At 63.9% G+C, this 57,430-nt stretch carries 50 protein-coding genes, 1 tRNA gene and 1 pseudogene (2 of these 52 running past the window's edge); 35 read left to right on the top strand and 17 right to left on the bottom strand.

The annotated features are described in order from the left end of the window. On the top strand, positions 1–438 hold the 3' portion of the coding sequence (gene plsY, locus LU688_RS01885; protein WP_046857387.1) for a glycerol-3-phosphate 1-O-acyltransferase PlsY. The gene continues 132 nt to the left of window position 1, outside the view; the window shows 438 of its 570 coding nt (coding positions 133–570); its start codon lies beyond the left edge, outside the window; its stop codon occupies positions 436–438. A gap of 25 nt (positions 439–463) precedes the next feature. Here plsY and tsaD read toward each other — a convergent pair whose 3' ends face one another. Further along, positions 464–1,489: a tRNA (adenosine(37)-N6)-threonylcarbamoyltransferase complex transferase subunit TsaD gene (gene tsaD / locus LU688_RS01880; RefSeq protein ID WP_094011472.1), complete on the bottom strand. Its 1,026-nt coding sequence runs from the start codon at positions 1,487–1,489 to the stop codon at positions 464–466. 205 nt (positions 1,490–1,694) lie between these two features. Here tsaD and rpsU point away from each other — a divergent pair, with 205 nt between their 5' ends. The 8 genes from rpsU (at position 1,695) to LU688_RS01840 (ending at position 11,278) form a co-directional block, all read left to right on the top strand. After that, positions 1,695–1,910: a 30S ribosomal protein S21 gene (gene rpsU, locus LU688_RS01875; RefSeq protein WP_003255575.1), complete on the top strand. Its 216-nt coding sequence runs from the start codon at positions 1,695–1,697 to the stop codon at positions 1,908–1,910. A 278-nt stretch (positions 1,911–2,188) separates the two neighbouring features. After that, on the top strand, positions 2,189–4,177 hold the full coding sequence (gene dnaG / locus LU688_RS01870; protein ID WP_094011473.1) for a DNA primase: 1,989 nt from the start codon (positions 2,189–2,191) through the stop codon (positions 4,175–4,177). Positions 4,178–4,244: 67 nt separating this feature from the next. Beyond that, positions 4,245–6,095, top strand: a complete 1,851-nt coding sequence (rpoD, locus tag LU688_RS01865; RefSeq protein WP_094011474.1) for an RNA polymerase sigma factor RpoD — start codon at positions 4,245–4,247, stop codon at positions 6,093–6,095. Between the two features lie 120 nt (positions 6,096–6,215). After that, entirely contained in the window at positions 6,216–9,959 is a 3,744-nt protein-coding gene (locus LU688_RS01860; protein WP_094011475.1) for an EAL domain-containing protein, read from the top strand. 17 nt (positions 9,960–9,976) lie between these two features. Beyond that, a tRNA-Ile gene (locus tag LU688_RS01855) sits at positions 9,977–10,053 on the top strand. Positions 10,054–10,211: 158 nt separating this feature from the next. After that, a complete protein-coding gene (locus LU688_RS01850; protein WP_104444583.1) occupies positions 10,212–10,466 on the top strand; it encodes a type II toxin-antitoxin system RelE family toxin in 255 nt (84 codons plus the stop codon). Then, positions 10,450–10,776, top strand: coding sequence for a helix-turn-helix domain-containing protein (locus LU688_RS01845; protein ID WP_094011513.1), 327 nt, complete (start codon positions 10,450–10,452; stop codon positions 10,774–10,776). Before LU688_RS01850 ends, LU688_RS01845 begins: the two co-directional genes overlap by 17 nt. A 130-nt stretch (positions 10,777–10,906) precedes the next feature. Next, entirely contained in the window at positions 10,907–11,278 is a 372-nt protein-coding gene (locus LU688_RS01840; RefSeq protein ID WP_094011514.1) for a hypothetical protein, read from the top strand. 54 nt (positions 11,279–11,332) lie between these two features. Here LU688_RS01840 and LU688_RS01835 read toward each other — a convergent pair whose 3' ends face one another. Next, the gene (locus LU688_RS01835; RefSeq protein ID WP_094011515.1) at positions 11,333–12,028 is read right to left on the bottom strand and encodes a CatB-related O-acetyltransferase; all 696 of its coding nucleotides are present in this window, start codon (positions 12,026–12,028) and stop codon (positions 11,333–11,335) included. Positions 12,029–12,174: 146 nt separating this feature from the next. Between LU688_RS01835 and LU688_RS01830 the strand changes: the two genes are divergently transcribed. Next, positions 12,175–12,636: an Lrp/AsnC family transcriptional regulator gene (locus tag LU688_RS01830; RefSeq protein WP_094011516.1), complete on the top strand. Its 462-nt coding sequence runs from the start codon at positions 12,175–12,177 to the stop codon at positions 12,634–12,636. Positions 12,637–12,641: 5 nt separating this feature from the next. Here the strand turns inward: LU688_RS01830 and LU688_RS01825 are convergent, their stop codons facing one another. Further along, positions 12,642–12,932: a DUF3077 domain-containing protein gene (locus LU688_RS01825; RefSeq protein ID WP_094011517.1), complete on the bottom strand. Its 291-nt coding sequence runs from the start codon at positions 12,930–12,932 to the stop codon at positions 12,642–12,644. Between the two features lie 453 nt (positions 12,933–13,385). On the opposite strand from LU688_RS01825, the gene LU688_RS01820 reads away from it, so the two are divergent. From LU688_RS01820 to LU688_RS01770, 11 genes are all read left to right on the top strand, one after another. After that, complete coding sequence (locus tag LU688_RS01820; protein WP_094011518.1) at positions 13,386–13,748, top strand: toxin; 363 nt, start codon at positions 13,386–13,388, stop codon at positions 13,746–13,748. After that, the gene (locus LU688_RS01815; protein ID WP_094011519.1) at positions 13,726–14,040 is read left to right on the top strand and encodes a helix-turn-helix domain-containing protein; all 315 of its coding nucleotides are present in this window, start codon (positions 13,726–13,728) and stop codon (positions 14,038–14,040) included. The genes LU688_RS01820 and LU688_RS01815 overlap by 23 nt, the downstream gene beginning before the upstream one ends. 160 nt (positions 14,041–14,200) lie before the next feature. Next, positions 14,201–15,883 carry a flavin monoamine oxidase family protein gene (locus tag LU688_RS01810; RefSeq protein WP_094011520.1) on the top strand — a complete coding sequence of 561 codons (1,683 nt, stop codon included), beginning with the start codon at positions 14,201–14,203 and terminating at the stop codon, positions 15,881–15,883. Positions 15,884–15,899: 16 nt separating this feature from the next. After that, positions 15,900–16,682, top strand: a complete 783-nt coding sequence (locus LU688_RS01805; RefSeq protein ID WP_160291034.1) for a carbon-nitrogen hydrolase family protein — start codon at positions 15,900–15,902, stop codon at positions 16,680–16,682. 52 nt (positions 16,683–16,734) lie between these two features. After that, positions 16,735–19,050, top strand: coding sequence for a pyrroloquinoline quinone biosynthesis protein PqqF (gene pqqF, locus LU688_RS01800; protein WP_160291033.1), 2,316 nt, complete (start codon positions 16,735–16,737; stop codon positions 19,048–19,050). Positions 19,051–19,220: 170 nt separating this feature from the next. Beyond that, on the top strand, positions 19,221–19,292 hold the full coding sequence (gene pqqA / locus LU688_RS01795) for a pyrroloquinoline quinone precursor peptide PqqA (RefSeq protein WP_003243383.1): 72 nt from the start codon (positions 19,221–19,223) through the stop codon (positions 19,290–19,292). Between the two features lie 73 nt (positions 19,293–19,365). Beyond that, positions 19,366–20,277, top strand: a complete 912-nt coding sequence (gene pqqB / locus LU688_RS01790; RefSeq protein ID WP_023632304.1) for a pyrroloquinoline quinone biosynthesis protein PqqB — start codon at positions 19,366–19,368, stop codon at positions 20,275–20,277. A 27-nt stretch (positions 20,278–20,304) separates the two neighbouring features. Further along, positions 20,305–21,042 carry a pyrroloquinoline-quinone synthase PqqC gene (gene pqqC, locus LU688_RS01785; protein WP_172670943.1) on the top strand — a complete coding sequence of 246 codons (738 nt, stop codon included), beginning with the start codon at positions 20,305–20,307 and terminating at the stop codon, positions 21,040–21,042. Further along, on the top strand, positions 21,039–21,314 hold the full coding sequence (gene pqqD, locus LU688_RS01780) for a pyrroloquinoline quinone biosynthesis peptide chaperone PqqD (RefSeq protein ID WP_023629204.1): 276 nt from the start codon (positions 21,039–21,041) through the stop codon (positions 21,312–21,314). The genes pqqC and pqqD overlap by 4 nt, the downstream gene beginning before the upstream one ends. Then, positions 21,286–22,434 (top strand): pyrroloquinoline quinone biosynthesis protein PqqE, encoded by a 1,149-nt coding sequence (pqqE, locus tag LU688_RS01775; protein WP_038707229.1) that lies wholly within the window; start codon positions 21,286–21,288, stop codon positions 22,432–22,434. Before pqqD ends, pqqE begins: the two co-directional genes overlap by 29 nt. Beyond that, positions 22,415–24,226: an alpha/beta hydrolase family protein gene (locus LU688_RS01770; protein WP_094011524.1), complete on the top strand. Its 1,812-nt coding sequence runs from the start codon at positions 22,415–22,417 to the stop codon at positions 24,224–24,226. Before pqqE ends, LU688_RS01770 begins: the two co-directional genes overlap by 20 nt. Before the next feature lie 93 nt (positions 24,227–24,319). On the opposite strand, the gene LU688_RS01765 is transcribed toward LU688_RS01770, so the two are convergent. Together LU688_RS01765 and LU688_RS01760 are read right to left on the bottom strand one after the other, a co-directional pair. Further along, complete coding sequence (locus tag LU688_RS01765; protein WP_003177654.1) at positions 24,320–24,478, bottom strand: YqaE/Pmp3 family membrane protein; 159 nt, start codon at positions 24,476–24,478, stop codon at positions 24,320–24,322. Between the two features lie 154 nt (positions 24,479–24,632). Next, a complete protein-coding gene (locus LU688_RS01760) occupies positions 24,633–25,910 on the bottom strand; it encodes an aspartate aminotransferase family protein (RefSeq protein ID WP_094011525.1) in 1,278 nt (425 codons plus the stop codon). A gap of 210 nt (positions 25,911–26,120) precedes the next feature. On the opposite strand from LU688_RS01760, the gene LU688_RS01755 reads away from it, so the two are divergent. Then, on the top strand, positions 26,121–27,044 hold the full coding sequence (locus LU688_RS01755) for a LysR family transcriptional regulator (protein WP_160291032.1): 924 nt from the start codon (positions 26,121–26,123) through the stop codon (positions 27,042–27,044). 379 nt (positions 27,045–27,423) lie between these two features. On the opposite strand, the gene LU688_RS01750 is transcribed toward LU688_RS01755, so the two are convergent. From LU688_RS01750 to bioB, 9 genes are all read right to left on the bottom strand, one after another. Then, positions 27,424–29,202 carry an acyl-CoA dehydrogenase C-terminal domain-containing protein gene (locus LU688_RS01750; RefSeq protein WP_023629201.1) on the bottom strand — a complete coding sequence of 593 codons (1,779 nt, stop codon included), beginning with the start codon at positions 29,200–29,202 and terminating at the stop codon, positions 27,424–27,426. Between the two features lie 130 nt (positions 29,203–29,332). Then, positions 29,333–30,619, bottom strand: a complete 1,287-nt coding sequence (locus tag LU688_RS01745; protein ID WP_094011527.1) for a GGDEF domain-containing protein — start codon at positions 30,617–30,619, stop codon at positions 29,333–29,335. Between the two features lie 278 nt (positions 30,620–30,897). After that, positions 30,898–32,703 carry a phenylacyl-CoA dehydrogenase gene (locus LU688_RS01740; RefSeq protein WP_094011528.1) on the bottom strand — a complete coding sequence of 602 codons (1,806 nt, stop codon included), beginning with the start codon at positions 32,701–32,703 and terminating at the stop codon, positions 30,898–30,900. A 250-nt stretch (positions 32,704–32,953) separates the two neighbouring features. After that, positions 32,954–33,250 carry a hypothetical protein gene (locus LU688_RS01735; protein ID WP_038707227.1) on the bottom strand — a complete coding sequence of 99 codons (297 nt, stop codon included), beginning with the start codon at positions 33,248–33,250 and terminating at the stop codon, positions 32,954–32,956. A gap of 109 nt (positions 33,251–33,359) precedes the next feature. Further along, positions 33,360–34,040 (bottom strand): dethiobiotin synthase, encoded by a 681-nt coding sequence (gene bioD / locus LU688_RS01730; protein ID WP_094011529.1) that lies wholly within the window; start codon positions 34,038–34,040, stop codon positions 33,360–33,362. A 1-nt stretch (position 34,041) separates the two neighbouring features. Next, positions 34,042–34,866, bottom strand: a complete 825-nt coding sequence (gene bioC / locus LU688_RS01725; protein WP_038707226.1) for a malonyl-ACP O-methyltransferase BioC — start codon at positions 34,864–34,866, stop codon at positions 34,042–34,044. Next, positions 34,859–35,590: an alpha/beta fold hydrolase gene (locus LU688_RS01720; RefSeq protein WP_023633172.1), complete on the bottom strand. Its 732-nt coding sequence runs from the start codon at positions 35,588–35,590 to the stop codon at positions 34,859–34,861. The genes bioC and LU688_RS01720 overlap by 8 nt, the downstream gene beginning before the upstream one ends. Beyond that, entirely contained in the window at positions 35,583–36,755 is a 1,173-nt protein-coding gene (gene bioF / locus LU688_RS01715; protein WP_094011530.1) for an 8-amino-7-oxononanoate synthase, read from the bottom strand. The genes LU688_RS01720 and bioF overlap by 8 nt, the downstream gene beginning before the upstream one ends. Before the next feature lie 2 nt (positions 36,756–36,757). Next, positions 36,758–37,816 (bottom strand): biotin synthase BioB, encoded by a 1,059-nt coding sequence (bioB, locus tag LU688_RS01710; protein ID WP_094011531.1) that lies wholly within the window; start codon positions 37,814–37,816, stop codon positions 36,758–36,760. Between the two features lie 89 nt (positions 37,817–37,905). Between bioB and LU688_RS01705 the strand changes: the two genes are divergently transcribed. From LU688_RS01705 to rarD, 4 genes are all read left to right on the top strand, one after another. After that, positions 37,906–38,643, top strand: coding sequence for a ComF family protein (locus LU688_RS01705; protein WP_160291031.1), 738 nt, complete (start codon positions 37,906–37,908; stop codon positions 38,641–38,643). 57 nt (positions 38,644–38,700) lie between these two features. Next, positions 38,701–39,465, top strand: a complete 765-nt coding sequence (locus LU688_RS01700; protein ID WP_160291030.1) for a TOBE domain-containing protein — start codon at positions 38,701–38,703, stop codon at positions 39,463–39,465. Between the two features lie 78 nt (positions 39,466–39,543). Next, on the top strand, positions 39,544–40,518 hold the full coding sequence (locus LU688_RS01695) for a serine/threonine protein kinase (protein WP_160291029.1): 975 nt from the start codon (positions 39,544–39,546) through the stop codon (positions 40,516–40,518). A 64-nt stretch (positions 40,519–40,582) separates the two neighbouring features. After that, the gene (gene rarD, locus LU688_RS01690; RefSeq protein WP_023630883.1) at positions 40,583–41,470 is read left to right on the top strand and encodes an EamA family transporter RarD; all 888 of its coding nucleotides are present in this window, start codon (positions 40,583–40,585) and stop codon (positions 41,468–41,470) included. 252 nt (positions 41,471–41,722) lie between these two features. Here the strand turns inward: rarD and LU688_RS01685 are convergent, their stop codons facing one another. After that, positions 41,723–42,241, bottom strand: a complete 519-nt coding sequence (locus LU688_RS01685; RefSeq protein WP_023630882.1) for a glycine cleavage system transcriptional repressor — start codon at positions 42,239–42,241, stop codon at positions 41,723–41,725. Between the two features lie 461 nt (positions 42,242–42,702). Between LU688_RS01685 and LU688_RS01680 the strand changes: the two genes are divergently transcribed. Then, positions 42,703–44,880, top strand: a complete 2,178-nt coding sequence (locus LU688_RS01680; RefSeq protein WP_160291028.1) for a malate synthase G — start codon at positions 42,703–42,705, stop codon at positions 44,878–44,880. Between the two features lie 116 nt (positions 44,881–44,996). On the opposite strand, the pseudogene LU688_RS01675 reads toward LU688_RS01680, so the two are convergent. Then, positions 44,997–45,447: pseudogene (locus tag LU688_RS01675) on the bottom strand (response regulator). A gap of 205 nt (positions 45,448–45,652) precedes the next feature. On the opposite strand from LU688_RS01675, the gene LU688_RS01670 reads away from it, so the two are divergent. The 8 genes from LU688_RS01670 to LU688_RS01635 all read left to right on the top strand — a co-directional run bounded on the left by LU688_RS01670 (position 45,653) and on the right by LU688_RS01635 (position 56,677). Next, entirely contained in the window at positions 45,653–47,590 is a 1,938-nt protein-coding gene (locus tag LU688_RS01670) for a putative nucleotidyltransferase substrate binding domain-containing protein (RefSeq protein ID WP_094011536.1), read from the top strand. Next, on the top strand, positions 47,587–48,297 hold the full coding sequence (locus tag LU688_RS01665) for a 3'-5' exonuclease (RefSeq protein WP_094011537.1): 711 nt from the start codon (positions 47,587–47,589) through the stop codon (positions 48,295–48,297). Before LU688_RS01670 ends, LU688_RS01665 begins: the two co-directional genes overlap by 4 nt. A gap of 123 nt (positions 48,298–48,420) precedes the next feature. Then, positions 48,421–48,939 carry an RNA polymerase sigma factor gene (locus LU688_RS01660; protein ID WP_038707220.1) on the top strand — a complete coding sequence of 173 codons (519 nt, stop codon included), beginning with the start codon at positions 48,421–48,423 and terminating at the stop codon, positions 48,937–48,939. Further along, on the top strand, positions 48,936–49,880 hold the full coding sequence (locus tag LU688_RS01655; protein WP_094011538.1) for a FecR domain-containing protein: 945 nt from the start codon (positions 48,936–48,938) through the stop codon (positions 49,878–49,880). The genes LU688_RS01660 and LU688_RS01655 overlap by 4 nt, the downstream gene beginning before the upstream one ends. A gap of 148 nt (positions 49,881–50,028) precedes the next feature. Then, positions 50,029–52,464: a TonB-dependent siderophore receptor gene (locus tag LU688_RS01650; protein ID WP_232888115.1), complete on the top strand. Its 2,436-nt coding sequence runs from the start codon at positions 50,029–50,031 to the stop codon at positions 52,462–52,464. A 75-nt stretch (positions 52,465–52,539) separates the two neighbouring features. Further along, entirely contained in the window at positions 52,540–53,652 is a 1,113-nt protein-coding gene (locus tag LU688_RS01645; RefSeq protein WP_160291026.1) for a PepSY-associated TM helix domain-containing protein, read from the top strand. Further along, positions 53,649–53,825: a hypothetical protein gene (locus LU688_RS01640; RefSeq protein ID WP_177410838.1), complete on the top strand. Its 177-nt coding sequence runs from the start codon at positions 53,649–53,651 to the stop codon at positions 53,823–53,825. The genes LU688_RS01645 and LU688_RS01640 overlap by 4 nt, the downstream gene beginning before the upstream one ends. A gap of 65 nt (positions 53,826–53,890) precedes the next feature. Then, a complete protein-coding gene (locus tag LU688_RS01635; RefSeq protein WP_160291025.1) occupies positions 53,891–56,677 on the top strand; it encodes a dermonecrotic toxin domain-containing protein in 2,787 nt (928 codons plus the stop codon). Here LU688_RS01635 and LU688_RS01630 read toward each other — a convergent pair. After that, positions 56,638–57,430 carry the 3' portion of a lipopolysaccharide kinase InaA family protein gene (locus LU688_RS01630; RefSeq protein ID WP_094011542.1) on the bottom strand. 650 nt of this gene lie beyond the right edge of the window, so the window shows 793 of its 1,443 coding nt (coding positions 651–1,443); its start codon lies beyond the right edge, outside the window; it ends in the stop codon at positions 56,638–56,640. The genes LU688_RS01635 and LU688_RS01630 overlap by 40 nt on opposite strands.

The following is a 57,430-nucleotide window of genomic DNA, read 5'->3' as shown; positions in this document are numbered from 1 at the left end:
CGCCTGGCGGGCCGCAAACTGGCGATCCTGACGCTGCTCGGCGACCTGTGCAAGGGCATGTTGCCTGTGCTGCTTGCTCGCCTGGCCGGACTCGACCAGCAAGAGCAGGCCTGGGTGGGCATCTGCGCAGTGCTCGGTCACCTGTTCCCAGTGTACTTCCGCTTCAAAGGCGGCAAAGGGGTGGCCACCGCCGCCGGCATGCTGATGGCGCTGTACTTTCCAGCGGCCCTGCTGGCCATTGGCGCCTGGCTGCTGACCTTCTACCTGACCCGCACCAGTTCGCTCGCGGCGTTGATCGCCACACCGCTGACGCTGCCCTTGCTGGCCTGGCGCGAGCCTGAAGCACTGCTGCCGATGACCGTGCTGACGGTGCTGATCGTCTGGCGCCACCGCCGCAACCTGCGTGACCTGTTCGCCGGGCGCGAACGCCACTTCTGATGCATTCGCACAAGCCCGGCTCACTTCATACTGCCGGCAACTGCTCCATCGGCCAGCGCGCCTGCACGCTGATCGCCAGGTCCTGCTGCTGCCCGGCCAACAGACGCTGGCAACCGGCATAGGCGATCATCGCACCGTTGTCGGTGCAGAAACGTGGGCGGGCGTAGTAGACGTTGCCCTTGATGCTGGTCAGCATCTCTTCCAACGAAACACGCAAGGCCTTGTTGGCGCTCACGCCGCCGGCGATGACCAGGCGCTTGAGGCCGGTCTGCTTGAGGGCGCGCTTGCACTTGATGGTCAGAGTTTCCACCACCGCCTGCTGGAACGCCAGCGACACGTCGCAACGGGTTTGCTCGTTGTCGTCCCCGGCATCGCGGCATTGCTGCCAGGTATTCAGGGCAAAGGTCTTGAGGCCGCTGAAGCTGAACTGCAGCCCGGGGCGGTCGCACATCGGCCGCGGGAACACGAAGCGCCCGAGCGTGCCTTGTTCGGCCAGACGGGCGATCTCGGGGCCACCCGGATAATTGAGGCCGATCAGCTTGGCGGTCTTGTCGAACGCCTCGCCGGCGGCGTCGTCGAGGCTCTCGCCCAGCAGTTCGTACTGGCCGATGCCATCGACCCGCACCAGCTGAGTATGGCCACCTGAAACCAACAAGGCGACGAACGGGAACTGCGGCGGCTGCTCTTCGAGCATCGGCGCCAGCAGATGGCCCTCCATATGATGCACACCGATCGCCGGAATATCCCAGGCGAACGCCAGTGCCTGGGCGCAAGAGGCGCCCACCAGCAGCGCGCCAACCAGGCCTGGGCCTGCGGTATAGGCGATGGCGTCGATCTCGGTGGCGACGCAGTCGGCCTCCTGCAGCACCTGGCGTATCAGGGGCAGCATGCGCTTGACGTGATCGCGCGAGGCGAGCTCGGGCACCACGCCGCCATAGACGCGGTGCAGGTCGATCTGGCTGAACAGCGCGTCGGCCAGCAGGCCGCGTTCACTGTCGTATAATGCGACGCCAGTTTCGTCGCAGGATGTTTCCAATCCCAGTACTAGCATGGGTCCGTGCCTTGTGGAGGCTGAATTCGAAGGCGCGCATGATAGTCCCCGTGCCCGGTGCCGACCAGCGGTTTTCGATCAGAGGCTTTGCATTCCGGCCAGCTAAGGGTTAACATCCGCAACCCTTGAAAACCGACGTTCTCCAGCACACCTTATGTTTTGCCAGGAGCACGTCTACCCCGGTAATGAATTAAGGTAGCCCTGGATGCCAGCCGTCAAAGTTAAAGAGAACGAACCCTTCGACGTAGCTCTGCGTCGTTTCAAGCGCTCCTGCGAAAAAGCCGGTGTACTGGCTGAAGTTCGTAGCCGCGAGTTTTACGAGAAGCCGACCGCCGAGCGTAAGCGCAAAGCCGCTGCCGCTGTTAAGCGTCACGCGAAGAAAGTTCAGCGCGAACAGCGCCGCGCCGTTCGTCTGTACTAAGTACAGCCGTTCTACGCAAAGCTTCTGCCATGCCCGGCCTCGTGCCGGGCTTATGGTAGCGGTTGCTTGAAACCCTTGGCCATGCGCCTGGGGTGCCCCGGCAAAAGCCATGGGCAACCTGCCTCAACGCGTCAGAACTGGTCTTTGGCCAGGCGTGCACGTCTTTTCTGACGAGCCTTCACCGGCTACCGACGAGCACACACCTCTTCCTGCGACACCCCACGCCAAACCCGCGCACAAGCGTTTAGACTTGCCAGTTGCCAGATGACGAGACTGCCATGGCCGGGCTAATTCCCCAGAGCTTTATCGATGACCTTCTCAACCGCACCGACATCGTCGATGTGGTGAGTTCGCGCATCCAGCTGAAAAAGACCGGCAAGAATCTTTCCGCCTGCTGCCCGTTCCACAAGGAAAAGAGCCCCTCCTTCACTGTCAGCCCCGACAAGCAGTTCTACTATTGCTTCGGTTGCGGCGCTGGGGGTAACGCCCTCGGCTTTGTCATGGACCACGACAACCTGGACTTCCCCCAGGCAGTCGAGGAGCTGGCCCGAGCGGCCGGCATGGAAGTCCCCCGCGAGGAAGGCCGCCGCGGGCAGAAGCCGCGCCAGCCGACAGACTCGCCGCTGTACCCCTTGCTCGAGGCGGCCAGCGAGTTCTATCGCCAGGCCCTGCGCAGCCACGCCACCCGCAAGGCGGCAGTGGAGTATCTCAAGGGGCGCGGCCTGTCCGGCGAGATCGCCCGCGACTTTGGCCTGGGCTTCGCGCCGCCGGGCTGGGACAACCTGCTCAAGCACCTGGGTGCTGACTCGCTGCAACAGAAAGTGATGATCGACGCCGGCCTGCTGATCGAGAACGCCGAAAGCGGCAAGCGCTATGACCGCTTCCGCGACCGAGTGATGTTCCCGATCCGCGACAGCCGCGGCCGGGTCATCGCCTTCGGCGGCCGGGTACTGGGCGACGACAAGCCCAAGTACCTGAACTCCCCGGAAACCCCGGTGTTCCACAAGGGCCAGGAGCTCTACGGCCTGTACGAGGCGCGCAAGCACAACCGCAACCTCGACGAGATCATCGTCGTCGAAGGCTACATGGACGTCATCGCCCTGGCCCAGCAGGGCTTGCGCAACGCCGTGGCCACCCTCGGCACGTCCACCAGCGAGGAACACCTCAAGCGCCTGTTCCGCGTGGTGCCCAGCGTGCTGTTCTGTTTCGACGGCGACCAGGCTGGCCGCAAGGCCGCCTGGCGTGCCCTGGAGGCGACCCTGTCGAGCCTGCAGGACGGTCGCCGCGCACGCTTCCTGTTCCTGCCCGAAGGCGAAGACCCGGACAGCCTGGTGCGCGCCGAAGGCACCGATGCCTTCCAGGCCCGTATCAACCAGCACGCCCAGCCACTGGCCGATTATTTCTTCGAGCAGTTGAGCAACGAGGCCGACCCGCGCTCACTGGAAGGCAAGGCGCACATGGTGACGCTGGCCGCACCGCTGATCGAAAAGGTCCCGGGCGCCAACCTGCGCCAACTGATGCGCAACCGCCTGAAAGACATCACCGGCCTCGACCCGCAGCAGATGGAGCAACTGGCCCAGAGCGCGCCAGCACCCAGCGCGCCTGATTACGACCCCGGTTACGACTACGACGCCATGGCAAGCTACGTGCCTGACCATGGCGACATGCACTACCAGCCCGACTACTCGGCGCCACAACAGGAGCAACGCCCCTGGACGCCGAACAAAGGTGGCGGCAAGAAGCAGTGGGACGGCAAACCCTGGGACAAGAAAGGTGGCAAGCCGTGGCAGCGCGATGGCCAGCGCGGCGAAGCGCCGCCACGGGTGCCCGCGCCAGTGGAACCACCGACGCTCTCGGCCTTGCGCACCTTGCTGCATCACCCGCTGCTGGCGGGCAAGGTCGAGGATGCCAGCCACTTCGCCGACGAAGAGCAACTGTACAGCCAGCTGCTGGTGGCCCTCATCGAGGCCGCGCAGAAGAATCCTAAGCTAAGCTCAATGCAGCTGATCGCGCGCTGGCACGGGACCGAACAGGGTCGCCTGCTGCGCGCTCTGGCGGAAAAGGAATGGTTGATCGATGCCGACAACCTTGAACAACAGTTTTTCGACACTATAACTAGCTTGTCCGCTCGCCAGCGCGAGCGCAGCCTGGAACATCTGCTCAGGAAAGCGCGTCTAAGTGAACTGAGTACAGAGGAAAAATCTCAGCTGCTTACCCTGCTGAGCCGTAATGTTCCCGCACAAAACCCGACCTCATCTGGCGCGTGAGGTCCATGCTCGGGTATAATCCTCGGCTTGTTTTTTGCCCGCCAAGACCTTCAGTGGATAGGGTGTTATGTCCGGAAAAGCGCAACAGCAATCTCGTATCAAAGAGTTGATCACCCGCGGTCGTGAGCAGGGCTACCTGACTTACGCGGAGGTCAACGACCACCTGCCAGAGGATATTTCAGATCCGGAGCAGGTGGAAGACATCATCCGCATGATCAACGACATGGGGATCAACGTATTCGAGAGTGCTCCGGATGCGGATGCCCTGTTGTTGGCGGAAGCCGACACTGACGAGGCCGCAGCCGAAGAGGCCGCCGCCGCATTGGCGGCTGTCGAGACCGATATCGGCCGCACGACCGACCCGGTGCGCATGTACATGCGCGAAATGGGTACCGTCGAGCTGCTGACCCGCGAAGGCGAGATCGAAATCGCCAAGCGTATCGAGGAAGGCATCCGTGAAGTCATGGGCGCCATCGCTCACTTCCCGGGTACTGTCGACTACATCCTCGGCGAATACGACCGTGTCACCTCCGAAGGCGGCCGTCTTTCCGACGTCCTCAGCGGTTACATCGACCCTGACGACAACATCGCCGCACCGACCGAAGAGGTACCAATCCCGGGTGCCAAGGCCGCTGCCGCGAAGGAAGAAAGCGACGAAGAAGACGAAGAGAACGCCGATGGCGACGACGAGGAAGAGGCCGAAAGCGGTCCGGACCCGGTCGTTGCCGCCCAGCGTTTTGGTGCAGTCAAGGATCAGCTGGTCGATACCCTCAAAGTGCTGAAGAAACACGGTCGAGGCCATAAAGACAGCATCAGCGCCATGCAGGCGCTGGCCGACCTGTTCATGCCGATCAAGCTGGTGCCCAAGCAGTTCGACGTTCTGGTTGAGCGCGTACGCAGTGCCCTGGATCGCTTGCGCCAGCAAGAACGCGCCATCATGCAACTGTGCGTGCGTGACGCGCGCATGCCGCGTGCCGACTTCCTGCGCCTGTTCCCGAGCAACGAGACCGACCAGACCTGGTCCGGTGACCTGGCCAAGCGCAACACCAAATGGGCCGCCGCCCTGGGTGAGAAAAACGCCGCCATCGTCGCTTGCCAGCAAAAACTGATCGACCTCGAGAGCGAGACCGGCCTGACCGTCGCCGAGATCAAGGACGTCAACCGCCGCATGTCCATCGGTGAAGCCAAGGCTCGCCGCGCCAAGAAGGAAATGGTCGAGGCGAACCTGCGTCTGGTGATCTCGATCGCCAAGAAGTACACCAACCGCGGCCTGCAGTTCCTCGATCTGATCCAGGAAGGCAACATCGGCCTGATGAAGGCGGTGGACAAGTTCGAATACCGTCGCGGCTACAAGTTCTCGACCTACGCCACCTGGTGGATCCGCCAGGCGATCACCCGCTCGATCGCCGACCAGGCGCGCACCATCCGTATCCCGGTGCACATGATCGAGACGATCAACAAGCTCAACCGTATTTCCCGCCAGATGCTGCAGGAAATGGGTCGCGAACCGACCCCGGAAGAGCTGGGCGAGCGCATGGAGATGCCTGAGGACAAGATCCGCAAGGTCCTGAAGATCGCCAAAGAGCCGATCTCCATGGAAACCCCGATCGGTGACGACGAAGATTCGCACCTGGGCGACTTCATCGAGGACTCCACCATGCAGTCCCCGATCGACGTGGCCACGGTCGAAAGCCTCAAGGAAGCGACCCGTGACGTGCTCTCGGGCCTGACCGCACGCGAAGCCAAGGTGCTGCGCATGCGTTTCGGCATCGACATGAACACCGACCACACCCTCGAAGAAGTCGGCAAGCAGTTCGACGTGACCCGTGAGCGGATCCGTCAGATCGAAGCCAAGGCGCTGCGCAAGCTGCGCCACCCGACGCGAAGCGAGCACTTGCGCTCCTTCCTCGACGAGTAAAGAAAAACCCCGGCCCAGGCCGGGGTTTTTCTTATGTGACAGAAGGTCGTGGCCCCTGTCTACCCAGCGGGCGGCAAGCCCGTCTACACTCGAATCAGACCCCCTGATCGAGAGGCCGCTATGCCCCTGATGCCGGCCTTCCTGTTGCTGATCCTGCTCGCCTGGAACACAACGGCCGGCGCCCTGACCCTGACCGACGAGGAACAAGCCTGGCTCAGCGCCCACCAGCAGCTGCGCCTGGGCGTCGATGCTTCATGGCCGCCGTTCGAATTCCGCGACCAGGAAGGTCGCTACCAGGGATTGGCCGCCGATTACATCGCTTTGATCCAGGAACGCCTGGGGATAACCCTCAAGCCGATCGAGCCCAGCAGTTGGACCGAAGTCCTGGCACAGGCACGTAGCAACCAGCTCGACCTGCTCCCCGGAATCATGTCCACCCCGGAACGGCAAGCCTACCTGGCCTTCACCCGTCCTTACCTGGACTTCCCGATCGTCATCCTCGCCCACTCCGGCGGCGCGCAACCGCGCAACCTCAAGGACCTCTATGGCCTGAAGATCGCCGTAGTGGAGAACTATGCCCCTCATGAGCTGCTGCGCACCCACCACCCGGACCTCAACCTGGTGGCCATGCCCAATGTCAGCTCCGCCTTGCAGGCCCTGGCTACTGATGAGGTAGACGCCGTGGTCGGCGACCTCGCTTCGAGCATCTGGAGCCTTCGCCAACTCAAGCTGGATGGTTTGTATGTAAGCGGTGAAACGCCATACCGCTACCAGCTGGCCATGGCCGTGCCGCGGGAACAGAAGATGCTCGTTGGCATCCTCGACAAGGTCATCGCCGACATGAGCAGTAGCGAAGTCAGCCACATACAGCAGCGCTGGGTAGGCAACGTCGTCGACCAAAGGACTTTCTGGCACGACGTGCTGCTCTACGGCCTGCCGGCCGTGCTGGTGCTCATGGCGATTCTGGCAGTGGTGATCCGTATCAACCGCCGGCTGAGCTCGGAGATTTCCCGGCGCATCGCCCTGGAACAGGAACTGCGCAGCAGCGAGTACCACTACCGCGGCCTGATCGAGAGCCTGTCAGCGGTGGCCTGGGAAGCCGATGCCAACGACTTCAGCTACAGCTATGTATCGCCGCACGCCGAGGACCTGCTCGGCTACCCGACGGGAGAATGGCTCAAGCCGGGCTTCTGGCGCAGCATCCTGCACCCGGAAGATGCCCTGTGGGCGCAGGCCTACTGCGACAGCGAAACAGCCGCCGGGCGCGACCACAGCCTGGACTACCGGGTGATCCGCGCCGACGGCCATACGCTATGGGTACGCAACATCGTCAGCATGATCGAACACGGCCACAAGTCGCTGATGCGCGGCTTGATGATCGACATCAGCGAAACCAAGCACACCGAAGATGCCCTGCGCCTGTCGGAGCAGAAGTTCGCCTCGGTGTTCCAGCAGTGCCCGGACATCCTGATCATCGCACGGCACAGCGATGGCTGCCTGCTGGAGGTCAACGAGGCCTTCGAAGAACTGATCGGCCTGAGTCCGGCGCAAGTGATCGGCCGCACCGCCACCGAGCTCGGCCTGTGGGGCGTGGCCGGTACCGGCCCGGCCCTGCTCGAACGCCTGCATCGCGGCGGCATCCGCAACCTGGAAATGACCTTCCGCCGCAACAACGGCGAGTTGTTCACCGGGCTGACCTCGGCCGAGACCTTCGACCTCGACGGCATGCCGGCGCTGGTGGTGGCGATCCGCGATATCAGTCAGTTGAAGGAAACCCAGCAGCAACTGCAGACCTCCGAGGAGAAGTTCGCCAAGGCCTTCCATGCCTCACCCGATGGCCTGTTGCTGTCACGCCAGAGCGATGGCCTGCTGCTGGAGGTCAACGAAGGCTTCTGCCGCCTCACCGGCTACGACATCAGCCCAACGGTTGACCAGACCTCGCTGGACCTGGGTATCTGGGTCGACCTCAACGAGCGCCAGCGCCTGGTCGATCAACTGCAGCGTGACGGTTTCGTGCGCGATTTCAGTTGCCACATCCGCCGCAGCGACGGCCAGATCCGCCTCTGCGAACTGTCCGCCCGACCACTGCCCATTGGCGGCGTCGACTGCATGCTGACCATCGCCCGCGATATCACCGAACGCCACCTGATGCAGGAGAAACTGCAACTCGCCGCCACGGTGTTCGAGAACACCGCCGAAGGCGTGCTGATCACCGACACCGACCAGCGCATTAGCGCAGTCAACCGCGCGTTCAGCGAAATCACCGGCTACAGCGAAATCGAAGCCCTCGGCCAGACCCCGCGCCTGCTCGCCTCCGGCCAACATGACAGCGCCTTCTACGTCGCCATGTGGCACCAGTTGACCGCCGAAGGTCACTGGCAGGGGGAAATCTACAACAAGCGCAAGAACGGCGAACTCTACCCCGGCTGGCTGACCATCAGCGCCGTGCGCAACCACGAACGCGAGATCACCCACTTCGTCGCCGTGTTCGCCGACATTTCCAGTCTGAAGCACGCCCAGGCCAAGCTCGACTACCAGGCCCACCACGACCCGCTGACCGGCCTGCCCAATCGCGCCCTGTTCGAAAGCCGCCTGCAGGCCGCACTCAGTTGCGCCCAGGTCTCCAACCGCCAGGGCGCGGTGCTGTTCCTCGACCTCGACCGCTTCAAGCACATCAACGACAGCCTCGGGCACCCGGTGGGCGACCTGTTGCTCAAGGGTATCGCCCAGCGCCTCAAGGAGCAGGTGCGTGATGTCGACACCGTGGCCCGCCTGGGCGGCGACGAATTCATCATCCTGCTGCCCGGCCTGCACAAGCCCAGCGATGCCAGCGCCATCGCCAACAAGTTGCTGGCCGGCTTCCACGCACCGTTCCAGGCCGGCGAGCACGAGTTCTTCACCAGTGCCAGCATCGGCATCAGCCTATACCCACAAGACGGCACCGATGTCGCCAACCTGATCCGCAACGCCGACGCCGCCATGTACCGCTCCAAAGCCAAGGGCCGCAACCGGGTCGAGGCCTACACTCGCGAACTGACCACCCAGGCCAGCGAGCGCATTGCCTTGGAGCACGAACTGCGCCGCGCCATCGAGCGCAACGAGCTGAGCCTGTGCTACCAGCCCAAGTTCAGCCTCAAGACCCAGAGCCTGGTGGGCGCCGAGGCCCTGATTCGCTGGACCCATCCAACCTTCGGCGACGTGCCCCCCGAGCAGTTCATTCACCTGGCCGAGGAGAACGGCACCATTCTCCAGCTTGGCGACTGGGTACTTGAACAGGCCTGCCGGCAGATGCACAGCTGGAAGAAGACCTACCACGCCTTCGGCCCGCTCTCGATCAACCTCGCCGGAGCCCAGCTGCGCCAGCCCAACCTGGCCCGGCGCATCGAGCAACTGCTGCGCAACTACCAGCTCAAGGCGGGCGACCTGCAGCTGGAGATCACCGAAAACTTCATCATGAGCCAGGCCGAGGAAGCCCTGAGCGTGCTCCATCAGCTCAAGCAGCTGGGCGTGCAGCTGGCCATCGACGACTTCGGCACCGGCTACTCCTCGCTCAGCTACCTCAAGCGCCTGCCGCTGGACATCCTCAAGATCGACCAGTCGTTCATCCGCGGCCTGCCCGACGATCCCCACGACGCCGCCATCGCCCGCGCGATCATCGCCCTGGGCCGCAGCATGCAATTGACGATCATTGCCGAAGGCGTGGAGAACCAGGCGCAGCAGCGCTTCCTCGCCGCCGAAGGCTGCGAGCAGATTCAGGGCTATATCGTCAGCCTGCCCCTGCCGCCGGACGAATTCGCGGCGACCTTTCTTCGCATAGCACAAACGGATCTTTCGGATGGCACGCTATCGAAACCCTCGTTATAATCCAGCGCTCCTGCTGAGGGCCTATAGCTCAGTCGGTTAGAGCAGAGGACTCATAATCCTTTGGTCCACGGTTCGAGTCCGTGTGGGCCCACCACCTTCAAAGCCGCGCATTGCGCGGCTTTCGTGTGTTTGGCAGCCGTACCCCGCCCCGACCCCAGATCGCCCCTTCATGCCAACTGCGACCACCTGCCCCATCTCGACAAAACTTATAAATAACTTATAATTCAACCTTGGGAGCAAGGTGAAATGGGCATGGGCACGATCAGCTGGTCACGCAAGGCAGTCAAACAGCTCAGAAAGATCAACAAGGCCGATCAGCCCAAGATCTACGATGCCGCCCAGGCACTGGCTCACATGCCGAACGTCCAGAACGTCAAGACGTTGGTCAACCATCAGTATGGCTACAGGCTACGGGTCGGGAACTACCGCATCCTTTTCGACTGGGACGGCGGGGTGAAGATCGTAAATATCGAAGAGGTCAAGAAGCGCGATGAGCACACCTACTAACGTACAGATCATCAACGGGGCGGATGGCCGGCCAGCCTTCGTCGTGCTCCCTTACGCCGACTACATCTCCAGCCGCCCAAAGGATGACTTGGTGCCCAATGCAGTCGTGGGCTACATGGTCAAAGACGGTTTGACCCCCATCGGCGCGTGGCGCAAGCATCTGGACCTCACCCAGGCTCAAGTGGCAGAGCGCCTGGGTATATCCCAGTCAGCCTACGCCCAACAAGAAGCGGCCGAACGGCCACGCAAGGCTACCCGCGAGAAGATCGCGGCAGCGCTGGGTATACCGGTGCAGTCTCTGGATCTGTAGTTCGGGTCGCTCTGACCAGCGGCAAAGTGCCTCTAGCACACCCGTTCTATTTCGCCATCACGGCCGCGTTTCTAGAATCCCTCCATCGCTTCGGCACCGGGTCGGAGCCCAGTGATCGAGGGAACGTCACATGAACATCCAAGGAACGCTTGGAACCCTGCTCGTTGTACCGATGCTGGCCACGCTCGCAGGTTGCGTGGCACCGGGCTCCTACAACCAGGGCCAGCAGCCCAGTCAGATGGCTGGCGGCAATGCCCCGTGCACGCCCAGCGCAACCGACAACCTGATCTCCACAGGCCGCAGCCTGCTCAGCATCGCCAACTCCGTGCTCGAAACCAAGAACAGCATGAATGGCACTTCAGCCACCTATGACCAACGCATGCAGCTTGCCGAGAACGCGCAGAAGGTCAACAAAGGCAACCAGATGCTCGACAATGTCGAGAGCATGACTGCTGGCCTGAAGTCGCCTTGCGCCACGGCGCAGACCAGCGCGTCACGTTGATCAAATCCGATCAGGGCTGCGCAGCAGCCCCGGTCGTAAACGTCTCTCGGCGATTCAAACCGACGCCAGCACCTTGCAGCCCCGCCGCGAAATTTCGATCCTCGTGTAACTTGCCTCACCGAGCCCGCTGATCCGGTCAAGACAGGCGGCAGGGTCGTGCAGCGGCAGCTCCAGCAACTGCCGGGTATCGCGCTCCCACCAGCGCGATGCGAGCAGACGCTCGATCATCGCTTCCGGGTATCGATAACGCACCACCTTGGCTGGAAAGCCCGCCACCACGGCATAGGGCGGCACGTCCCGAGTCACCAGGGCGCGAGTGGCGACAATCGCGCCCGTGCCCACTTCGACGCCCTCCATGATCATCGCACCTTCGCCGATCCACACGTCATGGCCAATGCGTGCCGGCGTGCTCGGCGGCTCGTATTGCCACTGGGTGCCGGTGAACTGGAAAGGGTGGGAACTCAGCCAGTCGGTGGGATGAGCGTATTTTTCCTGGCCGATGACCACCGCGCTGCCGATCGAGCAATAGCGCCCGATCGACTCGACCACCTGCAGCGAGCCGCCACTGCGGATATAGGTGTGAGCCCCGATCGAGACATCCAGGGTGGCGGCGCTGACCGCCACATCGCCGATGCGCACCTCGGCCTCGAGCGCCAGCCTGGCGCGCTTGCCGAACTTGGAAATGCCCGTGCTCACCTTGCAACCGTGTTGGCGAATCCATCGCCGCCAGTACCAGTCCTTGAACTTCATGGGTCAATCACTCCTGCCATGGTCCAGGCTGCCGAGCGGCAGCGGCCCGCTATCGTACCGCCTTGCCAACGTAATGCCAGCCTTGGGCGCCTTGCGCGAATCGGTCGCGCTTGCATAGGCTAGCAGCTCGACAAAAGAGACCTACCATGCCGGCCACCTCCTCCATCACCCTCGACGCCATCGATCGCCAGTTGATCTCCCTGTTGCAGATCAACGCCCGCGAAAGCGTCGCCACGCTCGCCCGCCAACTGGGGATCGCCCGTACCACGGTGAACTCGCGCCTCGAACGCCTGGAGCGCAACAAGGTGATCACCGGCTATGGCGTGCGCCTGGGGCAGCGCCTGATCGGCGGCGGTCTGCAGGCGTACGTGGGGATCAAGGCGCAGCCGCGCTCAGGCAAGGACATCGTACGCCACCTGAGCGCCATGGGGCAGGTCCAGCAGTTGTGCGCGGTCAGTGGCGAATTCGACTATGTGGCCTGGCTGCTCAGCGACTCACCGGAGCAACTGGACCAGTTGCTCGACCTGATCGGCAGCCTCGACGGGGTGGAGAAGACCACCACGTCGATCATCCTCAGCAGCAAGGTGGACCGCGGGCAGCCAGGCTGAGGTCCTCAGGCCTCCATCGCGTCGAGCAACCCCTCCAGCAGCGCCCGTACCGTTTCCGCCGAATGCAGGATCGACCAGATCATCGCCCGCCCCGCCTCGGGGGCATGATGCTGGGCATAGTCGTCGGCGATTTCCTGGATGGCCTGGGCCAGCATGCTCGCGTGGACCAGGGCGTCGGCGGCATCGACGCCGGGGCGTACGGTGAAGATAGGGGGATGGCTGGACTGGCAGGAGCAGAAGGACTGCTCGGTGGTTGGGTTCAAAGTGAGGGGTGGGTCGGGGACGACCTTTTTCATGGTGTTGCCTCCATTACCGGCTCAAGCAGGCCACCACGCAACCTTCTCACGGGAATGGGTGGCAGCCATGGGCGGGGTGAGAACCGGCGAAGTTGGAGGCTACATTCCGGCCAGGCAGAACCTGCCCGCGCACAGCTGCCATGACAGCATGCCTCCAGTTTGATCGCCGGGTTCTCACGCCCGATCACCGAATATGCGGTGACCGGCTGAAGTTAACCGCGAAGGTTTACCCGCACAGCCAGACCGGAGCGACAGGGCTTGTAGGATAGGTCTCGTTAAATTTCACGTCTGTAGGAAATGGTCTGACAAACAAAAACCTAGCATCCTCCCAATGACATATCCGGCAACTCTCCCCCGCCAGCACTCCCTCGATCCACGTTTAGGCTGATGACATCTGCCCTATTGACGTAGCACAAACCTCATCACAAACTATACGCGGATCACGTACAAAAAATGGATGCCCTATTTATCGAGCTGCCCGCTTTCGAGCGCTTTCGCAGCCAGTATCTGGACGATGAAGATTTCCGGTCTCTGCAACGCGTACTGCTTCTGCATCCCCATGCGGGTGACGTCATCAAGGGAACGGGCGGCCTCAGGAAGGTGCGTTTCGCCGATGCACTACGCCATAAAGGCAAGCGAGGCGGCACCCGGATCATCTACTACTGGTGGCAGGCTGGGCTGCAGTTCTGGCTTTTCACGCTTTACGGAAAGGAAGTCCAGGATGACCTGACACCGCAGCAACGCCAGGCCCTGAAGAACCTGCTTGAACGCGAATACCTGATGAGGACGACCAATGCCACGCAACATCTTCACTGAACTCACCGAAGGTTTCGATGCCCTTGCCGATGTGCGCTCCGGCAAACTGACCCTGCGTTCGCACAAGGTAACCTTCGAGGAACTGGCCCCGCTGGCCCCCAATGAACTGACCGAGCTGCGCCAGCGCCTGAACATGTCCCGGGCGGTGTTTGCCGCGTACCTGCGCACCAACGCCCGCACCCTGGAGAGCTGGGAGCAAGGCCGCTCCAAGCCCAACGCCCAGGCCGTGGCACTGATCCGGCTGGTGCAGAAGTACCCTGAAACCGTCGAGCACTTGGCATCATTGAGCTGATTCGTCATTTTTTAATGAACATCAATCATCAAGACGAAACAAATCACATAACGACGTCAGTTTTCACCTTAATAACGAACACCCCGCTTCATAAAATGGCCACCAGGCATTCTCTATACTCAGGCTCCGCCCCCTGCGCAGCCCCTGGCAAGGTCATTACATGAACAAGAAAAACCGCCACCCCGCCGACGGCAAGAAACCCATCACCATCTTCGGCCCGGACTTCCCCTTCGCCTTCGACGACTGGCTGGAGCACCCGGCCGGCCTGGGCAGCATTCCCGAGGCGCGCCATGGCGAAGAGGTGGCGATCGTCGGTGGCGGTATTGCCGGGCTGGTGGCGGCCTACGAGTTGATGAAGCTGGGCCTCAAGCCCGTGGTGTACGAAGCTTCCAAGCTGGGTGGCAGGCTGCGTTCGCAGGTGTTCAACGGCACCGACGGCATCGTCGCCGAACTGGGCGGCATGCGCTTCCCGGTGTCGTCCACCGCCTTCTACCACTACGTCGACAAGCTGGGCCTGGAGACCAAGCCCTTCCCTAACCCGCTGACGCCGGCCTCGGGGAGTACGGTGATCGACTTGGAAGGCCAGACCTACTACGCCGAGAAGTACGCCGACCTGCCACACCTGTTCCACGAAGTGGCCGACGCCTGGGCGGACGCCCTGGAGAGCGGCGCGCAGTTCGCCGACATTCAGCAGGCCATTCGTGACCGCGACGTGCCGCGCCTGAAAGACCTGTGGAACAAGCTGGTGCCTCTGTGGGACGACCGCACTTTCTATGACTTCGTCGCCACTTCGCGCTCGTTCGCCAAACTGAGCTTCCAGCACCGCGAGGTGTTCGGCCAGGTGGGCTTCGGCACAGGCGGCTGGGACTCGGACTTCCCCAATTCGATGCTGGAAATCTTCCGCGTGGTGATGACCAACTGCGACGACCATCAGCATTTGGTGGTCGGCGGCGTCGAGCAGGTGCCGCAGGGCATCTGGCGCCATGTACCGGAGCGCTGCGCCCACTGGCCGGCCGGCACCAGCCTCAGTACGCTGCATGGCGGCGCGCCGCGCACCGGGGTCAAGCGCATTGCCCGCGCCAGCGATGGTCGCCTGGCGGTCACCGACAACTATGGTGACGTGCGCCACTACGCTGCTGTACTCACCACCTGCCAAAGCTGGCTGCTGACCACCCAGATCGACTGCGAGGAGTCGCTGTTCTCACAGAAAATGTGGATGGCCCTGGACCGCACCCGCTACATGCAGTCGTCGAAGACCTTCGTCATGGTCGATCGCCCGTTCTGGAAGGACAAGGATCCGCAGACCGGCCGCGACCTGATGAGCATGACCCTCACCGACCGTCTGACCCGCGGCACCTACCTGTTCGACAACGGCGACGACAAGCCGGGAGTGATCTGCCTGTCCTACGCCTGGATGAGCGACGCCCTGAAGATGCTGCCGCACCCGACCGAAAAGCGCGTGCAACTGGCCCTCGACGCGCTGAAGAAGATCTACCCCAAGACCGATATCGCCGGGCATATCATCGGCGATCCGATCACCATCTCGTGGGAGGCCGACCCGCACTTCCTCGGCGCCTTCAAGGGCGCGCTGCCGGGCCACTACCGCTACAACCAGCGCATGTACGCACACTTCATGCAGGCCGACATGCCCGCCGAGCAGCGCGGCATCTTCATCGCCGGTGACGACGTGTCGTGGACCCCGGCCTGGGTCGAAGGCGCGGTGCAGACTTCGCTCAATGCCGTGTGGGGTATCATCAACCACTTCGGTGGCCAGACCCACCCGGACAATCCCGGCCCAGGCGATGTGTTCCACGAGATCGGTCCGATCGCCCTGGCCGACTGAGCGAAGGAGTAGCGCCATGCGCATCGCCCTCTACCAGGGTACGCCAAAGCCATTGGACGTGCCCAGCAACCTCGAGCGCCTGCAGCACCAGGCCCAGCTGGCCGCTGCCCGCGGCGCGCAGTTGCTGGTATGCCCGGAGATGTTCCTCAGCGGCTACAACATCGGCCTGGACCAGGTGGAACGCCTGGCCGAGGCCGAGGACGGCCCCTCGGCGATGAGCGTCGTCGAGATTGCCCAAGCGCACCGGATCGCCATCGTCTATGGCTATCCGGAGCGGGCCGAGGACGGGGCGATCTACAACAGCGTGCAACTGATCGATGCCCATGGCAGCAGCCTGTGCAACTACCGCAAGACCCACCTGTTCGGTGAGCTCGACCGCTCGATGTTCAGCCCAGGCGCCGATCACTTCCCGGTAGTCGAGCTGGACGGCTGGAAGGTAGGTCTGTTGATCTGCTACGACATCGAGTTCCCGGAGAACGCCCGGCGCCTGGCGCTGAACGGCGCTGAGCTGATCCTGGTGCCGACGGCGAACATGGCGCCCTACGACTTCGTCTGCCAGGTGACCGTGCGCTCGCGGGCGCAAGAGAACCAGTGCTACCTGGTGTACGCCAACTACTGCGGCAGCGAGAGCGAGATCCAGTATTGCGGGCAGAGCAGCATCATTGGGCCGGACGGGGATGTGCTGGCAATAGCCGGCCACGAAGAAGGACTGTTGCTGGCAGATCTGCAGCGCGAGCGGGTATTGAAAGGGCGGGAAGCATTTCCCTACCTGGCGGACCTGCGTCGGGATCTGCATTAACTGCGGCAGGGCCAGACCAGACAACCTCAGCATTGCGCGCTAGCATGGCGTCATGTCCGACGCCATTCGCCACCTCACCCTCGCCAACGGCCTGCACCTGACCCTGCGCCATGCCCCACGCCTCAAGCGCGCTGCGGCAGCGCTGCGGGTGCATGCAGGCAGCCACGACGCCCCGGCGCGCTGGCCGGGCCTGGCGCACTTTCTCGAACACCTGTTCTTCCTCGGCACCGCGCGCTTCCCGCTGCACGACGGCCTCATGCGCTATGTCCAGGGCCTGGGTGGCCAGGTCAACGCCAGCACCCGCGAGCGCACCACCGACTTCTTCTTCGAAGTGCCGCCCATGGCGCTGGCCGGCGGGCTGGAGCGTCTGTGCCAGATGCTCGCCGAACCGGACTTTGCCATCGAGCGCCAGCGCCGCGAACGCGAGGTGATTCATGCCGAGTTCATCGCCTGGTCGCGCAACCCCGAAGCCCAACGCCAGTTCACTCTGTTGCAATCGGTGTCGGCGCGCCATCCGCTGAGCGCTTTCCATGCGGGCAACCGCTACAGCCTGCCGCTGGAAAGCCCGGCCTTCCAGCAAGGGCTGAGACTGTTCCATCAACACCACTATCAAGGCACGCAGCTTACCTTGAGCCTGGTCGGCCCGCAGTCACTGGATGAGCTGGCACAACTGGGCAGACGTTACGGCAAGTTGTTCGCCCAGGGTCCGGGCGCCGTCCGCAATCCGCCGCCCGCCTTGCTCGAAGCGCCTTTGCGCCAGCCAACCGCATGGGGTGCCCGTCAGGACTGGCTGTTCGCCCATGAACGCATGCCGGAAGGCGCGGAGCAGGCGCTTGAATTGTTACTGGCCCAGCTCACCGACAGCCGGCCTGGCGGTTGGCTGGATGCCTTGCGCAAACGGGGCTGGCTGCAGGACTGCAAGGCGCAACAACTCCACGCCCATGCCGGGCAGCTGCTCTGGCATGTCCAGTTGCAGCTGTCGGACGAGGCCTGCCTGGCCGAGGCCCGGGCGCTGCTGCATGGCTGGCTGGGCTTTCTACGCCAGCAGGATCCTGGACAGCTGAACCTGCGCTTCACTCAACTACAGCAGCGCCGGGAACAAGCTGGAAGCGCGCTCGAACTGGCCCAGCGCGACAGCGCCGGCCGGTCGTTCAGCGGTCTGTCGGGCCAAGGACTGGCCGCCTTCGATGCACTGTTGGCCGACCTGCCATCCATGGCTGCAGGGGACTGGCAACTGCCACCCGAGGAAGCACTGCTGGCAGACGCCCTGCCCACGATCGGCAGTGCATTGCCAGCCGCGCTCGCTATCGGCCACTGCCTGCCGCCAGCACGCCAGTTCACGGCCCTGGACCTGCGCTGGCAGGTTCCGTCACCTCTGCGCCAACGCCTGTGGACCGTTCTCGAGCACAGCCTTCGACCGTTGCGCGAGCGTGCCACGCAGGCGGCATTGCACCTGGGCTTCGAGGCCTGCGGCGAGTACTGGCAGTTGCACCTGGCGGGGCATCCCCTGGCCGTGATCAACGCCACACAGGAGGCGCTTGCGTTGCTGCGCGCGCCTGCCAGGCAGCATTGGCAGGCACCAACGGCAGCCGAAGCCCCCTTGATACCGATCCGCGCGTTACTCAAGGCACTGCCGAACACCTTGCTGATGGGCGCAATGCAACCACTACCGGCCTGCACGCCGGACCAGCCGCAGCTCGATTCACTCTGGCAGCAGGCCCGGTGGCAGGGGTTGGCGCAAGGATTCGACGCGGCGCAACAGGGGGCGCTGGGAACGGTACTGCAAAGCCTCATGGGTCAACCTGCCGAGCCCTCAGAGCCTCATCCGTTCCACGAGCGCCACTGGCGGCAAATCCAGACTTCGGGCAGCGAGCCCGCACTGCTGCTGTTCTGTCCATTGCCTGCGCACCTGCAGCCCACCGGCCGCCTGCTCGCCCATCTGTTGCAAGGCCCCGTCTATCAACGTCTGCGCGTCGAGCTGCAATTGGGTTATGCGGTGTTCAGCGCCTTTCGTCAGATCGAAGGCTACGGTGGGCTCCTGTTCGGCGTGCAATCGCCGCACGCCAGCCACGCGCAGATCCTTGGCCACCTGCTGGAACTGCTAAGTCGAGGCGTCGCACTGGACGCCGCTGCCCGTGCGCAGTTGGCAAAGCAGTTCGACGAAGCGGCGATGAGCAATGCCGATGTCGCTCAATGGGCCTGGCAGGCACATATGGCGACCCACAATCCGGACCTGTCGCGGATGCGCCGGTCTATTCTCAATGTCGAGCAAGTTCAGTTGGACGAACTACTGCAGCAACTCATCGACGCCAGGCACGGTTGGCTTTGCCTGGCCAATGCCGTCGCGCCGGACGCCAAATGGCGGTGAGGGCCGAAATGATTGTTACCGTTTGCGCAAGGGCACATTTCGAATAATTAACCTTTCGGTACAATTTTTTCTTGTAAGATAGCGCAATCTCGGTCAATGGAACCTCTCGTGCCTGAGAGAACCCAATAATGAACCGACCACCTCAAACCCCATCCGGAAGGAGCAAACCCATGTGGACCAAACCTGCATACACTGACCTGCGTATCGGCTTCGAAGTTACCATGTACTTCGCCAACCGCTGAGCGGCAGTGCGTTACGACGCCTCGGCCCGCCGGGGCGTTGTCGTTTTTCGGATCAGCGTTTACGAGGGCGCGCATGTACATCCAGATTCTCGGTTCCGCCGCCGGTGGCGGCTTCCCCCAGTGGAACTGCAACTGCGTCAACTGCAAGGGCTACCGCGACGGCACCCTGCGCGCCACGGCGCGTACCCAGTCGTCCATCGCCCTGTCCGACGACGGCGAGCACTGGATCCTGTGCAATGCCTCACCGGACATCCGCGCCCAGCTCCAGGCCTTCGCGCCGATGCAGCCGGCCCGTGCCCTGCGTGACACCGGTATCGATGCCATCGTCCTGCTCGACAGCCAGATCGACCACACCACCGGCCTGCTCAGCCTGCGCGAAGGCTGCCCGCACCAGGTGTGGTGCACCGATATGGTCCACCAGGACCTGACCACCGGCTTCCCGCTGTTCAACATGCTCAGCCACTGGAACGGCGGGCTGGTGTGGAACCGCATTGAGCTGGCTGGCAGCTTCGTCATCAATGCCTGCCCTAACCTTCGCTTTACCCCCTTCCCACTGCGCAGCGCCGCACCGCCCTACTCGCCGCACCGTTTCGACCCGCACCCGGGCGACAACCTCGGGCTGCTGGTGGAGGACACCCGCACCGGCGGCAAGCTGTTCTACGCGCCGGGCCTGGGCCAGGTCGACGCCAAGCTGCTGGAGATGATGCACGGCGCCGACTGCCTGCTGGTCGACGGCACCCTGTGGGAGGATGATGAGATGCAGCGCCGCGGTGTCGGCACCCGCACCGGCCGCGAGATGGGCCACCTGGCGCAGAATGGCGCGGGCGGCATGCTCGAGGTGCTGGACGGTTTCCCACGTCAGCGCAAGGTGCTTATCCACATCAACAACACCAACCCGATCCTCGACGAAGACTCGCCGGAACGCGCCGAAGTACAGCGCCGGGGCGTGGAAGTCGCCTTCGATGGCATGAGTATCGAGCTGTAAGGAGGCCCTGTGAGCGACGCAACGCCGATGTCCCCTGCCGAGTTCGAGCAGGCCCTGCGCGCCAAGGGTGCCTATTACCACATCCATCACCCCTACCACGTGGCGATGTATGAAGGCCGCGCCAGCCGCGAGCAGATCCAGGGCTGGGTGGCCAACCGCTTCTACTACCAGGTCAACATCCCGATGAAGGATGCGGCGATCCTGGCCAACTGCCCGGACCGCGAAATCCGCCGCGAGTGGATCCAGCGCCTGCTCGACCACGATGGCGCACCCGGCGAGGACGGAGGCATCGAGGCCTGGTTGCGCCTGGGCCAGGCCGTGGGCCTGGACCCGGACCAATTGCGTAGCCAGGAGCTGGTATTGCCCGGCGTGCGCTTCGCCGTCGACGCCTATGTCAACTTCGCCCGCCGCGCCAGCTGGCAGGAGGCCGCCAGCAGCTCGCTGACCGAACTGTTCGCCCCACAGATCCACCAGTCGCGCCTGGACAGCTGGCCGCAGCACTACCCGTGGATCGACCCGGCCGGCTACGAATACTTCCGCACCCGCCTGGGCCAGGCCCGGCGTGATGTAGAACACGGTCTGGCGATCACCCTGCAGCACTACACCACCCGCGAAGGGCAGGAGCGCATGCTGGAGATCCTGCAGTTCAAGCTGGATATCCTGTGGAGCATGCTCGATGCCATGAGCATGGCCTATGAACTGAACCGCCCGCCGTATCACAGCGTCACCGCCGAGCGGGTCTGGCACAAGGGGATTGCCCTATGAGTTTCGACCGTCAACAAGTGCCCGCCTGGCGCCCCGGCTATCGTTTCCAGTACGAGCCCGCGCAAAAGGGCCATGTGCTGCTGTACCCCGAGGGGATGATCAAGCTCAACGACAGCGCGGGCCTGATTGGCGGACTGATCGATGGCCAGCGCAGCGTCGCCGCGATCATTAGCGAGCTGCAACAGCAGTTCCCCGGTGTGCCCGAAGTCGCCGACGACATCGAGCAGTTCATGGAGGTGGCCCGTGCCGAACACTGGATCACCCTCGCCTGAGGTGCCGGTCGGCCTGCCGTTGTGGCTCCTGGCCGAACTCACCTACCGCTGCCCGCTGCAGTGCCCGTACTGCTCGAACCCGTTGGATTTCGCCGAGCAGGGCAAAGAGCTGAGCACCGAGCAGTGGTTCAAGGTGATGGCCGAAGCCCGCGAGATGGGCGCCGCGCAAATCGGTTTTTCCGGCGGCGAACCGCTGGTGCGCCAGGACCTCGCCGAGCTGATCGGCGAGGCCCGGCGCCTGGGCTACTACACCAACCTGATCACCTCCGGCATCGGCCTGACCGAGCAGAAGATCGCCGCGTTCAAGCAGGCCGGGCTGGATCATATCCAGATCAGCTTCCAGGCCAGCGACGAGCAGGTGAACAACCTGCTGGCCGGCTCGAAGAAGGCCTTCGCGCAGAAACTGGAGATGGCCCGGGCGGTGAAGGCCCACGGCTACCCGATGGTGCTCAACTTCGTCACCCATCGGCACAACATCGACCGGATCGACCGCATCATCGAGCTGTGCATCGCCCTTGAGGCCGACTTCGTGGAGCTGGCCACCTGCCAGTTCTACGGCTGGGCGCACCTCAACCGCCTTGGCCTGCTGCCGACCCGCGCCCAGCTGGAACGGGCCGAGCGCATCACCAATGAGTACCGCGACAAGCTCAAGGCCGAAGGCAGCCCGTGCAAGCTGATCTTCGTCACCCCCGACTACTACGAAGAGCGCCCCAAGGCCTGCATGAATGGCTGGGGCAGCCTGTTCCTGACCATCACCCCGGACGGCACCGCCCTGCCCTGCCATGGCGCGCGCCAGCTGCCGGTGCAGTTCCCCAATGTGCGCGACCATGACCTGCGCCACATCTGGTACGACTCGTTCGGCTTCAACCGCTTCCGGGGCTATGACTGGATGCCCGAGCCGTGCCGCTCGTGCGACGAGAAGGAAAAGGACTTCGGCGGCTGCCGCTGCCAGGCCTTCATGCTCACCGGCGATGCCAGCAAGGCCGACCCGGTGTGCGCCAAGTCACCGGACCACGGCATCATCCTCAAGGCCCGCGAAGAAGCCGAGCACGCTACGCTGGAGATTGAACAGATGACCTTCCGCAACGAGCGCAACTCCCATGTCATTGCCCGCGGCTGAGTTCAGCGCCACCCAGGCGGTGGCCGCCGGGACCGACTTCGCCGAACTGAAGGTCGGCGAACACGGTGTGTTCTGGAACGAGTTCCGGCCGGCCGATGGCGCTTGTCGGATCTGGCATTGGCGCGACCACCAGGCACGTTGCCTGACCCCGGAGGGGTTCAGTGTGCGCAGCCGGGTCTACGAGTACGGCGGCGGCAGTTTTTGCCTGAGCGACGAAGGGCTGGTGTTCGTCAACGAACAGGACCAGCAGGTCTATCTGCAGGCACTGGACGGCAGCTTGCCGCACCGGCTCACCCATGCTGACGACCGCCGCTACGGTGATGTGCAGTGGCATGCGGGCCTGGTTCTGGCCGTCGAGGAACACCACGGGGAGCAGGTCGAGCATCGCCTTGTGGGTCTCACCGCAGAGCATCGACAGATCCTGGCAGAAGGCGCCGACTTCTATGCCTCCCCCACACTGAGCCACGATGGATGCCGCCTGGCCTGGATCGAGTGGGACCGGCCGGCGCAACCCTGGACCGTCACCCGCCTGATGTGCCGGGAACGCGAACCTTCTGGCGCCTGGGGCGCGGTACGCTGCGTCGCCGCGCAGGACGAATCCTTGCAGCAGCCCCGCTTCGATGAGCAAGGCCGCTTGTACTGCCTTTCCGATCGCGACGGTTTCTGGCAACCCTGGGGCGAGCTCGACGGACACTGGCAACGTCTGCCCGCCGCATCCGCAGACCACGCCGCAGCTCCTTGGCAGCTGGGCGCCAGCACTTGGCTGGCCCTCGGCCCCGCCAGCTATCTGGCCAGCTGGTTCGAGGACGGCTTCGGAGAACTGGGGTTGCGCCGCGACAGCGGCGAAGTGGAACGCTATGCCAGTGCATACACGCGGTTCCGTGGCCTGGCCTTGGATAACGAGCGCATCTATGCAGTGGCCGCCTCGCCGATCAGCCCAGCGGCGGTGATCGCCATCGACCAGCGCAGCCACGCAGTCGAAGTACTGGCAGGCGGCGCCGAGGTGCTACCGGTGGAACACATCAGCCGCCCCCAGCCGATCCACTATGCCAGTGGCGATGGTTCGGCCCACGGCTTCTTCTACCCAGCCATGCAAGGTACGGCCGGCCTACCCCCACTGGTGGTGTTCATCCATGGCGGCCCGACCTCGGCCTGCTACCCGGTGCTCGACTCGCGTATCCAGTATTGGACCCAACGCGGCTTCGCCGTCGCCGACCTCAACTACCGAGGCAGCAGCGGCTACGGTCGCGCTTATCGCCAGGCGCTGTACCTGCGCTGGGGCGAATGCGACGTCGAGGACGCCTGCGGGGCAGTCAGGCATCTTGCCGAGCTGGGCCTGATCGACCCGGCCCAGGCCTTCATCCGCGGTGGCAGCGCGGGGGGCTACACTACCCTATGCGCCTTGGCCTTCCAGGATGTGTTCCGTGGCGGCGCCAGCCTGTACGGCGTCAGCGACCCCGAAGCGCTGGGCAGGGCCACCCACAAGTTCGAAAGCGACTACCTGGACTGGCTGATCGGCGACCCGCAACGCGATGCCGATCGATATCGCCAGCGCACACCATTGCTGCACGCCGGACGGATCAAGGTACCGGTGATTTTCTTCCAGGGTGAGCTGGATGCGGTGGTGGTACCGGGGCAGACACGCTTGATGCTCGAGGCCCTACAGGCCAATGGCATCCAAGCCGAGGGGCATTTTTATGCGGGCGAGCGGCATGGGTTTCGCCAGGCGGCGAATCTGGCGCATGCGCTCGACGAAGAGTGGAAGTTCTACTGCCGGTTGCTAGGCCGGTAGGGCAAAACAGAGTTTCAGGCTTCAACTGCAACTGCGTGGGAGCGGCGGTGCGCCGCTCCCACGCAGTTCATGCTTGCAGAGCGGTCTTTGCTCTCAGCGCTTGGCAATGATGTACACCGCGTGCACGATCCCGGGGATATAACCCAGCAGGGTCAGCAGGATGTTCAGCCAGAACGCGCCACCGAATCCCACCTGGAGAAATACGCCCAGCGGTGGCAGGAGGATAGCGATGATGATGCGAATGAAGTCCATGCGGTGCGCTCCTTGAAAGTGTATCAACACAGACTAGTCGCACCGCCCGGAGGTTCCACCGGGCAAAAAAACGCCCCTGGCCATGTATTTCAGACCAGAGGCGATGCGCAGGAACGCGAGACGGTTCGTTGAAATTCTGTATGCCGGTGCCAAGTCAGGCCGGAACTTCGCGGCGATTGTGCTGGTGGGCATGCAGCCGGGTGAACGCCCGGGCCAGGCGCTGAAGCATTTCGTCGATGTTGCCTTTGCTCACGGTCAGCGCCGGCGAGAAGCGCACAACATCGGCCTGCGGGGCATTGAGCAGCAAGCCTTCCTGCAATGCCGCCTCGACCAGCGGCACTGCGGTCCCCTCACGCAGTTGCAGCCCCCACAGCAGCCCCTGGCCACGCACTTCGCCCTGGCCATAGCGGCCAGCCAGGCGGCTGAGGCCATCGCGCAGGTGGCGACCACTGTCCATCACCTGCTCGAAGAACCCCTTCTCCAGCACGGTCTGCAGCACAGCCATCCCGGCAGCGCTCATCAGTGCGTTGCCATGGTGGCTGCCTTCCAGCTCGCCCGGTTCGGCGCAGCAGGCGCGTCCGCGGGCCAGCAGCGCGGCCAACGGCACACCGCCGCCCAGGCCTTTGCCGAGAGTGATGATGTCGGCCCGCACGCCGTAGGTTTCCTCTGCCAACAGGGCGCCGCAACGTCCTACACCGGTCTGCACCTCATCGAGGATCAGCAGAATGCCCAGCTCACGGCACAACCGCTCGACACCCTGGAGGTACTCACGGGTGGCCGGAATCACGCCGGCCTCACCCTGTATCGGCTCGAGCATGATCGCCACGGTGCGCGAGTCGACCGCCGCATGCAGCGCCGCCAGGTCGTTGAAAGGCACCTTGCTGAAGCCCGGCAAGCCGGGCTCGCAACGGTTGCATGGCAGCGGGTCGGACGCCGACAACGCCCCGAGCGTGCGCCCATGGCAACCTTGGCTGGCGGTAATGATGTGATAGGCGCCGTTGCGGTGCAGCTGGCCCCATTTGCGCGCCAGCTTGATCGCCCCCTCGCAGGCCTCGGCGCCACTGTTGAGCAGGTAGGCCTGATCACTGTCGGTGCGCTGGCACAGCAACTCGGCCAGGTTCAGCAGGCCGCGGCTGTGGTAGCCCGCGCCTGGATTGATCAAGGCCTGGGCCTGGTCGCCCAGGGCCTTGACCAGCACGCTCGGGCTGTGGCCCAGACTGTTCACCGCGCAACCCTGGGTGAAGTCCAGGTAGGCGTGACCCTCGTCGTCCCACAACCACGATCCCTGGCCTCGCACGAACACGTGCGGCGCACGTTCGATGCTGGGCATCAGCCGCTCGCGGGAGCACTGCGCGGCGGCCGGCACGCTCACCGAGGCACCCTTGGGCTCGGCGACGGCGGGTGCCGAACGGCGCAGGTTGAACAGGTTCATCGGGACTCCGGCCAATCACGGTGGTGGGCGGTCAAGGCTCCGGTCTGACGCCGGAATTGAATATTCTGCCTTGCCTATCAAAAGTGTTTCTCAGCTGCGGTAACAATCGCCGGGTTGAGCGCTGTAACCCGTTGGAATACGGCGATAGACTAGGGCTCTAGTCGTTTCCCGGCCATTTCGATTTCTCAGCTTTTTCGATAAGTATCACTTATGGATTTTCGCCAACTGCGTTACTTCGTCGCGGTCTATGAAGAAGGCCATGTGGGCCGCGCCGCCGAACGCCTTTCGCTGTCCCAGCCAGCGCTGTCCCAACAGATTCGCCAGCTGGAGCACAGCCTCGACCTGAGCCTGTTTGAACGCAGCAACAAACGCCTGCTGCCCACGCTCGCCGCGCATACCCTGTACAACCACGCCGTGCCCTTGCTCGAAGGCCTTCAACGGGCCCACGAGGCCATGGGCAACTTCAAGGGCCAATCACTGCGCACCCTGGCTATCGGGGTACTGCAGACCGTGCGGCCAAGCCTGGTGCCGCAACTTCTGGAGCGGGTGCGCAAAGCCCAGCCGCACCTGGTGGTACAGATCTATGAACTGTCGGGGTCAGAGATCGAGCGGCGCCTGCTCAACGGCAGCCTGGACATCGGCATCAGCTACCTGCCGCCACGCCAGCCTGGCCTGCATGGCTTGCTGCTGTACGAAGATGAACTGCAGTTGGTCATCCCCCGTGCCCACCCGTTGAAGGACTTCAAGAAAGTCTCGATGCGTCAGGCTGCCGAGTTACCGATGCTGATGCTTGGCGAAGAATTCCAGATCCGCCAGATCTGGAAGGCGCAACTGGCCAGCCAAGGGCGCAGGCCGCAGGTGCAGGCCGAGATGAACAACATGGCGGGTATCCTCGACAGCCTGGCGCACACTGCGCTGGCGACCATCCTGCCGGGTCGGGCCAAGGAAGCCACCCAGGACGACCAGGAGCTGCTATGGAAACCTCTCAGCGAGCCACGTATTCCGTTGAAGGTAGGCCTGTTGTTTCGTGACGCACAACGTCAACAGGCCTCGGTCGAGCTGCTGCGCAGCTTGTTGGAGGAAGAAGCCGACCCACGCCAGCTGGGGATTTCACCGTTGGACGTGCTTGTCTGAAACGCGCCCATAAAGAAAACCCCGCCTAAGCGGGGTTTTCCAGACTGTTTCCCTTCGACATCCCTATCACCCCGCCATCCTGGCAGGAAATCCTTCTTGTCCCTGTTCTATCTTTTCGCGCTTCCTGCGCAACTTCCTTGTAAGGCGTCCTGCTCTGTCCATTGCGCGTCCTGCGCTACGTCCATGTAAGAAAGAGTAACCGTGGATCCAATCTCAGGAAAGAGGCGAAACGTCACCACGTCTTGTAAGCCAAAGCTTACAAAAGAGGTTTGTTCACAAACATGTGCCGCCGGCAAAACAAAAAGCCGCCCGGCACCGGATGTATCCGGTGCCGGGCGGCCTCATGCCGCAATCAGGTTATCAAGCAGTCCGCTCGGGGTCAGAACTGCGCAGCGTCCAGCAGGTACAGCGATTCGCTACCAGCTTTCACCGACGCCGCCAGCGAATGGACTCGCGGCAACAGGCGTGCAAAGTAGAAACGTGCCGTGCCCAACTTGGCGCCATAGAAGTCCGCATCGCCTTCGCCGGCCTTGGCAGCCCGCGCCATCAGTGCCCACATGTAGGCGTAGGCGACATAACCGAATGCGTGCAGGTATTCGACCGAAGCCGCGCCGATCTCGTTGGGGTTGCCCTTGGCCTGATCCAGCACCCAGTTGGTCAGCTCGTCGAGCTGGTCGAGGGAGGCCGCCAGGGGCTTGGTGAACTCGCCAAGGTCAGCAGCGCTGACGGCGATGAACTCGCGAATCTCGTCGGCGAACAGCTTGTAGTAAGCGCCACCACTGGCCACCACCTTGCGACCGACCAGGTCCAGTGCCTGGATACCATTGGTGCCTTCGTAGATCTGGGTGATGCGCACATCGCGCACCAGCTGCTCCTGGCCCCACTCACGGATGTAGCCATGGCCGCCGAAGACCTGCTGGCCATGCACCGTGCACTCCAGACCCAGGTCGGTGAGGAAGGCCTTGGCAACCGGGGTAAGCAGCGCCACCAGTTCCTCACTGCGCTTGCGGGTCGCGGCGTCTTCGCTGTACTTGGCGCTGTCGAGCTGCATCGCCACATAGGTGGAGAACGCCCGGCCGCCTTCGGTCAGCGCCTTCATGGTCAGCAGCATGCGGCGCACGTCCGGGTGGACGATGATCGGGTCGGCCACCTTGTCCTTGGCCTGCGGGCCGGTCGGGGCGCGGCTCTGCAGACGGTCGCGGGCATACTCCACGGCGTTCTGGTAGGAGCGCTCGGCCGAGGCCAGGCCCTGGATGCCAACCCCCAGGCGCTCGTAGTTCATCATGGTGAACATGGCTGCCAGGCCTTTGTTCGGCTCGCCGACGATATAGCCGACCGCTTCGTCGAAGTTCATCACGCAGGTGGCCGAGCCCTGGATGCCCATCTTGTGCTCGATCGAGCCGCAAGTGGCCGGGTTGCGCGCGCCGAGACTGCCATCTTCGTTGACCAGGAACTTGGGCACCAGAAACAGCGAGATGCCTTTCGGGCCTGCCGGTGCATCCGGCAGCTTGGCCAGTACCAGATGGATGATGTTCTCGGTGAGATCGTGCTCGCCACCGGTGATGAAGATCTTGGTGCCGCTGACCTTGTAGCTGCCATCAGCCTGGGGCTCGGCCTTGGTGCGGATGATGCCCAGGTCGGTACCGGCGTGGGGCTCGGTGAGGCACATGGAGCCGGCCCAGACACCCGAGTACATGTTCGGCAGGTACTTTTCCTTGAGCGCTTCACTGGCGTGGGCGTTGATCGACAGGCAGGCGCCGGCGGTCAGCATCGGGTACAGGCCGAAGGCCAGGCTCGAGGCATTGACCATTTCCTCGACCTGGGCCGAAACGACCTTGGGCATGCCCATGCCACCGAAGAGCGGATCGCCGCCAACGCCGACCCAGCCACCTTCGGCATAAGTGTTGTATGCCTCGATGAAGCCCGCCGGGGTGCGCACCGAGCCGTTGTCCCAATGGCAACCCTCTTCGTCGGCGGCACGGCTCAGCGGCGCGATGGTCTTGCCGGTGACCTTGCCGGCCTCCTCCAGCACCGCCATGGCCGTATCGGCATCGACTGCCTCGGCAAGGCCGGGCAGTTGCGACCAGAGCGTGGCCACGTCGAAGACTTCATTGAGGACGAAGCGCATATCGCGCAGGGGCGCTTTATATTCAGCCATGACAACCTCTCGCTATCGGGGTCGGGGCGGCCGATGAGGGCCGCAGCACTGGGATGACCGCAGTGTAACCGAACAACTTTTACGAGACATAGGGTCATCATGCGACCGAATGGTCTACCATAGTCACTCACTAACCTGCCATGCGCACAGCACCACGACGCGACTGCTGGCCGAAGGTCATGACGCAGTTACGTCCCGCGCCTTTGGCGCTATATAGCGCCTGGTCGGCCGACTTGAGCACTTCATCGGGGTTGCGGTGCTCGGCCTGGCGCTCGGCCACGCCGATGCTGATGGTCACCGACACCGTGGTGTTTGCGCCGCCCCCGCGACGCTGGCGACCGGTTGAGTCATCCTGCGGCCGGCTGTTCTGGTCACGCAGTTGGATCGCATAGTTGGCGATCATCTCCCGTACCGCCTCCAGGTGGGGCAAGCATTCTTCGGCAGTCTTGCCGGCAAACACCAGGGCGAACTCTTCGCCACCATAACGGTAGGCGCGACCGCCGCCGGTCACCTTGGACAAGCGGCTTGCAACCAGGCGCAATACTTGGTCGCCGACATCATGACCATGGGTATCGTTGAATTTCTTGAAGTGGTCAACGTCGGTCATGGCGATTACATAGTTGCGCCCCAGGCGTTGCATACGCTCGTTCAAGGCCCGTCGTCCCGGCAGGCCGGTCAACTCATCGCGGAAGGCCATCTGGTAGGCCTCGTGGGACACCGCCGCGGCAATCATCAGCATCACCTGGCTGCACATGATGTTCAGGGTGAAGGGGAGGATGAAAGTCTTGGGCAGCATCCAGAAGATACCCACCAGGCCGATGATCTGTGCGGCATGCAACGGCCTGGGCTCACGCAGGTACTGCGCCACCAACAGGATGAACACCGCCAGGAACAGCGGATAGGCCAACTGGATTAGGCTCATCCACTGGCCATGCAACGAGGGCCAGCGGATCTCGGCCAGCCAGCCAAGTAGCGCCTCGGGGAAACTTTGCTCCAGCGCCACGGCCACGCTGCTAACCGCGAACAGCACGGCGAAACGGGCCAGAAGGTCCTGGGCCAGGTGCGTACGTTCCTGCCAGGCGCCATACAGGCCAAACAGCGCCGGCAACAACAGGCAAACCAAGTGGAAGATCACCGCGGCATCGTCACGGACCCGGCCGTTGTCGCGGTAGAAGTCGGTCTGGGTGTCGAGCAGGAAATAGGCGATGTACACCGTGACCATCAGGAACAGCTCACGCTGGCGGCGATACACCGCGCAGTAGGCGCCGCCCAGTAACAGAACCAAGGTGGGCAAAACATTGAACAGCGATGTGAAAAAGACACTGAGGTCCCTCACATAGGCTGCAGCGAGCCCCGCCAGCAGAAGGATCAGCGATGGCAGAAAGTGGCTCGCACGTACAGCGGATAGACGAAACAAGGGTAATCTCCGACCCGGCAGATCAATAATGGCATTGTGCCCCTACTTCATCGGCAGCGCACATGAATAGATGAATTTACGGACGCTTTAACGGCAAGGATGGCGGCCAGCTTGAGACTTTCTCGTAACTGGATGCGACATTGGCCTGTTGGCAAGGCCCATCGCGGGCCTCTGCCTAACTTGTGGGCTTGCCCCGCGACAGGCTCCTGGAGCCAAAATCACAGGCAAAAAAAACCGCCTGCCGGTAACGGCAGGCGGTTTCGTGCAACCGTCTGGGCTTAGATGGACAGACCGAAGTCTTCTTCCTTCATCGCCATCAGGTTGTCGGCGCCGGACAGAATGGCCGCCACGTGGGTGCGGGTACGCGGCAGGATGCGCTGGAAGTAGAAGCGCGCAGTCTGCAGTTTGGCGGTGTAGAACGCCTCTTCGCTGGTGCCGGCTGCCAGTTTCTCGGCTGCCAAGCGGGCGATGTCGGCCCAGAAGTAGGCCAGGCACGCATAGCCGGAGTACATCAGGTAGTCCACCGAAGCGGCACCCACTTCCTCGCGGTCCTTCATCGCGGCCATGCCGATCTTCATGGTCAGCTCGCCCCATTCCTTGTTGATCGCGGCCAGCGGCTCGACGAACTCCTTGGTGGCGGCGTTGCCTTCCTGGGATTGGCAGAACTTGTGAACGATCTTGGTGAAGCCTTTGAGCGCCTCGCCCTGGGTCATCAGCACCTTGCGGCCGAGCAGGTCAAGCGCCTGGATGCCTGTGGTGCCTTCGTACAGCATGGAAATGCGGCTGTCGCGTACGTTTTGCTCCATGCCCCATTCGGCGATGAAGCCATGACCGCCGTAGATCTGCACACCGTGGTTGGCCGACTCGAAACCAACTTCGGTCATGAACGCCTTGGCGATCGGGGTCAGGAAAGCCAACAGCGCGTCGGCCTTCTTGCGCTCTTCCTCATCCTGGCTGTACTTGACGATGTCCACCTGCTTGGCGGTGAAGTAGACCATGGCGCGGTTGCCTTCGGCGAACGCCTTCATGGTCAGCAACATGCGGCGCACGTCCGGGTGGACAATGATCGGGTCAGCGGCTTTATCCGGGGCTTTAGGGCCGGTCAGCGAGCGCATCTGCAGGCGGTCACGGGCATATTTCAGACCACCCTGGAACGCCACCTCGGCGTGGGCCAGGCCTTGCAGCGCGGTGCCCAGGCGAGCGGTGTTCATGAAAGTGAACATGCAGTTCAGGCCCTTGTTGGCGGGGCCGATCAGATAGCCGGTGGCGCTGTCGAAGTTCATCACGCAGGTGGCGTTGCCGTGGATGCCCATCTTGTGCTCAAGCGAGCCGCAGCTCACGCCGTTGCGCTCGCCCGCGCCTCCTTCGGCGTTGGGCAGGAACTTCGGCACGATGAACAGCGAGATACCCTTGGTGCCGGCCGGCGCATCGGGCAGGCGGGCCAGGACGATGTGCACGATGTTGTCGGCCATGTCGTGTTCACCGGCAGAGATGAAGATCTTGGTGCCGGACACTTTGTAGCTACCGTCGGCCTGAGGTTCGGCCTTGGTGCGCAGCATGCCCAAGTCGGTGCCGCAGTGCGGTTCGGTCAGGCACATGGTGCCGGTCCATTCGCCGGACACCAGCTTGGTCAGATAGGTTTCCTGCTGCTCTGGGGTTCCGTGCTCGGAGATGGTGTTCATTGCACCGTGGGAGAGGCCTGGATACATGCCCCACGACCAGTTCGCTTCACCGACCATTTCGCTCAGGGCCAAGCCCAACGATTCTGGCAGGCCCTGACCGCCGTGCTCGACGTCATGGGCCAGGCTCGGCCAGCCGCCTTCGACGAACTGTTGGTAGGCTTCCTTGAAGCCGGTCGGGGTCTTCACGCCCGCCTCGCTCCAGGTGCAGCCTTCCAGGTCGCCGACGCGGTTCAGCGGGGCCAGTACCTCTTCACAGAACTTCGCGCCTTCCTGCAGGATCGCGTCGACCATGTCGGGCGTGGCGTCCTGGCAGCCCGGCAGGCTCTGATAATGCGCCTCATAGCCGAGCAGTTCGTCGCGGACGAAGCGGATATCACGCAAGGGGGCTTTGTAATCAGGCATTGCGATGAACCTCTGTGATGAGTTCGGTAGGGAGACCGCGGGTACCGACCAGCTCTTGGCGGCTTTCGGTCAAACAGTTGTTTGAAACTTACGTTTAGGACGCCTCGCTGTCAAGGTGGGCTAACAATGGCATTTATGCCGCCGAATATGACAATTCGGCCAAACACCCTCAAACGTATCGCGGGGCAAGCCCGCTCCCACGAATGGAAGCGGGCTTGCCCCGCGAAGTAAGCGAATGTGGTTCAGCGAGTCAGGCGTAGGTGTCGATGAATCGGCCGAGCATTTCATCGGAAGCCTTGGCGACTTTGGCACCCAGTTCGACTTCGTGCTTGCCCAGGGCCAGTTGCACGGTGCTGGTGGCCAGATCCATCTGTTGGCTGCGGTCAACGCTGCGCAGACGCTCTGCCTGGTAGTCGCTGGACTGCCCGCTGGTGCCACGCTCGACGGCGCCGCTGGCGATCTGCTGGGCGGCCTGATCGACCCGGTTCTGCCCGTTCTGGATGGCACCCAGGCCCGCGTAGAAGGCGGAACTCGCATTGATTTCCATGTCAGGACTCCATGACGCTGGATGATGAACAGACCTTATTAAAGCAGCAGACCGGGAAAAAGGCCCGTTTAAATCCCTAATAGCCTAGTGCCAGCTGATAGGCAAAGGCCTAATCCAGCAGGTCCAGGTGCAAATGCTCCGCCACCGCAGCGGCGCTCGCTTGTTTCAACCAGGGTATGCGCCCCAGGCATGGCGCGGGCAGCCGCTCAGCCAGGCTCGACAGGTTCTCCTCCAGGCGCGATGTCCGCGGATCGACGATGTTCGCCACCCAACCGGCCAGTTGCAGGCCGTCGCGGGCGATGGCTTCGGCGCTGAGCAAGGCGTGGTTGATACATCCCAACCGCACCCCTACCACCAGGATTACCGGCAGTTTCAGGGCAATGGCCAGGTCTGACAGGTTGGCATGGTCGGACAACGGCACCCGCCAGCCGCCGGCCCCTTCGATCAAGGTGAAGTCGGCGTGCTGCGCCAGCACCTGCTGCATCGCATCACGCAGCACCGGTACGCTCAACACCACCCCCGCCTCGTGCGCCGCCACGTGTGGAGCGATGGCCGGCTCAAAAGCGAAAGGATTGACCGCTTCATACGGCATTTTGACCGAGCTTTCATCGATCAACGCCAAGGCATCGCTGTTGCGCAACCCTCTGGGCGTCACCATGCACCCGGATGCCACCGGCTTGGCCGCCAGCGTGCTCAGCCCCGACTGCATCGCCGCATGCAGCAGACCCGCGGCGATGGTGGTCTTGCCGACATCGGTGTCGGTGCCGGCAACAAAATAGGCCTGGCTCATGTCACTGCTCCCCGGCCAGCGGTTTGCGCAAGACGCCATACACCACCTGATAGGTGGCAGGCAGCCCCTGAGGCTGGCGGAACTGTTCATAGGCCTGCAACAGGCCCTGCATCCGCGCGCGTCCGGTCAACCCCGATGGGCGCCCCGGATTGAGGTTGTGCGCACCCAGTGCCTTGAGCTCGTGGGTCAGGCTGCGCACGTCGAGGTAATGCAGTACATGGGGACGTCGCTCCAGGTCGATCAGCTCCAGGCCGCTGTCCCCGCATAGACGCTGGTAATCCTCGAAACGCCGGAAGCGATTGACATGCACCATGCCATCGACGGCTTGCCAGCTGGCACGCAACTCATCGAGGGTGCCCACGCACAAGCTGCTGAATGCCAACACCCCGCCTGGGCGCAGCACCCGCCGTGCCTCACCCAGCACGCTGGCGAACTGGCCGCACCACTGCACCGCCAGGCTGCTGAACAGCAGATCTACACTGCCATCGAGCAACGGCAGACGCTCGGCGTCACCTGCCACATGGTGCCGGGCGCCGCCGTGCTCACGGGCATGGCGCAACATGCCCTCGGCGATGTCCACCGCCACACCATCGGCATCGTTGAAGCACTCGGCCAGGACCCGGCTGAAATGGCCGGTGCCACTGCCCATGTCCAGCCAGCGCGCTGGGGCGAGCCCTGCGGGCAGTTTATCCAGCAGCGCCATGCCTACGGCGCGCTGCAGGGCCGCGACACTGTCGTAGCTGGCCGCGGCGCGGGAAAACGAAGCCGCCACCTGGCGCTTGTCCGGCAGGGCACCGGGCAAGGTGGGCTGGGAAAGATCAGTCATCACCACTCTCATGCAGGAAACTCTTGATGCCCGCCGCCAGCTCCTGCGGGTACTCCAGCAGGAAGGCGTGGGAACTGTCTTCGACCAGGCCGACTTCCACGTCAGGCAACAGGTCGCTCAGGGCCTTGGCAGCCTCCACCGGTACCAGCGCGTCACTACCGGCGAACAGGTGCAACTGCGGGCCGCCGTATTGCTCCAGGGCAGCGCGTGTATCAAGGCTGGCCAGCACCTCCAGCCCAGTGGCCAGGTACAGCGGATCGGTGTCGGGCACGCCGACGCCCAGCTGGCGCAGCAAGGTGCGCGGTTGCAGCGCGCCGTCGCTGCACAAGGTACGAAAGCGCTTGAGTGTCACCTGGGTATGGCTGCGGCAGCCATCAAGGAAGGTGCCGAAGGTATCCGGCGCCATTCCGTGCGGCCAGTCCGGCCGAACGACGAAACTGGGGTTGCTGGCCAGGGTGAGCAAGCCGCAGCAATGATCGCCGCGCTTGTGCGCCAGGGCGCTGGCAAGCATGCCACCCAGCGACCAGCCGCCCAGCCACACGTCGTTGGGCAGCTTGCGGTCGAGGTAGTCGACCCAGGCCAGCGGGTCGTTGTCAGGCAGATCCGGCAACGGCATCAGTTCGACCTGCAGGCGCGGGTCCTGGGCACGCAGGCTGGCGGCCAGCGGCTCCAGTGAGGCGGTGCCCAGCCCCCAGCCGGGCAGAAGGATCATTCGGTTACGCATCGGCGGACTCCAGCTGTGGATAACACTCGGCCAATGCATTCAACAATAGCTGCACCTGCGCCTCACTGTGGGCAGCACTCAGGGTCACCCGCAGACGGGCACTGCCGGCGGGTACGGTGGGCGGGCGAATCGCTGTGACCAGCAGGCCGCGTTCGCGCAGCAAGCGGGACAATGCCAGCGCCCGCCCCGCATCGCCGATAAGGATCGGCTGGATTGCAGTGTGGCTATCCATCAGGGTCAGGCCGATCGCCTCGGCCCCGGCACGGAACTGCCGGACCAGCGCGGCCAGGTGCTCACGCCGCCAGCGCTCCCGGCGCAGCAGCTCCAGCGCCTTGAGCGTGGCGCACGCCAATGCCGGCGGCTGGCTGGTGGTGTAGATGTACGGCCGGGCGAACTGCACCAGCGCCTCGATCAGGTCCTCGCTGCCGGCAACGAAGGCGCCGGCGGTACCACAGGCCTTGCCCAGCGTGCCGATCAGCACCGGCACATCATCGACACCCAGACCGAAATGCTCGACCAGGCCGCCGCCGTTGACGCCCAAGGTACCAAAGCCATGGGCATCGTCGACCATCAGCCAAGCGTCGCGGCTGCAGGCGGCATTGGCCAGGGCCGGAAGGTCGGCGCAATCGCCATCCATACTGAACACGCCGTCGGTAACCACCAGGGTATTGCCGGTAGCTTTCTCTAGACGACTGGCCAAGCTGGCCGGGTCGTTGTGCAGGTAGCGGCTGAAACGGGCGCCACTGAGCAGCCCGCCGTCGAGCAGGGAAGCGTGATTGAGGCGGTCCTGCAAGACTGTGTCGCCCTGCCCCACAAGCGCGGTGATAGCCCCCAGGTTGGCCATGTAGCCGGTGGAGAACAGCAATGCCCGGGGCCGCCCGGTCAACTCGGCCAGCGCTTCTTCAACGGCATGGTGCGGCGTGCTGTGGCCGATCACCAGATGCGAGGCACCACCGCCGACACCCCAGCGCTCGGCGCCATCGCGCCAGGCCTTGATCACCTCGGGGTGATTGGCCAGGCCCAGGTAGTCATTGCTGCAGAAGGCCAGCAGCGGCTGGCCATCGACCACCACCTGCGGCCCTTGCGGGCTTTCCAGCAGCGGCCGTTGACGATAGAGGTCCGCGGCACGCCGTTCGGCCAGCCGCGCGGCGAGATCGAAGGCCATGCTCAGGCCGAGGCTGCGTCGTAGAACAGCTCGCTGCTGCGCTGCTCGACCAGCGCCTGCTCGATAGCGGCCTGGTGCACTTCGTCGGCGTGCTCTTCGCGAGCTTCCGGCTGGATACCCAGGCGGGCGAACAGCTGCATGTCCTTGTCAGCCTGCGGGTTGGCCGTGGTCAGCAGCTTCTCGCCGTAGAAGATCGAGTTGGCTCCGGCCATGAATGCCAGGGCCTGCATCTGCTCGTTCATCTGCTCACGGCCTGCCGACAGGCGCACGTGGGACTTGGGCATGAGGATCCGGGCCACGGCAAGCATGCGGATGAAGTCGAACGGATCGACGTCTTCCTCGTCGGCCAGCGGCGTGCCGGCAACCTTGACCAGCATGTTGATCGGCACCGACTCCGGGTGCTCGGGCAGATTGGCCAGCTGGATCAACAGGCCTGCGCGGTCGTCCAGCGACTCGCCCATGCCAAGGATGCCGCCGGAGCAGATCTTCATGCCGGCGTCACGCACGTAGGCCAGGGTCTGCAGGCGGTCGCTGTAGGTACGGGTGGTGATGATGCTGCCGTAGAACTCCGGCGAGGTGTCGAGGTTGTGGTTGTAGTAGTCCAGGCCGGCCTGGGCCAGGGCCTGGGTCTGCTCCTGGTCGAGCTTGCCGAGGGTCATGCAGGTTTCCAGGCCCATGGCCTTGACCCCTTTGACCATCTCCAGCACGTAAGGCATGTCCTTGGCCGAAGGATGCTTCCACGCCGCGCCCATGCAGAAGCGGGTCGAACCGATGGCCTTGGCCCGGGCGGCCTCCTCCAGCACCTTCTGCACTTCCATCAGCTTCTGTTTTTCCAGCCCGGTGTTGTAGTGGCCGGACTGCGGACAATATTTGCAATCTTCCGGGCAGGCGCCGGTCTTGATCGACAGCAGCGTGGAGACCTGCACACGGTTGGGGTCGAAATGCGCGCGGTGCATGGTCTGGGCCTGGAACAGCAGGTCATTGAACGGCTGCTGGAACAGTGCCTTGACCTCGGCCAGGGACCAGTCGTGACGGGTTGTTGCAATTGCGCTAGCGCTCATCGGCGTTTCCTTATCTATGGTCTGACTGACGCCGGGACAGGAAAACCTTCCAGCGCATCACGGATAGCTCGCATAGTCACGGAAGGCCCATGAACTGTCAACCAATCAAGAACATACTGGTTTACATCTGTACAAATATCGATCAATCCTGTTTACTCTGCGACGAGCCCGCAGGGCAGCCCTATTCCCTGTGCCTCGCCTGCGAACAGGCGCTGCCCTGGCTGCAAGAGCAATGCCGCCGATGCGCGCTGCCACTGGCCTTGGACGACCTTCTCTGTGGCAGCTGCAGCCGCCACCCACCGGCATTCAAACGGGTAATCGCGCCCTGGCATTACGGCTTTCCCGTCGACACCCTGATAAGCCGCTTCAAGCACAACAGCCAGTGGCCCTTGGGGCGGTTACTGGCCCAATTGCTCGGCCAGAGCCTGAACCAGCACTATTACGAAGGCTTGCCACGGCCTGACTGCTTGTTGCCCGTTCCCCTGGCCGGACGACGACTGCGCCAGCGCGGCTTCAACCAGGCAGCGATGCTCGCCCGCTGGCTGGGCAGACAATTGCGCCTGCCCTGCGACGAGCACCTGCTGCAGCGGGTGCGTGATACAACGGCGCAACAGGCGCTCGGCGCCAAGGCCCGGCAACGCAACCTGCGGCAGGCTTTCGCCCTCATCCCCGGCAGGGAACTGCAAGGCCTGCACCTGGCGCTGGTCGACGACGTGCTGACCACCGGGGCGACCGCGCAGACCATCGCCCGGTTGCTGCGCAAAGCCGGTGCCCGGCGGGTGGACATCTACTGCCTGGCACGCACACCGCGCCCGGGGCAGGCTTGACTTGCCCCTGTGGCGGCGGCAACGTCGCAGGACCTACACCACGCCTGATGTCCGCCCATGTCCCTGCCCGCCTTGCTCGCCCAGCACATCACCCGCCGCCCACAGCGCATCGCCCTGCTGCAACATGTCGCCGAGCAAGGGTCCATCACCCGCGCCGCCAAGGCTGCCGGTATCAGCTACAAGGCCGCCTGGGATGCCATCGACGAACTCAATAACCTGGCGGCGCAGCCGCTGGTGGAGCGCAGCACTGGGGGTCGGGGGGGCGGTGGTGCCCGGCTGTCCGCCGAAGGCGAACGCATCCTGCGCCTGTACCAGCGGCTGCAGGCGTTGCAGGCAGAGATCCTGGAATCCGCCGAGGACAGCAACGACCTCGCGTTGCTCGGCCGGCTGATGCTGCGCACCAGTGCGCGCAACCAGTTGCAAGGGCGGATCAGCGGGCTGCGCCGCGAAGGCCGGCATGACCGCATCAGCCTGGACTTGGGCGGCGGTCTGGAGATCGAGGCCTTGATCACCCGGGGCAGTACCGAGCGCCTGGAACTGGCGCTGGGCGGCACCGTCGTGGCATTGCTGAAGGCGGGGTGGGTACAGTTGCTGGGGCCGGACGAACTGGCGGCGCAAGGCAGCAATTGCCTGCAGGCCAAGGTCGAGGAGCTTGTCGGTGAGCAGGACGGTCCCGTCGAGGTGCGCCTGGCGCTGGGTAACGGACAGACTTTGTGCGCTTTCGCCGAGGCTGACTGGCTGGCGCAGTATCAAGTCGGGCCGCAGAGCATGATGCGGGTGCAGTTCCATCCGTCGTTCGTGTTGCTGGGGGTGCCGGTCTAACCGTATACGACAAGGGCGGGGCCTGCCATGTGATTGGGGTAACATGCAGCCACGCCGTTCCCGCGCCTGGAGCCTTTCATGTCCCACCCCTTCGACACCCTCACCCCCGACCTCGTGCTGGACGCCGTGGAAAGCCTGGGCTTTCTCAGCGATGCGCGGGTGCTGGCGCTCAACAGCTACGAAAACCGTGTCTATCAGGTGGGCATCGAGGGGGAACAGCCGCTAATCGCCAAGTTCTACCGCCCTGGGCGCTGGAGCGATGCGGCAATCCTCGAAGAACACGCCTTCACCGCCGAGCTGGCGGAGTGCGAAGTGCCCGTGGTGGCTCCGCTGCTGCACGAGGGTCGCTCCCTGTTCGAGCACCAGGGGTTTCGCTTTGCCCTGTTCCCGCGCCGTGGCGGCCATGCTCCGGAGCCGGGCAACCTCGACCAGCTGTATCGCCTGGGTCAGTTACTCGGGCGTTTGCATGCCGTGGCGGCCATCCGGCCATTCGAACACCGTGAACAGCTGACTGTGGACAACTTTGGCCATGCTTCGCTCAACACCCTGCTGGACGGGGGCTTCGTTCCTCGCGAGCTGCTGCCGGCCTTCGAATCCGTGGCCCGCGACCTGCTCAAGCGGGTCGAGGATATCTACGCCCGCACCCCGCACCAGCGGATCCGCCTGCACGGCGACCTACACCCCGGCAACCTGATGCACCGCGACGACGTCTACCATGTGGTCGACCTCGACGACTGCCGCATGGGCCCGGCGGTGCAGGACCTGTGGATGATGCTTGCCGGCAGCCGCGAGGAGCGCCTCGGCCAACTGGCCGAGCTGATCGACGGTTACAACGAGTTCCACGATTTCGACCCGCGCGAGCTGGCCCTGATCGAGCCACTGCGCGCCCTGCGCCAGCTGCACTACAGCGCCTGGCTGGCACGGCGCTGGGATGACCCGGCGTTCCCGCCGAGCTTCCCGTGGTTCGGCCAGCCGCGTTACTGGGGCGACCAGATCCTTGCCCTGCGCGAACAGATGGCCGCGCTGGATGAACAACCGTTGAAATTGTTCTAGAAGCGCGCCGCGCTCTGTCTACAATAGGCGTCGCTTTATTTAGCTACCTAAGCAAGGATTCTGCATGCACGCCGCAAACCCGCGTCGCGGGTATATTCTGGGCCTTGGCGCCTACATCATCTGGGGCCTGTTCCCCCTGTACTTCAAAGCGATCCAGAGCGTCCCGGCGGTGGAGATCATCGTCCATCGGGTGCTTTGGTCGGCGCTGTTCGGCTCGCTCCTGCTGCTGGTATGGAAACACCCCGGCTGGTGGCGCGAACTGCGCGACAACCCCAGGCGCCTGGCCATTCTGGCCCTGAGCGGCACGCTGATCGCCGGCAACTGGCTGACCTATGTATGGGCGGTGAACAACGGGCGCATGCTCGAAGCAAGCCTGGGCTACTACATCAACCCGCTGATCAACGTACTACTGGGCATGTTGCTGCTCGGTGAGCGCCTGCGCCGCCTGCAATGGCTGGCAGTGGGCCTGGCGGCCCTGGGCGTGGCGCAACAGGTCTGGCAGGTCGGCAGCCTGCCCTGGGTATCGTTGGCGCTGGCCCTGTCGTTCGGCTTCTACGGCCTCATCCGCAAGCAGGCGCCGGTAGCGGCGCTGCCCGGTCTGGTGGTCGAGACCTGGATGCTGGTACCCCTGGCGATCGGCTGGCTGCTGCTGCACCCGACGGCCAACAGCGCCAGCCTGGCGTTTTTAAATAGCAGCGAGGCCCTGTGGCTGATCGCCGCCGGCCCGGTCACCCTGATACCCCTGGTGTGCTTCAACGCCGCCGCGCGCCACCTGCCCTACACCACCCTGGGCTTCCTGCAGTACCTGGCGCCGACCTTGGTGCTGCTGCAAGCGGTGTGGCTGTTCGATGAGCACCTGACCTCCAGCAACCTGCTGGCGTTCGCGTGCATCTGGGCGGGGCTGGCGGTGTACAGCGTCGATGCCTGGCTGAGTTTGCGCAAGCGCGCCTGATCAATTAATGATCAAACAGCTACACGCCACGAAATTCGTGGCCTGTAGCGAGGTCTCCAGAGGTTATCCACACCCTCGTCCCCGTGGTTTGTGCACAAGCGACTGATTACTGAGTGTTTTTTGCTCAATGCTGGCTAACCAGCGTGGTTATTGGGCTGTAGCGGTACGCCCCCAGGTTATCCACAGGGGCGTCCCCGTTAAATCGGGATAACCGTGGGAGCCGTCTTGCCCCTCGATTGCCCGCTATGGCTATCAATCCTCCGACCGTAACTTCAACTCCACCATCAGATCATCCGCCAGGCTCTCCAACCTTGCCTGCAAATCATCCAGCGACAGGGTCAACGGCAGCGCCAGTAGCGCATCGGCCTGGAACAACGGCTCGCTGCTCATCGGCGCCGGGCGCACCTCGGTGCTGAGACGCTCCACGTTCACCCCAAGCTCTGCCAGCAAGCGGGTAATGTCGCGAACGATGCCGGGCCTGTCGTTGCCCACCAGCTCCATCGCGATCGGTTTCCAGGTGCAGGACGGCTCTATGCCGCTTTCGGCGATCAATACGCGAATGCCGTGGTCGCCCAGTTTCTGCAACGACTCGACCAGTTCGGCGTAGTTCTCCGCCGGTACCGCCACTCGCAAGATCCCGGCGAACTGGCCGGCCATGCGTGACATGCGGCTTTCCAGCCAGTTGCCGTTGTGATCGGCGATGCACTGGGCGATACGTTCTACCTGCCCGGCCTTGTCAGGCGCAATCACGGTCAGTACAAGATGGTCCACGGGGCCACTCCTTCATTGCTCTGCAAGCGCCGCCGCAGATGGGGGCGATACGGGGATCAAATCAGTATAGGCAAGGCGCGGCAACCTGCCGCAGGACAGTCAAGACAACTCATCGTGTACTGTTCCAAGATTTATCTGGAACAATCCACCTGTTTTTTGCGAACATGTCATCTCCCAGCGTGACCCCATGCGACCAATCGGTCGCAGAGCGACGCTTTTAGTCTGATGTTTACCTGCCTGCTGCTTCATGTAGTATGCATCGGCGCGGACTACAAAAACGTCGTTTCGATGTCTGCCAAGGCGCCTGTGAAAATACGCCAACCGCCCGCCGGCCCGTTCGGCGAGCCGCACCCAGCCGCCCCGGATCACGCGGGCATGCACTGGTGCCGTGTTTAGAGAAGCGCTACAGGCTTAATACAGAAGAGCGAAAGCGAAATAGCTGAGCAGAGGTGAGGCAAGCAATGACTGGATACGTTCAAGTCGGTGGCCTTCAGGTCGCCAAGGCCCTGTACGACTTCGTCAACGACGAAGCGATCCCTGGAACCGGCATCAAGGCCGATGCGTTCTGGGCCGGGGCGGCAGAGATCATTAAAGACCTCGCTCCGAAGAACAAAGCCCTGCTCGCCAAGCGCGACGAGCTGCAAGCCAGGATCGACGCCTGGCACCAGGCCCGCAAAGGCCAGGCCCACGACGCCGTGGCCTACAAGGCGTTCCTCGAGGAAATCGGCTACCTGCTGCCAGCCGTCGAGGACTTCCAGGCCACCACCCAGAACGTCGATGAAGAGATCGCGGTCATGGCCGGCCCGCAGCTGGTGGTGCCGGTGATGAACGCCCGCTTCGCCCTGAACGCCGCCAACGCCCGTTGGGGCTCGCTGTATGACGCGCTGTACGGCACCGATGCCATCAGCGAGGAAGGCGGCGCTGAAAAAGGCCAGGGCTACAACAAGGTCCGTGGCGACAAGGTGATCGCTTTCGGCCGCGCCTTCCTCGACCAGGCCGCGCCACTGGCCGCCGGCTCCCATGTCGACTCCACCGCCTACCGCATCGAAGGCGGCAAGCTGGTAGTCGCGCTCAAAGGCGGCAGCAACAGCGGGCTGCGTGACGATGCCCAGCTGATCGGTTTCCACGGCGATGCCGCTGCGCCGACCGCGGTGCTGCTCAAGCACAACGGCCTGCACTTCGAGATCCAGGTCGACGCCAGCACCCCTGTCGGCAGCACCGACGCCGCCGGACTGAAAGACATCCTGATGGAATCGGCACTGACCACCATCATGGACTGCGAAGACTCGGTCGCCGCCGTCGACGCCGACGACAAAGTGATCGTCTACCGCAACTGGCTGGGCCTGATGAAAGGCGACCTGGCTGAAAGCGTGAGCAAAGGCGGCAAGACCTTCACCCGCACCATGAACCCGGATCGCGAATACGCCGCGCCCAATGGCGGCAGCGTGACCCTGCACGGCCGCTCGCTGCTGTTCGTGCGCAACGTCGGGCACCTGATGACCAACCCGGCGATCCTCGACGCCCAGGGCAACGAAATCCCCGAAGGCATCCAGGACGGCCTGTTCACCAACCTGATCGCCCTGCACAACCTCAACGGCAACACTAGCCGCAAGAACACCCGAACCGGCAGCGTCTACATCGTCAAGCCGAAGATGCATGGCCCTGAAGAGGTGGCGTTCGCCGCCGAGATCTTCAGCCGCGTCGAAGATCTGCTCGGGATGAAACGCAACACCGTCAAGGTCGGCATCATGGACGAGGAGCGCCGTACCACGGTCAACCTCAAGGCCTGCATCAAGGCCGCGGCCGAGCGCGTGGTGTTCATCAACACCGGCTTCCTCGACCGCACCGGTGACGAGATCCACACCTCCATGGAAGCCGGCGCCGTGGTGCGCAAGGGCGCCATGAAGAACGAGAAGTGGATCGGCGCCTACGAAAACAACAACGTCGATGTCGGCCTTGCCACCGGACTTCAGGGCCGCGCGCAGATCGGCAAGGGCATGTGGGCCATGCCCGACCTGATGGCCGCCATGCTCGAGCAGAAGATCGCCCACCCGCTGGCCGGCGCCAACACCGCCTGGGTACCGTCGCCGACCGCCGCCACCCTGCACGCCCTGCACTATCACAAGGTCGATGTGCAGGCCCGTCAGCGCGAGCTGGCTTCGCGCACCCCAGCTTCGGTCGACGATATCCTCACCATCCCGCTGGCGGCCAACACCAACTGGTCGGCCGAAGAGATCCGCAACGAGCTGGACAACAACGCCCAGGGCATCCTCGGCTACGTGGTGCGCTGGATCGACCAGGGCGTGGGCTGTTCGAAAGTGCCGGACATCAACGATGTCGGCCTGATGGAAGACCGTGCCACCCTGCGGATTTCGGCCCAGCTGCTGGCCAACTGGCTGCGCCATGGCGTAGTCACCCAGGAGCAGGTGCTGGAAAGCCTCAAGCGCATGGCCGCGGTGGTGGACAAGCAGAACGCCGGTGACGCCCTGTACTGCCCGATGGCGCCGAACTTCGATGACAACATCGCGTTCCAGGCGGCGATCGAGCTGGTGATCGAGGGTGCCAAGCAACCGAACGGCTACACCGAGCCAGTCCTGCACCGTCGTCGCCGCGAGTTCAAGGCGCGCAACGGGCTGTAGATCATCAAGGGGCCGCTTTGCGGCCCAATCGCTGGCAAGCCGGCTCCCACAGGTCAGCACTATCCTTGTGGGAGCCGGCTTGCCGGCGATTGGGCTGCGAAGCAGACCCAGTACGATTAATCCATTCTCAGTTCTTTGCGCACCAGCTCCAGCAACTTGCCCAGGTCCACCGGCTTGAGCAGAAAATCCACCACCCCCAGGTGCATCACGTCCACCGCCTCCTTCACATCGGTGTCGCCCGACACCACGATGATCGACAGCGCCGCCCGCTCGGACTCGCGAACCTGGCGAATCAGCTCCAGGCCATCCTTCGGCTCCATGCGCAGGTCGGTGATCATCAGCGCGATCCGTGGTTCGTAATGCAGCTTCAACATCGCTTCCTGCACACCGTCTGCCGTCATGCAGGCGATGCCTCGGCTCTTCAGGTACAGGCTCAGCGCCTCGCTGTTCACCGGATTGTCGTCCACCACCAGTACCACGGGACGAGCCGCGACAGGCGCACTCACCCCGGCCAGTGCCTCGCGCTCGGCGTCACTCAGTATGTCTTCATGCTCGGCCATGGCCCATCTCGTCAAAAAAATCTCGTTCACAGCTTAGGACCGCGAAATTTACATAGCCCGGTTCGCCTTTCGTCGGATCCTTGACAGCCTCGCTCTAGACTTACGTCCAATGGGCACCACAGTACGGCCAGCCGACCATGGGGGCCGAGAACAACAAAGCCGACCCCTATAGATAGATATATATAGTTCGGCGTAGCGATACGGTCAGCTTCATGAGCAAAAAGGACGCCTATACCCAGGCCGGCAGGACAGCGGTACTGCAAAACATCCAGGGCACCCTGCAGTTCCTGCAGCGTTTCCCGCCGTTCAACCAGATGGAACACAGCCACCTGGCCTACCTGGTGGAACAGTGCCAGCTGCGCTTCTACGCGGGCGGAGAAAGCATCATCACGCCGGCAGAGGGCCCGGTCGAGCACTTCTATATCGTCAAGCAGGGGCGCGTGGTCGGCGAACGTCACCATGTCACCAGGCCAGGCACCGAGACCACCTTCGAGATCACCAGCGGTGAATGCTTCCCGCTGGCGGCTTTGCTCGGCGAGCGGGCCACCCGCACCGAGCACCTGGCCGGCGAAGACACCTTCTGCCTGCAACTGGACAAGGCCGCGTTCATTCGTGTGTTTTCCATGTCCGAGGTGTTCCGCGACTTCGCCCTGCGCGGCGTCAGCAGCCTGCTCGACCAGGTCAACCAGCAAGTGCGCCAGCGCGCCGTGGAAACCCTGGGCACGCAGTACTCGCTTAACACACCGCTGGGCGAACTGGCGCTGCGCCACCCGGTGGTGTGCACGCCAGACCTGGCACTGCGCGAAGCCGTGCGCCTGATGCACGAGCAACAGGTCGGCAGCATCGTGATCATCGATGAGCAGCGCCACCCCATCGGCATCTTCACTCTGCGCGACCTGCGCCAGGTGGTGGCCGACGCCAGCGCCGAACTGACCGCGCCCATCGAGCGCTACATGACCGCCAAACCGTTCTACCTGAGCCCACAGGCCAGTGCGTTCGACGCCGCCATGGCGATGACCGAACGCCACATCGCCCACGTCTGCCTGGTTGACAACCAGCGCCTGTGCGGGGTGATTTCCGAGCGCGACCTGTTCTCTCTGCAACGCGTCGACCTGGTACACCTGGCCCGCACCATCCGCCATGCACCGCGGCTGGACAGCCTGGTGTCACTGCGCGGCGAAATCGGCCAGTTGGTCGAACGCATGCTCGCCCACGGCGCGTCCTCGACGCAGATTACCCAGATCATCACCCTGCTCAACGACCACACTGTATGCCGGGTGATCGAACTGGCCATCGCCGAGCGCGGCGACCCCGGCGTGCCGTTCAGCTGGTTGTGCTTCGGCAGCGAGGGCCGCCGCGAGCAGACCCTGCACACCGACCAGGACAACGGCATTCTTTTCGAGGCCCGTGACGGCGCCGAAGCCGAGGCGATCCGCGCACGCTTGCTGCCGTTGGCCCAGCATATCAACCACAACCTGGCCCAGTGCGGCTTCACCCTGTGCAAGGGCAACGTGATGGCCGGCAACCCCGAGCTGTGCCTGTCGCGTGGCGAGTGGGCGCGGCGCTTCGCCGGCTTCGTACGCGAAGCCAGCCCCGAGAACCTGCTGCGCTCGAGCATCTATTTCGACCTGCGCGTGGTCTGGGGCGACGAGCAAGGCTGCGAGCAACTGCGCCAGGGCCTGCTGGAGCAGGTCGCGGACAACCGCATCTTCCAGCGCATGCTGGCCGACAACGCCCTGCGCCAGCGTCCGCCGGTCGGGCGCCTGCGCGAGTTCGTGCTGACCCGCCAGGGTGACGACAAGGCCGCCACCCTCGACCTCAAGGTGCAAGGCCTGACCCCGTTCGTCGATGGCGCTCGGCTGCTGGCCCTAGCCCATGGCATAACGGCCTGCAACACCCTCGAACGGCTGCGTCAGCTGATTACTCAGGGGGTAATCGACCCGCTCGACGGCGCCGCCTATGAAGAGGCCTACCACTTCATCCAGCAGACCCGCATGCAGCAGCACCAGCGCCAGAGCCGCGAGAACATGCCTTACTCCAACCGGCTCGACCCCGACAGCCTCAACCACCTGGATCGGCGCATCCTGCGCGAGTCCCTGCGCCAGGCCCAGCGCCTGCAGAGCAGCCTGGCCCTGCGGTACCAGTTGTGAACCTGTTCGCCTGGTTGCGCCCCACAGCACCCGAACTCGATGCGGCGCTGCAGCGGCGCCTGGACGCGTTGCCCGGCCCTGCTCCCCTGGGCGTGTGCTCCCTGCGCGAACAGCGCTGGGTGGTGCTGGACCTGGAGACCAGCGGCCTGAATCTCAATCGCGACCAGGTGCTGTCGATCGGCGCGGTGGCCATCGAGGACGGTGCCATCGACCTCGGCCGGCCGTTCGAACGGACCCTGCGCCGCCCCGAACAGAAGACCAACGCCAGCGTGCTGATCCACGGCCTGGGCCCCAGCGCCCTGGCCGCCGGCTGCGAACCGGTCGAAGCCCTGCTCGACCTGATGACGTTCATTGGCGACAGTCCGGTACTGGCGTTCCATGCCCCGTTCGACCAGCGCATGCTGGCCCGGGCGTTGAAGGACAGCCTGGGTCTGCGCCTGCAGCATCCGTTTCTCGACGTGGCGGAGCTGGCGCCGATGCTCAACCCCGACACCGTGCTGCGCGAGGCCGGGCTGGACGACTGGATCGCCCGTTTCGGTCTCGAAGTCCAGGCCCGCCACCATGCCAGCGCCGATGCCCAGGTGACCGCGGAACTCGCGTTGATCCTGTTCAGCCAGGCGCGCCGCCAGCAACTGGACAGCCCGCTGCAGCTGGAGCAGCGGGTGCGCCAGTGGCGACGACGCAAGGCGCAGCACCACGGCCTCTGACTTTTATCGCGCTCCCCTGACATGCTGGCAATCCGATAAGCGTCAATTGCGCCCTCCCCCTGCCTCTGCCACAATCGCGAATAATTATCGTTAGTTAACGCATTCTTTCCCGGGGAACGCTTCTTGACGTCTGCGCACAGTCCACATGCCGAACTGGTCGGAGCGCTGTACCGCGACCATCGCACCTGGCTGCTGGCTTGGCTGCAGCGCAGCACCGCCTGCCGCCAGCGTGCCGAGGACCTGAGCCAGGACACCTTCGTGCGCCTGCTCGGCCGCGAGCGTTTGGACGCCCCTCGCGAACCGCGCGCCTTTCTGGTCGCCGTGGCCAAGGGCCTGTTGTTCGACCACTTCCGTCGTGCCGCCCTCGAGCAGGCCTACCTCGCGGAACTGGCGCTGCTGCCCGAAGCCGAGCACCCGTCACCGGAACAGCAACACCTGATCCTCGAAGACCTCAAGGCCATCGATCGCTTGCTGGGCAAGCTGTCGAGCAAGGCCCGGGCAGCCTTCCTGTACAACCGCCTGGACGGCCTGGGGCACGCCGAGATCGCCGAGCGCCTCGGGGTGTCGGTCTCGCGCGTGCGCCAGTACATCGCCCAAGGCCTGCGCCAGTGCTATGTCGCTCTTTACGGTGAGCCGACATGAGGCATGCCCCGGTTTCCAGCAAGGTGCTGGAAGCGGCCATCGCCTGGAAGCTGTGCCTCGACGAAGGTAGCGGTACCCCGGACGAACGCAGCGAGTTCACGCGCTGGCACGCCGCCCACGAGGAGCACGCCCGCGCCTGGCTGCAACTGGGCATGCTCGACCAGCGCGTCAACGCTGCCGCCGGACCGGTACGCCACGCCCTGCTGCAATCCCGGGCCGGGTTGCGCCAGCGCCTGGGCGGCCTGGCCGGCATGCTGCTACTCGGCGGTCTGCTGGCCTGGGCTGGCGCACCGTCACTGTCGCCCACCTACTGGCTGGCCGACCAAAGCACCAGCACCGGCGAGTTGCGTACCCTGCGCCTGGAAGACGGAACCCTGCTCAGCCTCAACAGCCAGACCGCGGTGGACATCGACTTCCAGGGCGAACAACGGCTGATCGTCCTGCACCAGGGCGAGATCTCGGTGGAAACCGGCCACAAGGACAGCCGCCCGTTGCTGGTGCGCACCGAGGAAGGTCGCCTACGCCCGCTGGGCACCCGCTTCCTGGTCAAGCGCGAGAAGGCCGGCACACGCCTGGAGGTGCTGCAGGCATCGGTAGCCGCCAAACCCCAGCACAGCGGCGACGAGCAGGTGCTGCGCGAAGGCCAGCAAGTCCTGATGAGCGCCGACGGCCTGGGCAGTGTCAGCCCCGTGGCGGTCGGCAGCGACGCCTGGACCCGCGGCATGCTGGTGGTGGACAACGTGCGCCTGGCCGACCTGGTGGCCACCCTCGGCCAGTACCGCAGCGGCCACCTGGGCGTCAGCGACGCAGTGGCCGAGCTGCGCGTGAGCGGCAGTTTCCCGCTGACCGACACCGACCTGGCCCTGGCCTCGCTGCAACCGGTGCTGCCGGTGAAGATCGAACGGCATACGCCGTGGTGGGTCACCGTTACCGCCAAATAGCCCCAGCCAGACCGCCCTTTGGCAGCCGGCTTGCCGCCTCCCAAAGGGTTTTGCAAATCAGTCGTATTTTTTTTCACACCCCCCTGTCACTTTTCCACTCTCGCTCGGCAAGGAAGCAGTCAGCACTATTTCGTCGAGGAGCCGCTGAATGTCCCGTGCCGTTGATGCTTTGCTTCGCCCCAGCCTGATGGCCCTGGCCATCGGCCTGGCCACCCCGTTGGCCAGCACCGCCCTGTTCGCCGCCGAACAGTCCGCCATGCGTGCCTACAACCTGCCCAGCGCACCGCTGGCCAGCACCCTGAACCAGATCGCCAGCCAGGCCGGTATCGCCCTGGCGCTGGATCCGGCGCTGGTCAGTGGGCGCAATTCGGCACCGGTAAGCGGCCAGTTCGACGCCGTCGGCGCTCTACAAGCCGCGCTACGTGGTACGGGCTTGCAACTGCAGCAGAGCAGCGCCGGCAGCTATAGCCTGGTAACGGCAAGCGAGGGCACGCTGGCACTGCCGGAGACAAACATCGACGCCAACAGCAGCTTTGAAAGCGCCTGGGGCGTGGTAGAGGGCTACACCGCGACCCGCACTGCGGCGGGCACTAAGACAGATACTGCCATCGCGGAGTTGCCACGCTCAGTTAGCGTGATCACTCGCCAGCAGATGGAAGACCGCCCGGTCCTCAACCTGAATGACGCCTTGCGCTACACCGCAGGCGTGCAGAGCAGCGGATACGGCGCAGACTCGCGCAATGACTGGCTGCTGGTGCGTGGCTTCGTGCCCACCCAGTTCCTCGACGGCCTGCCACTGCCTCAGGGCAACTACGCCACCCCCAAGATCGAGACCTGGAATCTGGAGCGTATTGCCGTACTGCGCGGCCCTGCTTCGTCCGTCTATGGCCAGACCCCGCCTGGTGGCCTGCTGGACATGACCAGCCGTCGGCCCCAGCTGGAAAGCAGCCATAAAGTGGAAGCCCAGGTGGGTAGCAACAACCATAAGCAGATCAACTTCGACAGCACCGGCAAGGTCGACGATGCCGGCCAGTTTCTTTACCGTGTCAGCGGCACCGTGCGCGACAGCGGCGCACCAGTCGATCATATTCCGGACAAACGCTACAACATCGCTCCCAGCCTGACCTGGAACATCAACGACGATACCAAGCTGACCTTCCTCAGCCAGTATACCCGCGACGATACCGGCATCACCGGCCAGTTCCTGCCGTTGCAGGGCACCAAGCTGGCCAGCCCGGCAGGCAAGATTTCCCACCACAAGAACCTGGGCGATCCCGACTGGGAATCCTACGACCGTACCTACTACCACCTGGGCTATGCGTTCGAGACCCGACTGAACGACATGTGGCAGTTCCGCCAGAACCTGCGCTACGTGCGCAACGAACTGGACTTCAAAGGGATCACCGCTGGCGGTTCGATCTGGCCCAAAGGCCCGGATGAAGCCGTCAGCCCCGATGGCACCGTGCAACGCACCGCCGGTATTGTCGAGGAGGACATCAGCCAGTTCGCCGTGGACAACAACTTCCAGGCCGATTTCCAGACCGGCGTGGTCAGCCACACCCTGCTGCTTGGGCTCGATCACCAGCGTTCCAGCAGCAATGCCCACTGGCGCTGGGGCTCGGCCGGCGTGCCGCCGAGCAACATCCACAACCCGGTGTACGGCCAGGACTTCTCGAACGTCCAGTACTTCGACATGTACGACTACACCCAGAAAACGCAGCAGACCGGCCTCTACCTTCAAGACCAGATGGCCCTGGACAACTGGCGCCTGACACTGGGTGGCCGCGAAGACTGGGTGCACACCGGTACCACGTTCCACAACATGAGCGATGCCACCAATACCCAGCGTGACAAGAAGTTCAGCGGCAATGCGGCGCTGAGCTACGTTTTCGACAACGGCATGACCCCCTATATCTCCTATGCCGAGTCCTTTGAACCTGCGTCAGGCTCCTCGGTCAACAGCACCGATGCCTTCAAGCCCACCGAAGGCAAACAGTATGAGCTAGGTATCAAGTACCAGCCGCCAGGCAGCAAGAGCCTGTTCACCGCTGCGGTATTCGACCTGACCCAGGAGAACATGTCGGTCACCGAGGCCAACGTCACCCGCCAGGTGGGTGAAGTCCGGGTCAAGGGCCTGGAGCTGGAGGCCACGTCCGATGTAACCGAAAACCTCAAGTTGGTGGGCTCCTACACCTACAACGATAGCGAGATCGTCAAGGGCACCACTGAGGAGAAAGGCAAGCGCATGGCCCAGGTGCCACGCAACCAGGCTACCGCGTGGGCCGACTACACCTGGCACAGCGGCCCGCTGGACGGCTTCGGCGTCGGGGTGGGTGTGCGCTATGTAGGTGACACCTATGGCAACACCACAAACACCGACTGGGGCCACGTCGGCTCGTATACCGTGTACGACGCCTCGGTGCACTACGACCTGGGCCGCCTGAACGGTACCTTCAAGGGCGTGACGGTTGCCGTGGATGCCAAGAACCTGTTCAACAAGGACTACCTGTCGACCTGCGATGGCTACTACTGCTACTACGGCGACGAGCGCAACGTAATGGCCAGCGTCAACTACAAGTTCTGAGTGGCCATCGCGGGTCAAGCCTACTCCCGCAGATCGTGGGAGCGGGCTTGCCCCGCGATGGTGTAAGGAGCCGTGATGAAAAGCCAAACCATCCGCCGCTGGTCAGCGATCCACACCTGGAGCAGCCTGGTGTGCACGCTGTTCCTACTGCTGCTGGCCCTGACCGGCCTGCCGCTGATCTTCCACCACGAGCTGGAACACCTGCTGGGCGATGCCCCCGAACTGCGCGAGATGCCCGCCGGCACCCCGCATCTAGACCTGCAGCAACTTGTGCTCAAGGCCGAGCAACACCGCCCTGGCGAAGTCATGCAGTACTTCGGCTACGAAGAGGACGAACCCAACGGCGTGGTGGCGATCATGGCCGCCACCGCCGGCACCCACCCGGACCAATCGCACACCTTCATGCTCGATGCGCGCACCGGCGAGGCCGTGGCCATGCCGGCAGCCAACGGCGGTTTCATGATGCTGATGCTGCGTCTGCACGTGGACATGTTCGCCGGGCTGCCCGGCAAATTGTGGCTGGCCTGCATGGGCCTGCTGTTCATCATCGCGATCATCTCCGGCACGGTGCTGTACGCGCCGTTCATGCGCCGCCTGGAGTTCGCCACGGTGCGCCACGACAAATCCCGGCGCCTGCGCTGGCTCGACCTGCACAACCTGATCGGCGTGGTGACCCTGACCTGGGCCCTGGTGGTCGGCGTCACCGGGGTAATCAGCGCCCTGTCCGACCTGGTGATCGCCGCCTGGCGCAATGACAGCCTGGCGGCCATGGTCGCCCCCTACCGCGATTCCCCGCCGCTCACCGAACGCGCCCCGGCCACGCAGTTGCTGAAGATCGCCGAACAGGCCGCGCCAGGCATGCGTCCGGACTTCATCGCCTTCCCCGGCACGCGCTTCTCCAGCGAACACCATTACGCGGTATTCATGAACGGTGCCACGCACCTGACATCCCACCTGTTTACCCCGGTACTCATCGACGCCCGCACCCTGGAAGTGACCGCGGTCGGCGCCCGGCCCTGGTACATGGACGCCATGGGCCTGTCCCAGCCCCTGCATTTCGGTGACTACGGTGGCCGCCCCATGCAGATTCTGTGGGCGGTGCTGGACGTGCTGACCATCGTCGTGCTCGGCAGTGGTCTGTACCTGTGGTGGGGCAAGCAACGCAAAGCCAGGGAGGCACGTGCATGAGCCACAAGTCACAGCCAACCCTGCGGATTTTCGCCTGGCCCCTGCTCATCGGCTTGCTGGCCGCCGCCGGGCTGTTCGCCGCCCTGCTGGGTGATGGGCCCTGGGACGCGCTCGCCTGGCTGGGTCTGGGCGTCCCCGCCGTGCTCGGCGTGCGCAGCCTGTGCGGTCGATAGCCGGATACCACAGGCCGCCCGCAAGGGCCCAGTAGCGTGGACGCTCCCCACAGCAAGGAGCGGCCATGCGTCCCCTGGAACGTATCGAATTCATCGACCAACAGATTCTCACGCTGCTCGCCGCAATGCCCGTACCCGGCCGGCACGCGCAGGCTAGGCCCCGACTCCACCATGAGATCGCCAGTTTCTGGACGGCTACCGATACCCAGGGGCGCTCACGCCGTCTGCGGCTGGTGGACCTGCGCAGGGCATTGATGCAGGCCGAGCTCGGTTTGCGCATCCACGACCAGACGCTGAGCGAGCAGCAGGCGCAGCTCGTCAGTAGCTGCCTCGACCTGCCCTGCGCCTGGCAACGCCACCGCCAGCCGGTGGCGCAGCGCGTACAGGTGTACCGACCGGTCCTGAGCCGCGACCGCCCCCAATGGCGGGCCGCACTCCCTGGCACCTTCGTGCTCATGGCTGGCACAGCGGAAGGCGCAAACCAGGTTCCTGCACAAGCACATGGGCCGGCGTACCTGTTCGGCCTGCCCCAGGGCATCGAGGTCTACACGTCACTGGCCGAGCTGCATCAGGAGCTGTGCGAGCGGCTCGACGACCCGATCCAGAGCACTCCACTGTTGCAACTGCTGGTCGAGCCTGAGCAGATCGCCAACGCCCGTCTCGCTGACCGCCTGCGCTACCAATGGTACGCAGACGACCCTATCGAGGCCCAGGTGGACAGCCTGATAGAGGCGCAACGGCGGCGTCTCCACACTGCCTGGGCGACAGCAGATGCGCAGGCCGACATCGGCAAGGCCGTTGCTCTTGGCGATGAATGTGGCAAGCGTCCGCTGCTCGATACCCGCTATGCCCTGCTGCTGGAAAAGCACCTGCCCAACTGGCTGCGCCAGGCAGGCCCGCAAGCCCTGGCGCATATCATGCAGACCCTGCAAGTACTGGTGGCCACCGGTCAGCAGGTAGCCGCCCCCGGGATTCTCACCCTGCGCCAGTTCCAGGAACAGAACCGCCTCGAGGACTGGGCACGCCAGCGCGTGCAACAACACTTGCGCAATGACCTGGGGTTGACCATTGCGCCTGCGGATATCGAGGTCTACGTCACCCAAACCCGGCAGGTCGGCCCCCACCTGAATCCATTCAACCCATCCAGCTACATCACCTGGCGCGGGCTGGAAAAGGTCGGCGGCCAGCTCGTCGAGAACATCCACGAGCGCTACTCCCTTGATCAACTGGCGCTGCGCAACGTGGCCTGGTTCGATTTTGACTATTGGCTCACCGCCCGCATCGTCCACCGCCTTGGCAAGCCATTGCCAGCCGAACTGTCGCCAGGCTACATCAAGCGCATGGTGCGGCATCTGAGCGTAGGGGGCAGCTATGTCGAGTACCTGAGGGCGCAACTGATCGATTCGACGGTTGGCGCCTGGCGTCTGCATGCCCATTGCCGGATCAACCGTGCGCGGATGCGCGCCGAAGCGGCCAAGGCGCGCTATGCTGGGCATCTAGCCGCTGGTGGCAGCGAACGTGGCTATGCATGGGTACGCCAGGTGCTGGACTACCCTCACAACGCCTTGCGCCCACCGGTGGATGGCGACTCTCTCACCGTGCGGCAATTGTTGATCGGTGGCCATACTGTGCAAGGCGTATTGCTCATCAACTGCAGCACGCCTCGGGTAGGCCTGTTCGTGCTGTACACCCCCGACGCGCCAGACCGCAGGGCCTGGCGTGCGTTCGCCAGCCCACGCGAACTGCTACGACTGCTCAAGCACAAACCCGCCTTGCGCAGCTATGTCACCAGTCGCATGGCGCAACGTTCCAAGGCCGCCACTGAAGGATTATTGGTCAAAGGTCGCCTGGGCCCAGTGCTGAGTACACCCGCAATCGCCGACGATCTGTTCTTCGCCTACTACATGGCCGAAGTCCACGGCATGCTGGCAGTCGCCGATGCCAACAGCCGCACTTCGGCTGAAGCAGACGCGCAACAAGCTGTCGCCATCTCCTGGCGGGTACTCGACCTGATCAGCCTGATACTGCCGTCGAGGTTACTGATCCCGATGTCGCTGGGGCGCATGGCGATCGAGATCTGGGGCAGCGCGGAGGCCTATCGCGCCGAAGACCTCAATGGTGTGCTGCAGCATGTGTACAGCGCACTGGGTCACTTCAACGATGCGACCACCAGCCTGGCCACCACCGGCCTGATGCGCCGCCTGCTACGCGGCATGCCGGCGCAGCCGCCGTTGCCGATGCCCAGCCACTACAGCGTCGCGGCCCCAGCCGAACACCTGCGCTATCGAATCGATGGCATCTATGGCGAGGGGGTCTTCGAAAAAGCTTCGGAATTCGAAGGACTGAGCCACTACTTCATCCAGGATGCACAGCAGCGACACTACCGGGTCACCTTCGATGGCCAGCGCTGGCGCGTGATCGACCCCGCCCAGCCGGATGCTTACCAACTACAGCCGCTCAAGCGCCTGGCCGATGGCCGTTGGGTGATCGACTCACCACTGCTCTGGTATGACGGCCTGCCAGACCTGGAGCGGCTGTTCGATGACTGCCGCCTACCCGAAGAGCTCGACGGGACAGCGATCGGCGACATCGACGGGCTTTACCTGGCCCATGAGCAGCTGTACCTGCAAACCCGCGGCGGCCAGCTGGCGCTGCGCCGCCATCTGCTTCAGGGCCGCTACCACCTGCCGATCCCGGCTACCCGTAGCACCGGCGTGGAGCCTTGGGCAGTGTTACGCTGGCAGGATCATCAGTGGCGTATCCAAGTTCGCCAGGCCGGGCGCAGCAGCGCCTGGCTGACGCTGCCGCAGGCTTACGCTGTCAGCCGAGGCAGCACAGCGTCCAGGCGCTGATGCAAGGCGCTGCCGCTCGGCCAGTTGCGCAGCAAGCGCGCCCGGTCACGGGCAAACGCCGGAGCGAAGCTGAGCTGGGTGGCATGTTGGCACATGGCGTCGAGGTCGATCAGCGACCATTGGCCGTCCTGCCAGAACAGGTTGTGGCCCTTGAAGTCGCCATGGCTGATGCGCTCGCGGATCAGTTGCTGCATTACCAGCACCAGGGCCTCGACCTGCGCGTCGGGCGCCTCGCCACTTTGCACGTAGGGTGCAAAGCATTCGATCAAGTCCGGCCCGTCGGCGTACTCGGTCACCAGATAGGCCGTGCTGCGCAGCCCCATCACCCGCTGCTCCAGCACCGCCAGGGGGCGAGGCGTGGCGATGTCGAGAAACTCAAGGCGGTGCCCTTCGATCCACGAATGCCAGGCCCGGCTCGGGCGCCAGAAGCGCTTGAACCAGTGGGCGGTATTCTTGATGTTGTAGCGCTTGAGCACCAGCGTGCGGCCGCCCACCTCGATACGCGCCACACTGGCCGCCCCACCGGTCTTGTACAGGTGGCCCTGGTCAATCAGTACATCGGCCTTCTCGAGCACCGGCAGCAGCGCCTCGACTTCGCCGCGACGGATGGCGCGCAGGCCCGACAGACTACGTTCGACGCTGAACAGCGTACATTCGCGCCCGGCCTTGTCCAGGTAGTCTTTCAGGCGCCAGTTGCGCACCTTGTCCACCTGCTTTTGCAACGCCTCCAGCGGCAGCGCATGCTCGGCGTTG

This window comes from Pseudomonas soli (assembly GCF_021283165.2).
In the GTDB taxonomy this organism is placed as follows: domain Bacteria; phylum Pseudomonadota; class Gammaproteobacteria; order Pseudomonadales; family Pseudomonadaceae; genus Aquipseudomonas; species Aquipseudomonas soli.
The sequence above is the reverse complement of the archived record's forward strand: the minus strand, read 5'-3'. Positions and strand labels throughout refer to the sequence as shown.

What these genes read in the sequence shown, in the direction of transcription:
- tsaD (WP_094011472.1), bottom strand. Translation starts at nt 1,489, where the DNA reads ATGCTAGTACTGGGATTGGAAACATCCTGCGACGAAACTGGCGTCGCA.
- rpsU (WP_003255575.1), top strand. Translation starts at nt 1,695, where the DNA reads ATGCCAGCCGTCAAAGTTAAAGAGAACGAACCCTTCGACGTAGCTCTG.
- dnaG (WP_094011473.1), top strand. Translation starts at nt 2,189, where the DNA reads ATGGCCGGGCTAATTCCCCAGAGCTTTATCGATGACCTTCTCAACCGC.
- rpoD (WP_094011474.1), top strand. Translation starts at nt 4,245, where the DNA reads ATGTCCGGAAAAGCGCAACAGCAATCTCGTATCAAAGAGTTGATCACC.
- LU688_RS01860 (WP_094011475.1), top strand. Translation starts at nt 6,216, where the DNA reads ATGCCCCTGATGCCGGCCTTCCTGTTGCTGATCCTGCTCGCCTGGAAC.
- LU688_RS01850 (WP_104444583.1), top strand. Translation starts at nt 10,212, where the DNA reads ATGGGCACGATCAGCTGGTCACGCAAGGCAGTCAAACAGCTCAGAAAG.
- LU688_RS01845 (WP_094011513.1), top strand. Translation starts at nt 10,450, where the DNA reads ATGAGCACACCTACTAACGTACAGATCATCAACGGGGCGGATGGCCGG.
- LU688_RS01840 (WP_094011514.1), top strand. Translation starts at nt 10,907, where the DNA reads ATGAACATCCAAGGAACGCTTGGAACCCTGCTCGTTGTACCGATGCTG.
- LU688_RS01835 (WP_094011515.1), bottom strand. Translation starts at nt 12,028, where the DNA reads ATGAAGTTCAAGGACTGGTACTGGCGGCGATGGATTCGCCAACACGGT.
- LU688_RS01830 (WP_094011516.1), top strand. Translation starts at nt 12,175, where the DNA reads ATGCCGGCCACCTCCTCCATCACCCTCGACGCCATCGATCGCCAGTTG.
- LU688_RS01825 (WP_094011517.1), bottom strand. Translation starts at nt 12,932, where the DNA reads ATGAAAAAGGTCGTCCCCGACCCACCCCTCACTTTGAACCCAACCACC.
- LU688_RS01820 (WP_094011518.1), top strand. Translation starts at nt 13,386, where the DNA reads ATGGATGCCCTATTTATCGAGCTGCCCGCTTTCGAGCGCTTTCGCAGC.
- LU688_RS01815 (WP_094011519.1), top strand. Translation starts at nt 13,726, where the DNA reads ATGCCACGCAACATCTTCACTGAACTCACCGAAGGTTTCGATGCCCTT.
- LU688_RS01810 (WP_094011520.1), top strand. Translation starts at nt 14,201, where the DNA reads ATGAACAAGAAAAACCGCCACCCCGCCGACGGCAAGAAACCCATCACC.
- LU688_RS01805 (WP_160291034.1), top strand. Translation starts at nt 15,900, where the DNA reads ATGCGCATCGCCCTCTACCAGGGTACGCCAAAGCCATTGGACGTGCCC.
- pqqF (WP_160291033.1), top strand. Translation starts at nt 16,735, where the DNA reads ATGTCCGACGCCATTCGCCACCTCACCCTCGCCAACGGCCTGCACCTG.
- pqqB (WP_023632304.1), top strand. Translation starts at nt 19,366, where the DNA reads ATGTACATCCAGATTCTCGGTTCCGCCGCCGGTGGCGGCTTCCCCCAG.
- pqqC (WP_172670943.1), top strand. Translation starts at nt 20,305, where the DNA reads ATGTCCCCTGCCGAGTTCGAGCAGGCCCTGCGCGCCAAGGGTGCCTAT.
- pqqD (WP_023629204.1), top strand. Translation starts at nt 21,039, where the DNA reads ATGAGTTTCGACCGTCAACAAGTGCCCGCCTGGCGCCCCGGCTATCGT.
- LU688_RS01770 (WP_094011524.1), top strand. Translation starts at nt 22,415, where the DNA reads ATGTCATTGCCCGCGGCTGAGTTCAGCGCCACCCAGGCGGTGGCCGCC.
- LU688_RS01765 (WP_003177654.1), bottom strand. Translation starts at nt 24,478, where the DNA reads ATGGACTTCATTCGCATCATCATCGCTATCCTCCTGCCACCGCTGGGC.
- LU688_RS01760 (WP_094011525.1), bottom strand. Translation starts at nt 25,910, where the DNA reads ATGAACCTGTTCAACCTGCGCCGTTCGGCACCCGCCGTCGCCGAGCCC.
- LU688_RS01755 (WP_160291032.1), top strand. Translation starts at nt 26,121, where the DNA reads ATGGATTTTCGCCAACTGCGTTACTTCGTCGCGGTCTATGAAGAAGGC.
- LU688_RS01750 (WP_023629201.1), bottom strand. Translation starts at nt 29,202, where the DNA reads ATGGCTGAATATAAAGCGCCCCTGCGCGATATGCGCTTCGTCCTCAAT.
- LU688_RS01740 (WP_094011528.1), bottom strand. Translation starts at nt 32,703, where the DNA reads ATGCCTGATTACAAAGCCCCCTTGCGTGATATCCGCTTCGTCCGCGAC.
- LU688_RS01735 (WP_038707227.1), bottom strand. Translation starts at nt 33,250, where the DNA reads ATGGAAATCAATGCGAGTTCCGCCTTCTACGCGGGCCTGGGTGCCATC.
- bioD (WP_094011529.1), bottom strand. Translation starts at nt 34,040, where the DNA reads ATGAGCCAGGCCTATTTTGTTGCCGGCACCGACACCGATGTCGGCAAG.
- bioC (WP_038707226.1), bottom strand. Translation starts at nt 34,866, where the DNA reads ATGACTGATCTTTCCCAGCCCACCTTGCCCGGTGCCCTGCCGGACAAG.
- LU688_RS01720 (WP_023633172.1), bottom strand. Translation starts at nt 35,590, where the DNA reads ATGCGTAACCGAATGATCCTTCTGCCCGGCTGGGGGCTGGGCACCGCC.
- bioF (WP_094011530.1), bottom strand. Translation starts at nt 36,755, where the DNA reads ATGGCCTTCGATCTCGCCGCGCGGCTGGCCGAACGGCGTGCCGCGGAC.
- bioB (WP_094011531.1), bottom strand. Translation starts at nt 37,816, where the DNA reads ATGAGCGCTAGCGCAATTGCAACAACCCGTCACGACTGGTCCCTGGCC.
- LU688_RS01705 (WP_160291031.1), top strand. Translation starts at nt 37,906, where the DNA reads ATGAACTGTCAACCAATCAAGAACATACTGGTTTACATCTGTACAAAT.
- LU688_RS01700 (WP_160291030.1), top strand. Translation starts at nt 38,701, where the DNA reads ATGTCCCTGCCCGCCTTGCTCGCCCAGCACATCACCCGCCGCCCACAG.
- LU688_RS01695 (WP_160291029.1), top strand. Translation starts at nt 39,544, where the DNA reads ATGTCCCACCCCTTCGACACCCTCACCCCCGACCTCGTGCTGGACGCC.
- rarD (WP_023630883.1), top strand. Translation starts at nt 40,583, where the DNA reads ATGCACGCCGCAAACCCGCGTCGCGGGTATATTCTGGGCCTTGGCGCC.
- LU688_RS01680 (WP_160291028.1), top strand. Translation starts at nt 42,703, where the DNA reads ATGACTGGATACGTTCAAGTCGGTGGCCTTCAGGTCGCCAAGGCCCTG.
- LU688_RS01670 (WP_094011536.1), top strand. Translation starts at nt 45,653, where the DNA reads ATGAGCAAAAAGGACGCCTATACCCAGGCCGGCAGGACAGCGGTACTG.
- LU688_RS01655 (WP_094011538.1), top strand. Translation starts at nt 48,936, where the DNA reads ATGAGGCATGCCCCGGTTTCCAGCAAGGTGCTGGAAGCGGCCATCGCC.
- LU688_RS01650 (WP_232888115.1), top strand. Translation starts at nt 50,029, where the DNA reads ATGTCCCGTGCCGTTGATGCTTTGCTTCGCCCCAGCCTGATGGCCCTG.
- LU688_RS01645 (WP_160291026.1), top strand. Translation starts at nt 52,540, where the DNA reads ATGAAAAGCCAAACCATCCGCCGCTGGTCAGCGATCCACACCTGGAGC.
- LU688_RS01640 (WP_177410838.1), top strand. Translation starts at nt 53,649, where the DNA reads ATGAGCCACAAGTCACAGCCAACCCTGCGGATTTTCGCCTGGCCCCTG.
- LU688_RS01635 (WP_160291025.1), top strand. Translation starts at nt 53,891, where the DNA reads ATGCGTCCCCTGGAACGTATCGAATTCATCGACCAACAGATTCTCACG.